We start from the raw sequence: 55,947 nt of genomic DNA, 5'->3' as shown, positions 1-55,947 counted from the left end.
GAGGATCATCGCGCCGGCGCGCCTTCGTGCCTGGCCAAGATCATCGCGCCGAAGCTGAAGGCATGGGCAAAGGCGGCGCCGTCACCGACACTGCAGCGCGAGCGCTGGCAGCGCTGCGCCATCACCTTTGGCCTCGACGATCGCCACTGGAACGAAGAGCTGGTGTTGCAGCGCTACGAGCTGCTCTACGAAGCGTCGCTGATCCCCGAAGCCGACCGCGCGCGCGATGCGACCGTAGTACCCGGCAAGCCGATGACGGCGGACCATCGCCGCATCCTCGCGACCGGGATCGCGCGGCTACGCGCCAAGATCAAATACCGTCCGGTGGTATTCGAACTGATGCCGGCCGAATTCACCCTGCTGCAACTGCAACGCAGTGTTGAGGCGCTCGCAGGCCGGCTGGTCCACAAGCAGAACTTCCGCCGGCTCATCGAGCAGCAGGAACTCGTTGAAGAGACAGGCGCAATGGCCGCCGATACCGTCGGACGGCCGGCCAAGCTGTTCCGCTTCCGCCATGCCGTATTGGCCGAACGGGCCGTCGCCGGGACCAAGCTTCCGCTGTCACGCACTTGACACGCCTTATGCTCAGGATAAGTATAAGCCATCTTATGCTCATGGAGAGTATAAATGGCTGCACCCGATACCGATCTGCTCACCCGCACCGCGCCGCTCTATGAGCGCGTCAAACGCGTCATCCCGCCGTTCGAATGGGCCACCTTCGCCGAGGACGTCGATGCGATCCTCGCGCTGAAGCGCCGCCGCAACGCGGTGGTGCTGGCGCACAACTACCAGACGCCGGAGATCTTCCACGGCGTCGCCGATATCGTCGGCGACAGCCTGTTGCTGGCGCGTGAAGCGACCAAGGTCGACGCCGACGTGATCGTGCTCGCGGGCGTGCACTTCATGGCCGAGACGGCGAAGCTGCTCAATCCGGTCAAGACCGTGCTGATCCCCGACCTGAAGGCCGGCTGCTCGCTGGCGGATTCGATCACGGCCGAGGATGTCCGGCTGATGCGCGCGCGCTATCCGGATGCGCCCGTGGTCGCCTATGTCAACACGTCGACCGCGGTGAAAGCGGAGTCCGACATCTGCTGCACATCTGGCAATGCGCTCAAGGTGGTGGAATCGCTCGACGCCGAGCGCGTCATCATGCTGCCCGATGAATATCTGGCGCAGAACATCGCCAAGCAGACCAGCAGGAAGATCATCGCCTGGAAGGGCCATTGCGAGGTGCACGAGCTGTTCACCGCCGATGACGTCCGCCAGCTGCGTGAAAATTATCCCGACGTCACGGTCCTCGCGCATCCGGAATGCCCGCCCGAGGTGGTCGCGGAAGCGGACTTTGCAGGCTCGACGGCGGCGATGCAGTCGTTCGTCGAGACCAGGCGCCCGCCGCGCGTGGTGCTGCTGACGGAATGCTCGATGAGCGACAACATCGCGGCGCGGAATCCCGACGTCGACTTCGTCCGCCCCTGCAATCTCTGCCCGCACATGAAGCGGATCACGCTGAAGAACATCCGCCACGCGCTGGAGACCAACCGGCACGAGGTCACGATCGATCCCGAGATCGCCGATCGCGCGCGCAGGAGCGTCGAAAGGATGCTGGCGGTATGAGCAGCGATATCTCCGATCTCAACGGCCGCCCGGTGATCATCGGCGGCGGCGCCGCAGGACTGATGACTGCGCTGCAACTCGCACCCGAACCGGTCGTGCTGCTGTCGAAGTCTCCGCTCGGCGCCGAAGCCTCCAGCATGTGGGCGCAGGGCGGCCTCGCCGCAGCGGTCGGCGCGGATGACAGCCCTGCGCTCCATCTCGCCGATACGCTCGCAGCCGGTGCCGGCCTCTGCGACGCGGCGGCAGCGAGCCGGATCGTTCATGCCGCGCCCGCCGCGGTGGAGCATCTCGCCGAACTCGGCGTCGCCTTCGACCGGCGCGCCGACGGCAGCTGGCGCCTCGGGCTCGAGGCTGCGCATCGCTGCAACCGCATCGTACACGCCACCGGCGACGGCACCGGTCGCGAGATCATGCGCGCGCTGATCGCAGCGGTGCGTCGGACGCCGTCGATCACGCTGCTGGAAGGCGTCGAGGCGCGCCCGCTACTGGTCGAGGACAATGCGGTCAGGGGCGTGCTCGCAGCCAGCGACCGCGGCCCGCTCACCATCACGACCAACCGCGTCGTGATTGCGACCGGTGGCATCGGCGGACTATTCGCCGACAGCACCAATCCCGGTGGATGTTTCGGCCAGGGCCTCGCGCTCGCGGCGCATGCCGGCGCAAGGCTGTCGGATATCGAATTCGTCCAGTTTCACCCGACCGCCTTCGATGGTCCGTCGCGGCCGATGCCGCTGTTGACCGAGGCGATCCGCGGCGACGGCGCTGTCCTGATCGACGAGACCGGCCGGCGCTTCATGGCCGATCAGCCCGGCGCGGAGCTTGCGCCGCGCGACATCGTCGCGCGCGCCGTGTGGCGCCATCGTGCCGCAGGGCATCGCACCTTCCTCGACGCGCGCCAGCATCCGGGCGCGGATTTCGCCGAGCGCTATCCCGTGATCAGCGCGTTCTGCAGGATGGCGGGTATCGATCCCGCCCGTGATCCGATCCCGATCCGGCCGGCGGTTCACTACCACATGGGCGGCATCGCGGTTGACGGCTTTGGCCGCAGCACGGTGCAGGGCCTGTGGGCCTGCGGCGAGGCCGCGCGCACCGGCCTGCACGGTGCCAACCGGCTCGCCAGCAACTCGCTGATGGAGGCGATCGTCTGCGCGCGCTGGGTCGCCGAGAGCATCGAAGGCGTGAGCGCAGGCCCGCGCGCGATGCTGCGCGACGACGCATTGCCACCGGCGTCCGATCCCTCCATAGTACGACCGATCCTCACCCAGGGGCTCGGCGTGCTGCGCGACCGCGACGGCATCGCACGCACGATCCGGAGCCTCTGTCCGCTGGCGTGCAGTCCCAGCGCGGCATCGGACGCAGCATTGGTCGGATTGATGATCGCGGTCGCCGCGATCAGGCGTGAGGAAAGCCGTGGCGGCCATTTCCGCACCGATTTCCCGCACACCGCGTTGTCGGCGGCGCCGTCTTCCCTCACCCGCGCCGAGGCGCTCGCCGCCGCACGCGAGATCGTTGAATCCAAGCTATCAGCCAGGAGTGCCCTGTCATGACCCTCAATCCCCTGTTGCCGCTGCTCTACGAGCCGATCGTGCAGACCGCGCTGCGCGAGGACCTCGGCCGCGCCGGCGACATCACCGCAGACGCCATCGTACCGCCCGGACAGCAGGCCCGCCTGGTGATGCGGGCACGGCAGCCCGGCGTGATCGCCGGCCTCGACGTCGCGCGGACGGCCTTCCAGACCGTGTCGCCGGCCGTCACGTTGCGTGCCGAGCAGCCCGATGGCAGCGTGGTCGAGCCAGACCAGGTCATCGCGATCATCGACGGTCCGGCCCGCGGCCTGCTCACCGCGGAACGGACTGCGCTCAATTTCCTCTGCCATCTCAGCGGCGTTGCCACCGCCACTGCCACGCTGGTCAAGGCCGTCGCCGGCACGCGCGCGCAGATCGTCTGCACCCGCAAGACCACGCCGGGACTTCGCGCGCTGGAGAAATATGCGGTGCGCGCCGGCGGCGGCGGCAATCACCGCTTCGGGCTCGACGATGCCGTGCTGATCAAGGACAACCACATCGCGCTCGCCGGCGGCATCCGCACCGCGATCGAACGCGCCAAGGCCAATGCCGGCCATCTCGTCAAGATCGAGGTCGAGGTCGACACGCTGTCGCAGCTCGAGGAGGCGCTGGCGCTCGGCGTCGATGCGGTGCTGCTCGACAACATGACGACCGAGCAGCTCGGCCAGGCGGTCGCGATGGCGCGCGGCAAGGCGATCACCGAGGCCTCCGGCCGCATCACCGCAACCACCGCCGCAGCGATTGCCGCCACTGGCGTCGATTTGATCTCGGTCGGCTGGGTGACCCACAGCTCGGCCGCGCTCGATATCGGTCTCGACTACCTGTCTTGAGCGATCAAAGAGGTTGATCAATCAACCGGGCTGGCCGACGGGAACAAGCGTCGGCTGGTCCCGTTCGGTGCGGCGCGCCGCGAAGCGCTCGACCTGCAACACCGCTAGCGTCAGCACCACGATCGCGACCGCCTGATGGGTCAGCGCCAGATCGATCGGCACCTGATGCAGCAGCGTCAGGATGCCGAGCGTCGCCTGCAGCGTGATCGCCGCCACCAGCCACCACGCGCCTGCGATCACCGTACCGCCGGCGCGCGCACGCACGGCATCGATCGCATGTGCGATCGCCAGCGCGAACAACAGATACGCAGTCATGCGATGCTCGAACTGCACCGTCAGCGTGTTGTCGAACAGATTGCGCCACCACGGCGTCTCGAACCACAACCGGTCGGCCGACGGGGTCAAACCGCCGTCGATCTCGGGCCAGGTGTTGTAGACCCGGCCCGCGCGCAGGCCCGCGACCAGCGCACCGAAATAGAGCTGCACGAAGGTCAGCACCAGCAGCACCGCGCTGGTGATCTTCAGCCTGAGCGGCGCGATCACGGACGGACGGTCGGTCAGCCGCCGCAGCGTCCAAACGATCGCCGCGAAGATCAGCAGCGCGAGCACCAGATGCGTCGCCAGCCGATACTGCGACACCTCTACACGCTCCGAGAGGCCGGAGGCCACCATCCACCAGCCGACGCCGCCCTGCAGCGCGCCAAGGCCGAAGATGATCCACAGCCGGCGGCCGAGCTCGCCACTCACCGCGCCACGCCACAGGAAATACAGGAACGGCAGCAGATAGGCGGCGCCGATCACCCGGCCGAGCAGCCGATGGCTCCACTCCCACCAGAAGATCGTCTTGAACTCGACGAGCGTCATCCCGGCGTTGAGCTCGCGATATTGCGGAATCTTCCGGTAGCCCTCGAAGGCCTGGGTCCACTGCGCCTCGGTCAGCGGCGGCAGCGCGCCGGTCACCGGCTTCCATTCGACGATCGACAGGCCGGATTCGGTGAGCCGCGTGGCGCCGCCGACCAAGACCATCAGCGCGATCAGGCCGGCGACTGCGAGCAGCCAGACCCTGACGGCGCGGAGCTGCGATGTCTTTGCGGAAATACCGGCCATTTCGCCCTGACTTGATTGGATTTTCGCGCCCCTTATAGTCCGCCGCGCCAGCGGCGCAAGCGCCGCCGAAACGCTTGGGATCACGAGTTGCACATATCCGCCATGGCCATACGCACCCGCAAATTGCTCGGAACCATCTTCCTGCTCATCCTGGTGGTGGTGTGGTCGCTGCTCGGCATGACCGTGGCCCAGACCCCGTGGCTCGCCAGTTCCGGCCTGTTGCAGGCGATCTTCTACGTCGTCGCCGGCCTCGGCTGGGTGCTGCCGGCGATGCCGATCGTGTCCTGGATGTCGCGGCCCGATCGCGCCTAAAGCATGATCCGGAAAACTGCGAAGCGGTTTTCCGAAAAGATCATGCTCAACCTAAATTCCGTTCTGATTGCGCGCGCTCCGCGTCGGTCGCACCGGCGCGAACATCACGCCCGACAGCAGCACCCGCATGACCCGCAGCGAACGCACCCGGCCGTCCCAGGCGATGCGCGGCAGCGCATGGAGATTGGTCCGGCCTTGTGCCTCGACCACACCCGAGATGGTCGACACTGCGCTGGCAAAGCCGGTCTCCTCGGCCATCACCACATCCGGACGGGCGAAGGCTTCGCGGTCGCCGAAAGGATAGGCGAAATGCCTGACCGGCCGGCGAAGCGCACTCTCGGCCACCGCCTTGCCCATCGCCATCTCGCGCTGCGCAGCGGCATCCTTCACGCTCGACAGCGCCGGATAGTTCACCGTGGCGCTGCCGAACGTCACGTTCGGATCGGCCGCGAGCTTCGCGAGATCCCCCCAGTCGAGCGAGGCGTCGCGTGACAATTGCGCCGCATCGGCCGCATAGCGCCGGCCGAGATCGTTCACCGCATAGGCCAGCTCCGACGGCGGCAGCCGGCGCAGCCACCCGGACAGGAAATCGAACAGCTCGTATTTGTCCGACAGGCTGGAGACCGCGAAGTGGCGTTCCCTGCCGTCGATGACCAGGCTGATGCGGCTCTCGCGCGCGATGATGTCCTCCAGCGCCAGCCACCACGCCACACCGACGCCGTCCGGGAACGCCGTCGGCAGATAGAGCGTGAAGGGCACGCCATGCCTGGCCAGCACCGGATAGGCATGGGTGATGATGTCCTTGCTGGCACCGTCGAAGGTCAGGCAAACAAACCGGCGGCGCTCCGGCATGGTCACCGCGCGGCGGCAGGCCTCGTCGATCCCGACGATGTCGTAGTGCCAGCGCTTCAGCGCGCGGATCGTGCGATCGAGGAATCCCGGCGTGATCTCCTGCGACCTCAGCGGCTGAAACCGTCCCCGACGCGCGGGCCGGACGCGCGCGAAACGCAGGATCGCCCCGGCGCCGCCGGCTTCGCGTTCCCGCAGCCTTAAGGCGCCGCTGAAGTAGGCGAGCTCCATCCGGGCCCGCCGCAAGATCCCGTTATCCGGCACCAAAATCTCTAACCTGTCCCGGCCGTTGCCCGGCGGTTCCCCGCCAACCGCCAAGCCCCATCGACGCATTCATATTACTCTTTGTTGACATTTCCCTGCGAAGGTCGCCCCAGCCGAGACCTGTAAATTAATACCTTAAAAAATTTGGGCTCCGAGATGATCATGGCGGCGGCAGTTGAAGGCCACACGGCGGGCACGCGGACATGGCCGAACGCAATCCGCGTTGCCGGCGTCGACATTTTTCATGACCTCACGGCCGCCGAAGCGACCTGGCGCAGTCTCGAGACGCCACAGCACAGCTACACGCCCTATCAGCGCTTCGATTTCCTTGCCAACTGGCAGCGCCAGGTCGGCGAACGCGAGGGCCTGCGACCCTTCATCGTCGTTGCCCATGACAGCGAACGTCGGCCATTGCTGCTGTTGCCGCTCGCCGTCGAGCCGCGTCTGGGCGCGACCTGCGCGAGCTTCATGGGCGGCAAGCACGCGACCTTCAACATGGCGCTGTGCGAGAAGGATTTCGCCGCCAACGCGACCGAGGCCGACATCACCGCCCTGATCGGATCGATCGCCGAACGCTCCCGCGTCGATGCCCTGGTGCTGTGCCAGCAGCCGCTACGCTGGCAGGACCAGCCCAATCCGCTGGCGTTGCTGCCGCATCAGGCTTCCGTCAACGACTGCCCGCTGCTGGTGATCGAGCCCGGCGCCGCGCCCGCAACGCTGATCAGCAACTCGTTCCGCCGCCGCCTCAAGGGCAAGGAGCGCAAGCTGCAGCCGTTGCCCGGCTACCGCTACCACGTCGCCAGCACGAGCGCTGACGTCTGCCGCCTGCTCGACTGGTTCTTCCGCGTCAAGCCGCAGCGCATGGCCGAGCAGAAGCTGCCCGATGTGTTCGCCGAACCCGGCGTCGAGCAGTTCATCCGCGCCGCCTGCCTCGCGCCGCGCGCCGACGGCAACGGCTATGCGATCGATATCCATGCGCTGGAGTGCGACGAGGAAGTGATCGCGATATTCGCCGGCGTCTCCGACGGTCATCGATTCTCGATGATGTTCAACACCTACACGATGTCGGCCAATGCCAAGTTCAGCCCCGGCCTGATCCTGATGCGCGACATCATCGATCGCCATGCCGGCCTAGGCTACCGCACCCTCGATCTCGGCATCGGCTCGGATGAGTACAAGCGGCTGTTCTGCAAGGACGACGAAGCAATCGTCGATAGCTTCATTCCGCTCAGCCTGCGCGGCAAACCGGCGGCCGGCATGCTGTCGGCGATCAGCCGCGCCAAGCGCGCGGTGAAGCACAATCCGGCGCTGTTCGAGATCGCGCAGAACCTGCGCAGCATGTTCCGCTGAGGACACCTGTGGGCGACGTCTAGGCAGACGAGACTTCCGGCGCCTGCCGTCCGCTCTCGACGCCGAGCCGCATCATCGCATCGAACACCAGCATGGCGGCCGGCGACAGCGCGCGCTTGCGCAGCTTGATCAGCCCGTAGCTCTCGAGCATCAGCTGGTCGCGGATGCGCAGCATCTTGAAGCGCTGCGGATCGAGCAGATCGAAGATCAGCATCGGGATCGGCACGATCGCATCGATTCCCGCAGCAATCCCGATCGAGGCAGAAAAGGATTCGGTGTTGATCATGCGCTGCGGCGGCGCAATTCCGCGGCTGTAGAACAGCCGCTCGAGCGCCTGGCGCATGAAGGATTCCCGCGGCTGGCAGATCCATTGTAGGTCGACGGTGTCTTCCAGACTGACGCTGTCGAGCGCCGCCAGCGGATGTTCGGCGCGCACCAGGAGCGCGGCCTGCTCGGCGCCGATCTCGTGATAGTCGAACTGCGCCGGATCGATGCCGGCGGGAATTCGCGCCACGATGAAATCGAGCTCGAGCGCCAGCAGCCGCGCCACCAGCGGCGGGCTGGTGCTGACATCGAGCGAAATGCTCACCCGGTGCAGCTTCTCGCCGAGATACTGCATGACGTCGACGACGAGGTCGATGCTGGGCTTGGCGACCGTCCCGACCGAGACGGTGCCGAGCTCGCCGGACCGATAGCCGGCGAATTCATTGGTGACGCGGTCAAGGTCGGCCAGCACGCTCCGTCCGCCCCGGATCAGGATCGAGCCGTAGGCGGTCGGCTCGACGCCGCGCGCGGTCCGCTCGAACAGCGGAACCCGCGCCACCGCCTCGATTTCGGCCAGCATCTTCGACGCCGCCGACTGGGTGATGTTGAGGCGCTCGGCGGCCAGCTGCAGCTTGCGCTCGCTGTCGAGCGCGACCAGCAGGCGCAACTGGCGCAATTTCAGATTATTGATCACGGCCCGTCACCATCCTGCCCGGCAAATGCCATCGATCCGATCGATCGGAACGAACAGAATTCCAGATTCTTGTCTTGGCATGCCTTCTACTCGCGAACCGGTGTCCAGTCGCTGGAGACACCGCGGTTCCCGCGGTTATACCGCGGTGCATCATGACAGTTTCGCCGTGGCTCCATTCCCAAATGCCATTAGTCACGCGGCCGTCAATTACACAACAATGTACGCAACAATGTACGCAGGGCTTGCAACAAAACTTGCAAGGGAGCGACGGAGCGCTGCGGGTGTACGCTGTACGGCCCGGCGAGCGCGGTGACCGTGCGCCGAATCGAAAAGCCAGAAGGGACGGGAACGATGAGCGACGATGTCGAGAAGCGCGCGGTTGGAAAGATGATGCGGCGGCTGATTCCGTTCCTCATCCTGTGCTACTTCGTGGCCTATCTCGATCGCGTCAATGTCGGCTTCGCCAAGCTGCACATGAATGCCGCGCTTGGGCTCAGCGAAGCCGCCTACGGGCTCGGCGCGGGCCTGTTCTTCGTCGGCTACTTCTTCTTCGAGGTGCCCTCCAACATCCTCCTCGAGCGGTTCGGCGCGCGGCGCTGGATCGCCCGCATCATGATCAGCTGGGGCATCGTCTCGGCGGCATTCGCGTTCATCCCGCAGATGTCGGCGGCGAGCGGCCTCCAGAGCGAATGGATTTTCTACTTCCTGCGCCTCTTGCTCGGCGCCTGCGAGGCCGGCTTCTTCCCCGGCATCATCTTCTATCTGACGCTCTGGTTCCCGACGATCTACCGCGCCCGCGTCATTAGCCTGTTCATGCTCGCGATCCCGATCTCCAGCATCATCGGGGCACCGATCTCGGGCCTGCTGCTCAATTTGTCGGGCGCCGGCCTGACGGGGTGGCAGTGGCTGTTTATCTGCGAAGCGCTGCCGTCGGTGCTGGTCGGCTTCGCGGTGCTGGCGATGCTGCCCGACTTCCCGCGCCAGGCGAGCTGGTTGCAGCCCGACGAGATCAAATGGGTGCAGACCTCGCTTGAGATCGAGCGGCAGAAGAAAGAAGCCGTCGAGCACATCTCGGTCATGCAATCGCTGACCGATTCGCGGGTGCTCGCCTGCGCGCTGGTGTATTTCTGCCTCAATGCGGCGAGCTACGGCGTCGCGTTCTTCCTGCCCACCATCATCAAGGCGTTCGGCGTCACCGACACCCAGACCGGCTTCCTCGCCGCCCTGCCCTTCGTGTTCGGCGCGGTCGGCATGGTGCTGCTCGGCCGCCATTCCGACAAGACCGGCGAGCGGCGTTATCACGTCGCCGGCGCATTGACGCTCGCTGCCGTCGGCATCGGCCTTGCCGGGCTGGTCTCCAGTCCGGTGCTGATCATCGGCCTGCTCTGCCTTGCCCAGATCGGCGTCTCCGCGGTACCGCCGATGTTCTGGCCGATGCCGGCCAGCATCCTGAACGGCGCCTCGGCCGCCGCAGGCATTGCCGCGATCAACTCGCTCGGCAACCTGTCGGGCTTCGCCGGCCCGTTCGCGATGGGCTACCTGAAGGACCTGACCGGCGGATTCACCGCGGGCCTGCTGCTGCTCGCGGTCGTCGGATTGATCGGGGCCCTGGTCACGATCCGGCTGCGGATCGATCCGGTGCTGGAGCGCGCCGCGCGCGAGCCGGCGCTGGCACACTGAAGTATCATCAGGGAAAAGCGCGAGGCGGTTTCCGCAATGTTCGTGCTTCAATGAGGACTCAACGCGCGATGACGCTTCAACTCAATCTCATCGCGCTTTGGATGCCCAGGCGGCTGCCGCTAGCGAATGGCGGGGCGCTCCCCCGGCCCTTTCGTGAGCCCCTTCTTGCTTGCCGTGATCCTTGCGACATCGCGGATGCAGGCGATGAAAATCTCCGCGGGTGGCGCCAACGTGCGCCCCTTCAGGGTGACAATCGCGGCCGACACCGCGGCCGTCCTCGGCAGCTGAACCGGAAGGATCTTCAGCCCGAGATCGCCGCCGGCAGACCGCGCGACGGAACCGGGCAGCATAGTGATGAAGCGGTCGGTCGCCGCCAGCCGGCAGCACAGATGCAGCGACAGTGTGGTGATCGGCGCACCGGGCGCCTGCACTCCGCTATCGCGGAACATGTCCGCCACCGCAGTGCCCGGAAAGGTGTCGGGCGGAGGTAGCACCCAGCGCTCCCGTGCGAGGTCAGCCAGTTGAAGTCTGGACGCGCGCGCCCATTTGCTTCTCCTTCCTCCGACAACGACGCGCGGATCGTCCAGCAAAGGCTCGACCGCCAAATCCTTTTCGTCAAACGGCGTCGGTGTCCACCCGAGCAACAGATCGATGCTGCGCTCGCGCAACTCGCGGTAACGGAGGTTGCTGAGAACGGTCTGCGCGACGTTGATGCGGATCCCCGGATGGTGCTGCGTGAACCGGTCGATCGCCACCGGAAGCAAGCCGGCCGCGATGCTTTCCGAACTGCCGATCCGCAACTCTCCGACGGTCGGGTCAGCAAGAAATGCGAGCTCCTCGAGACCCCGGGTAAGCTCGTCGAAAATCGACACCCCGCGCCTGACCAGGGCATGGCCGTAGGCTGTCAGTTCGACGCCGCTGCGGCACCGATCGAACAGCCGAACGCCAAGCCCGTGCTCCATGTCGGCGATTGCACGGGAAACCGCCGGTTGCGACATCGCAAGCTCGGCTGCGGCCTTTGCCATGCTGCCGCGCAGCGCGACGATAAGCAGGATGTGCAGATCGCGCAGCTTGAGCCGGCGTCGGGCACGCTCAATGTCCAGCATCGGCGATCCCTACCAAAACGGTTATGGACGCCTCAGACACTAGCATTGGACGTTCATCTCCGCCTCACGCATCCTTCGCGTGCGATGACGCAGATCGTCGCGCCCCGACGGCACGGCTCGATGACCTTGGAGGCAGACATGTTGACCCGTCGCGATATCATGACCGCGTCCGCCGCCTGGATCGCCCTGATCGCCACGGGCCAGACAACACGGCCGATTGCGGCGCAGCCACGCCTGAAGATCGCCCACATCCTCACCGGCTACAGTCCCGGATTGCCGGACGCAGTCGCAAGACTCGTCGCCGGACAGATGAAGGATTATGCAGACTCGATCGTGGTCGAAACCCGGCCCGGCGCCAGTGGCCGGATTGCGATCGAGGCCGTGAAGAGCGCCGAGGCCGATGGGTCGGTCATGCTGCTCGCGCCCCTCGGGTTCATCACGCTGTTTCCGCACACCTACAAGACGCTCGGATACGCCCCGCGGGACTTCACGCCGGTATCGACCGTCGGCTCGTTCGCGACTTTGCTCGCGGTGGGGCCGAAAGTGCCGAACGACGTCAGGAGCCTCGCCGACTTCGTCGCCTGGTGCCGTGCCAACCCGACGCAGGCGGCCTATGGCACGCCGGGCGTCGGCACCACGCTGCATTTCATTGGGGCGATGCTCGGCCGGACCGCCGGCTTCGACTATCTTCACGTGCCCTATCAGGGCAGAGGCGCGGTCCAGGACCTCCTGAAAGGCGAGATCGCGTCTGCGGTGATGCCGGTCGACAGCCTGCTGGGCCAGGTCCAATCCGGGCAACTGCGCGCGCTGGCAACGACCGGACCCGGCCGTCTGAAGTCGCTCCCGGACGTGCCGACGGTGGCGGAAGCCGGATACCCCGTGCTTCAGGACGTGACCTGGTTCGGCATCTTTATGCCGGCGAAGACATCGCTTGCCGTCATCGCGCAGCTCAACAGCTCGATCCAGGCGTCGCTCCGCACCGACGAGGTCAGGTCAGGCATGGCCAAACTGTCGGTCGATGTCGACGCAATCGCGATGAACGACTTTGCCCGACTGCTCGCCTCGGAATCCGATCGCTGGAAAGGGATCGTGCAGGCGACCGGATTTTCGCCCGCGGGTTGACCCTCAGGCCGCCACCACGCGCGGGCCGGCAGCAACCGTTTGCGACGGCGCGCAGGGCTTGCTCAGCATCGTGACCTCGGAGAAACCGACGGCCCTGAGCTGAGTGACCATCGAACGGCGGGCATCCTGCGCCATGGCGGCATCGGGCACGACGACGGCCTGCGCCTTCGCGGTCAGGAGTTCGGCCGGCAGGTCGACGGCTGAGCCGGCATCGAGCAGCACGTGGTCGTAGACCCTGAGCAGCGCATCGATCGCAAGCACCAGCCGCTGCGATTGCAGATGGCTGCGATCGAAGCCCGGACGCCCGGCGCTGACGATCTGCACGCGCGACTGCCGGTCCTTGGAGATGATCTGCGCGAACGTCGCCTCGCCCTGCATCAACTCGGCAAGGCCGGGCGCTGCGGGATCGACGGTGGCTGCCGCCAACACCGGCGAGGAGCCGACGAGATCGACCACCACGACCTTGGCCTGGCGCGCCATCAGACGGGCCAGCGTCAACGCGGTCGCCGTCACGCTCTCACCGGCCGCCGGACCGAGGACCGTGACCTTGTGGGCGGCGGGGCCGGCCGCGATAAGACGCTCGGCAAGTTCATCGATCTCGTCGATCGCATGGGCCGGCGCAGGCTGCGGCTCGCTGATGACGGACTCGTCGGCAACCGTCGACGCCGGCGGCACTTCAGGCTCCGGCGGTGTCCTCGGCGCAACCGCCGCCGCGCGGGCGGGCTCAGGCGACAGCGCTGGCACCGGCTCGTCTTCGGCTACGGCCTCCATGACCGGTTCGCGGCGCCGGATCACGGCAGCCGCCGGCGCGAAGGCCCGGCCGACCGCGCCGGGCGCGGTGATCCGCAGCAGCTCGCCGGTGATGATGATGCCTGATGATAGCAGCAGCGTCGCCAGGGTCGCGATCAGCACGATCGGCAGCTTCTTCGGATAGGCCGGCGTATTCGAGACCGTGGCGCGCGAGATGATGCGGCCGTCGGTCGGCGCGGCCTCGATGTTCTCGCGTGCGGTCGCCTCGCGATACTTGGCGAGATAGGCCTCCAGGAGATCGCGCTGCGCCTTGGCTTCACGCTCCAGCCCGCGCAGCTGCACGTCCTGGCTGTTGCTCGACGAGGCCTGCTTCTTCGACTGGTCGAGGCTCGCCTGCAGCGCCTGCACGCGGCCGTCGGCGACACGGGCATCGTTGTCCAGCGAGCGCGAGATCTTGCCGGCCTCCTCGCGCAATTGACGGTCGAGGTCGGCGATCTGCGCCTTCAATTCCTTGATGCGCGGATGGTTGTCCAGCAAGGTCGAGGATTGCTCGGCGAGCTGCGCGCGCAGCGTGCCGCGCTGCTCGGCGAGCCGGCGGATCAGCTCGGAATTGAGCACTTCCGAGGCCTCGATCGGCTTGCCGCCCTGAAGCATTTCGCGGATCAGCCGCGCCTTGGTCTCGGCATCCGCCTTCAGCGCACGGGCATTGTTGAGCTGCGTGTTCAATTCGCCCATCTGCTGGTTCGACAGCGGGATGTTGTTGGTGCCGACGAACAGGCTCGACTTGGAGCGGAATTCCTCGACCCGCGAATCGGCCTCCGCGACCTTGTCGCGCAGCTTATCGATCTCTCCGAGCAGCCAGGTGCTGGCCGACTTGGCCTGATCCTGCCGTGCGCCCTGCTGCAGCACGAGATAGCCATCGGCGATCGAGTTGGCGACACGCGCCGCAAGCTCGGGATCCTCCGACTGGAATTCGATCACCATGACGCGCGACTTGTCGACCGCGTAGGCCTGGAAAAGCTCGTAATAGGAATCGAGCACCCGTTCTTCCGGCGTCAGGCTGAACGGGTCACGGCCGATGCCGAACAGCGCCAGCAGCGACTTCAGCGGCGAAAAGCCGCGCAGCACCGGATCGAATTCGGGGCGCTCGGCGAGCTTGTTCTTCTTGATGATGTCGCGAGCGAGATCGCGCGACAGCAACAGCTGCACCTGGCTCGTCACCGCCTCGGCATCGAGCGAGGTGCGCTCCAGGTCGCGTTCGCCATTCGGGCGCAGGAAGGCGTTCTCGCGATTGTCGATCAGGATCCGCGCTTCCGACTTGTAGCGCGGCGTCACGACATTGACTGCGGCGAGCGACAACGCAAACACCAGCACGGTCGGAACGACGATCCAGCCGCGCTTGCGTGCCAGCGCGCGGCCAAGCACATGCAGATCGAGATCGGCTGCCTCGGCCGGACGTGCCGGCCCGTCGAGAGCAGGCTTCGGCGAAACCGGCTTCACGACAGCTTCATCGGCAACGCGCGCGGACTGCGGCACCGCCCGTTGCACGACGGCCTTTTCCTTGTCTCTACGCCAGAATCCAAACCGCATAACCAACTCCCGCGGACGCCGCGACTCCACCTCAATGGCGGCGATTACAGTCCATTAAGGTTGCCGCTGGGTTAATCGGTGCGGTTGCCGGACATCGCCACCACCACCGATCCGTCATTCTTTGTTAACCATGAGCGCCGTTAATCGGGGCCGGTATTGTCGCGGGATTCCTCACATGCGCGATCTGCGCGCCCCCCCTGTTTGTCTGATTGCTGCGCTCGCGCTGTCGGGCTGCATGGGCCGGACGTCGCCGGTCGCCGGCGACCCCGGCCTCGACCCGATGGCTTACGGCGAGCCCTCCTATGCGGCGCCGATCGCCTATGCCGAGCCCGCGCCGACGCGCGAGGCCTACAATCTTGGCCCCGGCGACAAGCTGCGCGTCGTGGTCTATGGCCAGGAAGGCCTGACCAACTCCTATGCGATCGACGCCGCGGGCGCGATCACGATGCCGCTGATCGGCTCGGTGCCGGCACGCGGCCGCACGCCGGCGGGGCTCGCCGCCGAGATCACCGCACGGCTGCGCAACGGCTTCATCCGCGAACCCTCGGTCGCGGTCGAGATCGAGTCCTACCGGCCGTTCTTCATCCTCGGCGAAGTCCAGGGCCCCGGCCAATATCCCTACGTGCCCAACATGACGGTCGAGAGCGCGGTGGCGATCGCCGGCGGATTCTCGCCGCGCGCCAGGCGCGACGAGGTCACGCTTACCCACACCGATGCATCGGGCGCGGGCCGCTTCGTTGCCCCCCTGGCCACGCCGATCGGGCCCGGCGACACCGTGTTCGTCGGCGAGCGCTGGTTCTGATCGATGGCGCAGGATCAAAACCAGCAACCGCCGCTCCGCATCCTGCATGTCGTCCGTGCCCCGGTCGGCGGCATCATTCGCCACATCCTCGATGTCGCCAACGGCCAGATCGAGCGCGGCCACCATGTCGGTATCGTCGCCGACAGCCTGACCGGCGGCGCCCGCGCCGACGGGGTGCTGGCCGACATCGCGCCGCGCCTCAAGCTCGGCGTCCACCGGGTGGCGATCCGTCGCGAGCCGCGCTTCGCCGACGTCCTGGTCTGGGCGCATATCGCCGGGCTGATCCGCAAGCTGAAACCCGACGTCGTACACGGCCATGGCGCCAAGGCCGGCGCCTATGTCCGCCTGCGGCGGCGTTCGAACAAGGTGATCCGGGTCTACACACCGCATGGCGGATCGCTGCACTACCCGCTCGACACCTGGAAGGGCCGCTTCTACAGCCAGCTCGAGCGCACGCTGATGAACAGCACCGACCTGTTCCTGTTCGAGAGCGCGTTTGCCCGCGACACCTATCAGCGCACCGTGGGCAAGCCTGCGGGCCTCGTGCGCTGCGTCTTCAACGGCGTCACCTCGGAGGAGTTCGAGCCGGTCTCGATAGCTGACGACGCCACCGATGTGGCCTATGTCGGCGAGTTCCGGCGCATCAAGGGCGCCGATCTGCTGATCGACGCGGTGGCGAAACTGCGCGCCGAGGGCACCCCGGTGACGCTGACGCTGGGCGGCGACGGCGAGGAATTCGAACGCCTCAAGGAGCAGGTCAAGCGGCTGTCGCTCGGCGAGGCCGTCCGCTTCATCGGCCACGTCAAGGCGCGCTTCGGCTTCTCCAAGGGCAGCTTGCTGGTGGTGCCCTCGCGCGGCGATTCGATGCCTTACGTGGTGATCGAGGCCGGCGCCGCCGGCGTTCCGATGATCGCCGCCAATGTCGGCGGCATCCCGGAGATCTTCGATACCCACACCGACGCTTTGTTTGCGCCGAGCAATGCCGCCGCGATGGCCGATGCCATCAAGGCCGCGCTGGACAACCCGACGGCGACCGCGGCGCGCGCGCGGCAACTGCGCGAACGGATTTCCGAACATTTCTCACAGAGCGCAATGGTCGAGGGCGTGCTGGCCGGCTACCGCGATGCATTTGCCGAACGTTAACCATTTCTTGCACACGTAACCGTTTCTTCCGATTTGTCCCCTTAAGTCACCTCCAGGGGAATTTCGCTGCTGCGCGCGGATGCCCATCTGCATGCGCAGGAATGGACGTGGACTCGTGGAACCGTTTAACGCACGCTCGATGCTGGATGCCGCTGCGTCAGCGACGGCCCAACCGCAGATCGAACGCCGCCGCCGCCTGTCGCCGGCCGCACTCGCCGTCACCAACCAGAAAGTTCGCGGCGCCTACTCGCCGATCGTGATCGCCGGCGTGGTTCGCCTCGCCGATTTCGTGCTGCTCAGCCTGGTCGGCGTCGGGCTCTATTTGGCCTATGTCAGGCCGCTCGCCGGCGGCGGCATCCATTGGGGATACATCACCGCGATCCTCGGCATGTCGGTTGCGGCGGTGATCTGCTTCCAGGCCGCCGACATCTATCAGGTGCAGATCTTCCGCGGCCAGCTCCGCCAGATGACCCGGATGATCTCGTCATGGGCATTCGTGTTCCTGCTGTTCATCGGCGTTTCCTTCCTGGTCAAGCTCGGCGGCGAGGTGTCGCGGGTCTGGCTGTCGTCGTTCTTCTGCGTCGGCCTTGCGGTGCTGATCGCCGGGCGGCTGCTGCTGCGCTCGATGGTGCGGGCCTGGGCGCATGACGGTAGACTCGACCGCCGCACCATCATCGTCGGCGCCGACCAGAACGGCGAACAACTGATCGAGGCGCTGAAGGCCGAGGACGATTCCGACATCCATGTGCTCGGCGTGTTTGACGACCGCAATGACGGCCGCGCCATGGAGACCTGTGCCGGCTCGCCGAAGCTCGGCAAGGTCGACGACATCGTCGAGTTCGCGCGCCGCACCCGGGTCGACCTCGTGCTGTTCGCGCTGCCGATCTCGGCCGAGATCCGCATCCTGGAGATGCTGAAGAAGCTCTGGGTGCTGCCGGTCGACATCCGCCTGTCGGCCCATACCAACAAGCTGCGCTTCCGGCCCCGCTCCTACTCCTATCTCGGCAAGGTGCCGACGCTGGATGTGTTCGAGGCGCCGATCACCGATTGGGATCTGGTGCTGAAATGGCTGTTCGACCGCGCGGTCGGCGGCCTCGCTTTGCTTGCCGCGCTGCCGGTGCTCGGACTGGTGGCGCTCGCGGTGAAGCTCGACAGCCCCGGCCCGGTGCTGTTCCGCCAGAAGCGCTTCGGCTTCAACAACGAGCGGATCGACGTCTACAAGTTCCGCTCGCTCTACCACCACGAGGCCGATCCCACCGCCTCCAAGGTGGTCACCAAGAACGATCCGCGCGTCACCCGCGTCGGCCGTTTCATCCGCAAGACCTCGCTCGACGAATTGCCGCAGCTGTTCAACGTTGTGCTGAAGGGCAACCTCTCGCTGGTCGGCCCGCGCCCGCACGCCGTGCAGAGCAAGCTGGAGAATCGACTGTTCGACGAGGCCGTCGACGGCTATTTCGCGCGCCACCGCGTCAAGCCAGGGATCACCGGCTGGGCCCAGATCAACGGCTGGCGCGGCGAGGTCGACACCGACGAGAAGATCCAGAAGCGCGTCGAGTATGACCTCTATTACATCGAGAACTGGTCGGTGCTGTTCGACCTCTACATTCTGCTCAAGACCCCGTTCTCGCTGCTGACCAAGAGCGAAAACGCGTACTGAGCATTGAGATCAACCGCCGTCATTGCGAGGAGCGAAGCGACGACGCAATCCATGCCGCAATTCGGGGATAGGTGGATTGCTTCGCTTCGCTCGCAATGACGGATCTAAGATTTTGTACCGCGTTGCGTGAGTATCCGATGGCCTATGCGGCAACAGCCGGGACGTCCCAATCGCTGACATCGGCGCCGTCAGGCGTGCTGGCGTTGCAGCGAGCGCTGGTGTGGCTGGCCGGCGCGTCGATCGCCATCGTGTTCATCGAGCCGAGCCCGTATGAACTGGTCACGCTGGCCGCTTGCGTGCTGTTCTTCGCCACGGGCCTGCGCATGCGGCTCGTGTTCATGCCGCTGTTGTTTTCGCTGATCGTGCTCAATGTCGGCTACAGCATCGGCGCCGTGCCGTTCCTCGACAAGCCGGAGGTGGTGAACTGGGTGCTCACCTCCTGGTACATGGCCGTCACCGTCGTCTTCTTCGCGATGGTGATGTCGGAGGACACCGAAGCGCGGCTCGACATGCTGCGCCGCGGCCTGATCGTCGGCGCGATGATCGCCTCGCTCGCCGGCATCGCCGGCTACTTCCATTTGGTGCCCGGCGGCTACGACCTGCTGACGCTGTATGATCGCGCCCGCGGCACTTTCAAGGATCCCAACGTGCTCGGCGCGTTCCTGATCCTGCCGGCGCTGTTCACGCTGCAAAGCGTGGTCTCCGACCGCTTCGGCAAGGCGTTCCGCAACGCCATCGCGTTCGGCATCATCTCGCTTGCGATCCTGCTGTCGTTCTCCCGTGCCGCCTGGGGCGGCCTCCTGATCACCGCGGCCTTCATGCTGGCGCTGATGGTGTTCACCAGCCGCTCGCAGGCGCAGCGCTCGCGCATCATCGTGATGACCTTGATCGCCGCGGTCTTGGCGGTTGCGCTGATCGCGGTGCTGCTGTCGGTCGGCTCGGTCGCCGACATGTTCAAGCAGCGCGCGAGCTTCGACCAGAGCTATGACGAAGGCCGCTTCGGACGCTTCGGACGCCACATCCTCGGCGCCCAGATGGCGCTGGAACTGCCATTCGGCATCGGACCGCTGCAATTCCACACCTACTTTCCCGAGGACACCCACAACTCCTTCCTCAACGCCTTCATGTCGGGCGGCTGGATCTCCGGCATCTGCTATCCGGCGCTGGTGTTCGTCAGCGCGATCATCGGCTTCCGCTACATCTACACGCGGGTGCCGTGGCAGCGCGACTATCTTGCGATCTTCTCGGCATTCCTCGGCATCGCCGGCGAGAGCTTCATCATCGACACCGACCATTGGCGGCATTTCTGGATGATGCTGGGCACGATGTGGGGCATGTACGCGGCGACCGAGCGCTATCGCGCCATGCCGGCCGAAATCAACGACGAGACTTCGGCGGCAGCTTGAGTTTGGCGCGCTGCTCCGGCGGCATGTCGATCAACGCCTTCAGTGCTTCGGTCGCCTGTAACACGCCCTTGTAGCCGTCATTGGCGAAGCGCAGCAGCAGGCGCAACTCGTCGTCGCTGTAGCTGCTCCAGAGCTTTTGCATGGCGTTCTGCATCGGCACGTAGAACTTGCCGATCTCCATCGCCTTGTCCTCCACCACCGAGATGAAGACCTTGCGGCGGTCGCTCTCGTCCCGCTCGCGGCGCACATAGCCCGCCTTCTCCAGACGATCGACCACGCCGGTGATGGCGCCCGTGGTCAGCCCGGTGACTTCGGCGAGCCGTCCTGCGGTGACGCGGCCCTCAAGGTACAGGATGTCCATGCACTCCATGTCGGAGTTGGAAATTCCGGCCATGTTTGCAACGGCTTGGCCATACATCACGCCCTGCGCCGAGGACCGGCGCATCGCTTCCTCGAGTTGCTGCATCAGCGCATCGCGCGACTTGGCGCTTGACAAAGGCGACCTCTTACCTCAGAAGGTAAATATCTTAGAAACTAAGATGATTAGCCACTAACCCTTCCTAGCCGACACGGATGCATGGAGCAAGACATGATGACCAGACGTCCCCGCAAGGCACTCATCATCGGCGCCGGCATCGCAGGTCCGGTGACCGCGATGTTCCTGACCCGTGCCGGCATCGAGGCCGAGCTCTACGAGGCCTGGCCATATTCGACGGGGATCGGCGGCGGGCTGCAGATCGCACCCAACGGCATGCATGTGCTGGCCGAGCTCGGGCTCGCCGACCAACTGATCCGCAACGGCTCGATCGCGGAGTCCTTCGACTTCTATTCGCAGAGCGGCAAGAAGCTCGGCTCGCTCAATCAGAACATGCAGCAACGTTTCGGCCAGCCTGCGGTGAACATGTGCCGCGCGACCCTGAACGAGACGCTGATCGACAAGGCCTGGGCCTCCAACGTCTCGGTGTTCTTCGAGAAGCGGCTGGTCAAGATCGAGGATCGCGGCGATCAACCGGTGATCGCCTATTTCAACGACGGCACCACCGCCGAGGGCGATTTCGTGATCGGCGCCGACGGCGTGCATTCGGCGGTGCGGCGGCACGTCATCCCGGATGGTCCGACGCCGTTCGACACCGGGCTGCTCGGCTTCGGCGGCTTCGTGCCGCGCAAGGTGATCGAGCATTTGCCGATCGGCCAGAAGGTCGAGACGACGTTCGGCCAAAGCGGCTTCTTCGGCTACGGGATGTGCAGTCCCGACCCGGATACGGGTGCGATGTGGTGGAGCACGCAACCGTCGCGCGGCATGACCGCGGCGGCCTACCGGCTGCAAAGCCAGGACGCGATCAAGCAGCATCTGCGCGATTTCCACGCCGGCTGGCATGCGCCGATCCCCGCGATCATCGAGGCCGCCGAGAACATCGGGGTGACCGACACGCTCGACGTCGCGACGCTGCCGACCTGGTCGCGCAAGCGGACGCTCTTGATCGGCGATGCCGCGCACGCCACCAGCCCGCATGCCGGCCAGGGCGCATCGCTCGCGCTGGAGGATGCGCTGCGGCTCGGCATGCTGATGCGCGACGGTCAGGAACTCGGCATGACCTTCCAGGCCTTCGAGCACGAGCGGCGTCCGCGCGCCGAGAAGATCGTCGCGATCGCCCCGCCGCAACGGCAACAGCAAGCGCGAGTTCAGCCCGACCGGCGCCTGGCTGCGCGATCACATCCTGAAGCTGCTGCTGCCCGTGTCGTCCAAGGGCATGGACTTCATGTACGCGTACAATCCGCGGGCGGCAGCGTAGCGTTCTGGCTGTCATGCCCCGCGAAAGCGGGGCATCCAGTATTCCAGAGACGTCCGTGCCTGAGCGGATAGGCCGCGGCGTACCGGATCGCCCGGTCGAGGCCGGGCGATGACACTGAGCAAAATTGCGAGAAACTACTTCTCGATCTCGAACGTCAGCCCGGCGTGATCGACCAGGCGCTTGATCAGTTTTCCCTGCATCGCGGCTCCCGGCGTCCAGAAACCGGGTGCGACGTCGGGCGTGTCGCGCAACAGGCAGATCGCGCATTCCGAGATCATCTTCGAGGTCGAGCCGTAGCCGGGATCGCGATCGCCCTTGACGCCGGCGCGGACCATGCGGCCGTCGGGGGCGACTGCGAGATAGAGCAGATCGTACCGGCCGTTCTCGCGCTCTTCCTTTGACGGCCCCTCGCCCGGCTTCGGCGCGCTCGGGCCGGTCTTCTCGGCGTTCAGCGCCATCACCTTCTTTGCGTTGGCCTCGCCCTTCTCGCCGGGGCCGGTCAGGACCATCTCGTCGTAGACGAAGTCCCGTCCATAGGGAAAGCCCATCAGCATGTTGGAGCGATGGACGTTGCGCGTGTTGATCAACGCCATCATGAACGGCGCGGTCCACGAGCGCAGATCCTCCTCATAGGCCGGCTTGCTGCCGCGCGGCTGCTTCGGGCCCTCGAAGCCCGGCGTCAGCGCGAACGGATTGTTGAGGATCGCAACCAGGCTGAGGTCCTTGGCGACCGCATCGAAGGTCGCCTTGGCGCTCGCCGCGGTGCCGCCAGACAGCGTGCCGCGCATGTCGCGCACCCGGCCCTTGACGCGCGGCGCCGGCGCGCCGAACACCCGCCTGGCCTCCTGCTGGACAAAGAACGCGCCGAGCTCGAACGGCACCGAGTCGAAGCCACAGGAGAACACGATGCGCGCGCCGCTGGCCTTGGCCGCGGCCTCGTATTTGTCGATCATCTGCCGCATCCAGACCGGCTCGCCGCAGAGATCGAAATAGTCGGTGCCGGTTTCCACGCAGGCCGCGATCAACTCATTGCCGTAGAGCTGATACGGACCGACCGTCGAAATGACCGACTTGGTCTGCGCCAGCATTGCCTTCAGTGACGCGGCATCGCCGGCATCGGCCGCGATCAGCGGCGTATCGGCAGGCGCGCCGATCGCATCGCGAACCGCGGCGAGCTTGTCCTTGCTGCGGCCGGCCATCGCCCATTTCAGCCTGCCATCACGATAATGCGCCGCGAGATATTCGGCGACCAGCTGGCCGGTGAATCCGGTCGCGCCATAGACGACGATATCGAGTTTCGACGAAGACATGGATCAGGCTCCCTGCGCAGCGAATTGGGCGCCCTTTTGTCATCGCGGACGTGGCGACGCAATCCGGTATTTCCTGCCGGCATCTCTTGCGGCTATTTCTTGTACGACACCCCCATGCCGGCGCGGACGTCGGCTTGGATTCCGTAGGGCGCGATCGGGTAGCGCAAGCCGTTCTTGGCGAGCTGCTTCATGCCCGCGATCGCCTTCACCAGATAGGCCGGCGGCAGCGCCATCAGCATCTCCTCGTCGGGCACGCCGCCATAGCGGCGCTCGGCGAAGCACGGCAGCGACAGGCTCGGCTCGCCGGTCTTCAGCGCCCGTCCCCATGAATCCGCGCATGCGGTCTCGCCGACCACGCCCCACTCGAACTTCTTGTAGCCGGTATATTGCAGCCCGTTGATCAGGATGATCATCTGTCCGGGCGTGGCGTAGACGAGGCAGATGTCGGGCGGATTGAGCCGGCCGCTGGTCAGCGGGCTCACCGCCATCGCCTGGTACTGGCCGTAAGGTACCACGTCGAGCGCCTCTTGGCGCTTGCGCGCGTCTTCCGCGGTGCCGTGCCAGACGCCGACATAGTTCTCGCCGGCCAGCCACTTCTCGTCCTGCGGCGCGAGGCCGATCACCGCGCGGCACTGCGCGCCGACCAGATCGTCGGCGGTGATGCCGACGGTCCAACCGAGCCGCGAGGCCATGCTGACAATCTGGTCCGTGGTGTGCACCGCCGACGGTCGGCGGATTTTTGGAATCGCCTCCATTTCTTCGACGCGCGCGAACATCTTGATGCCGATCACCGTGGTCTTCAGCCGCAGCAGGCTGTTCAGATCCGCGACGATCGCGGCGAGATCGAACTGTTCCGGCGCTGTCTGTTGCTGCATGCGTAAGCTCCCGTGATCGGCGGCTTGGCGCCGCCTGTTGCGTGGATGTTAGCCGGAATGCACGGGCGAAGCGACAAGTGCCTTGCGCTACCGCGCGGCCGGTCCCGGCAGCAGATCGTCGGTTTTGCCGGCCAGATGATAGGCCACGAGCCCGATCCACTCCCGCATGCCGAGATCGGTACGCGACAGCCCTTCGATCGCCAGTGTCGCGAAGCTCATGAGATTGCCGACCCGCCAGTCGACCGGATAGGCCTCGACATTGAATCCCGCCTTGCGGAACAGCCCGACCGAGCGCGGCATGTGGTAGGCCGACGTCACGAGCAGCCAGCGCTCGCCGGGCTTGGGATCGACCAGCGCCTTGGAGAATTCGGCATTCTCCACCGTGTTGCGCGAGCGGCGCTCGATGGTCAGTCGCGATTTGGGAATCCCGAGGCTCTCGAACATCTCGGCGGCATAGTCGGCCTCGCGCGCATCATTCGAGATCAGGTTGGCGCTGCCGCCGGTGAACACCAGCCGCGCGTTCGGATATCGTCGCGCAAGCGCCGCGGCCGCGATGACGCGATCGGCGGCGCTGCGCACCACAGGCGTGCCGTGTGCAACCGACAGGTCGGCATCGATCGAGCCGCCGAGCACGATGATGCCGTCGGGCGCGCCGCGCGAGGCGTCCCATGGCGGGAAGCGCTGCTCCAACGTCGCGATCAGCACATTGCCGAGCGGCGAGAAACCGCAGATCGCGAGCAGCAGCACCGAGGCCACCAGCAATCTGCGGCCGAGGCGCGCAAACCGCGTCAGCAACAGCACGGCGCCGATCACGCCGATGCCGATCAGGAAGTTGATCGGCAGCAGCATGATGCCGAGCGTCTTGGAGAGCGCAAAAAACAAGGGAAGCCTCTGCGAAGTTCTGCTACAGCGTCATACGCTGCCGGGAACGCAATAAAAAGAAGTCACATGACCCATCATCATCTGAAATCCAGTCCCGAAACCTGCCATTGGGGCTTCTTCGAAGCCAAGCTGAAGCCGGTCCTGACGATCGCGAGCGGCGACGAGGTCACGATCGAGACCGTCAGCGGCGGCACTGACGTGGTGCCCGACCGCAGCAAATTCCATGTCCCGCCGGAGCTCGACGAGATCCATGCCAAGAGCGAGCGGATGGTGCCCGGGCACATCCTGACCGGCCCGATCGCGGTCAGTGGCGCCGAGCCCGGCGACGTGCTCGAGGTCGATATTCTCGACGTCCAGCTGCGCCAGGACTGGGGCTACAATCTGATCAAGCCGCTGTCCGGCACCCTGCCCGACGATTTCCACGAGACCCGCATCCTCAACATCCCGCTCGATCGCGCGCGGATGGTCGGCCGCATGCCCTGGGGCCTCGAGCTGCCGCTGAAGCCGTTTTTCGGCGTGATGGGCGTCTCGCCGCCGCCGGCCTGGGGCCGCATCTCGTCGCTGATCCCGCGCGCGATGGGCGGCAATCTCGACAACAAGGAGCTCGGCGCCGGCGCCAAGCTCTATCTGCCGGTATTCGTGCCGGGCGCGCTGTTCTCCTGCGGCGACGGCCACGGCGTGCAGGGCGACGGCGAGGTCTGCGTCACCGCGATCGAGACCGCGCTCACCGGCCGCTTCCGCCTCACCCTGCGCAAGGATCTCAACCTTGCCTATCCGCGCGCCGAGACCGCGGATCATTACATGACCATGGCGATGGATCCCGACCTCGACCAATGCGTGGTGCGGGCGTTGCGCGACATGATCGTGCTGCTCGGCGAGAAGCGCAATCTATCGCGCGAGGACGCCTACACGCTGTGCAGCCTGGCCGCCGACCTGCGCGTGACGCAGACGGTCAACGGCTCCAAGGGCATTCACTGCATGATCGCCAAGTCCGTGGTCCACGGATAGCACCGTCATTCCGGAGCGATGCGCAGCATCGCATCCGGAATCTCGAGATTGGCTTGCACGCTTAACAATCTCGGGATTCCCCGGTGCGCGCTTGCGCACCTGAGGTTCTCGCTTCGCGAGCCCCGGAATGACCGAGTGATGAATAACCGCACTTGTGCTCCGCAAGCACGGCTCGATACAATCCCCATCCCAACGAACAAAAATGAACGGGGACGGATATGCTGAAGGACAGGCTTTCGCCGGCCGACGAGGCTCTGCGCGACAAGGAGATGCAGGAGACGCTCGCCGCCTGCCCGCGCATCCTCGATCTCATCGCCCGCGGCCCGCAGGGCGCCCCGGACGCAGAAGCTGCGATCTATCTGCGCTCGCCGCTCGATCCCAACCCGGTCGTGATCTCGAACGATCAATTGATGGGCTCGATCAAGGCCGCCGAAAGCTATTTCCGCGGCCAGGGCATCGGCAAGGACGATGCGGTGGCGATCCTGGTGCCGGCCTGCCCGGCAAGCATCGTTGCGATCTTCGGCGCAGCCGCCTGCGGCGTCGCCGAGCCGCTCAATCTGCTGTTCACGCGCGAAGCGATCGTCGCCCAGCTCAATGCGATCAACGCAAAACTGCTGCTGGCGCCGCCGCCGGGCATGCCGGGCGGGCTGTACGAGCGGATCGAAGGCCTCGAGCGCGAGGTGCCGTCGCTCAAGCGTGTCGTGATCGTGCCGCTCGACGGCACCATCTCGTTCGACGGCGAGATGCTGCAACCGGATCCGGCCTGGCGCGACGACTACGGCAAATCCAGAGACATGCGCGAAGCCGAGCGCGTCGCGGTGATGCTGCCGACCGGCGGCACCACGGGCCACCCCAAGGTGGCGCGGCTGACCAACCGCGCGATGGTCGCCTCCACCGTCTCGTCGCGGATGGCGCTCGATTTCCATCGCGGCGAGCGCGCGATGATCACGATGCCGCTGTTCCACGTCGGCGGCCTGTTCTGCACCTCGGCCAATTGCCTGTCCGCCGGCACGACAATGGTGATCCCCGGCCCCGCCGGCGCGCGCGATCCGGCGCTGATCCGGAACTTCTGGCAAATCATCGAGCGATATCGCATCAACATCGCCGGCAACGTGCCGACCATCCTCGGCGCGCTGGCCGACGTCCCGGTCGGGGAGAGCGATATCTCGACCCTGCGCGTCACTGCCACTGGCGCCTCGATCTGCCCGCCGGAGATCGAGCGGCGATATCTCGCGACCTGGGGCGGCGCCTGCATCCAGCAGCTTTACGGCATGACCGAGCTTGCCGGCGCCATCACCCATGACGTGCACGGCGTGAAGCCGCGCGCCGAAAGCGTCGGCACCCGCAATCCGCTGGTCGAGCTTGCGATCCTGGAAGGCAACAAGCTGCACACCGGGCCGTGGCCCTCGCCGGTCGGCGAGCTCTTGACCCGCGGCCCGCAGGTATTCGCCGGCTATGTCGACAAGAAGCAGACCGAGGAAGCGTTCCGCGACGGCTGGCTGCGCACCGGCGACATCTGCCGGATCGATGCCGACGGTTTCGTCTACATCCTGGGCCGCGCCAAGGACGTCATCATCCGCGGCGGCCACAACATCGATCCGCGCGCCATCGAGGACGCCGCGCTGGCGTTCCCCGGCGTGGCGCTGGCCGCGGCCGTGGGCCGTCCCGACACCTATGCCGGCGAGGTGCCGATGCTGTTCGTCTCGGCGCAGCCCGGCGCCCAGATCGATCCGAACGCGCTCGCGGCCTTCGTGCAGGACAACATCCTGGAGCCGCCGGCGCGGCCGCGCGTGGTGTCGGTGATTGCGGAGATGCCGGTCACACCGGTCGGCAAGATCTTCAAGCCCAAGCTGCGCGAGATCGCCGCCGGCGAGGCCGCGCGCGAGTTGCTCGCGCTGGAAGGGTTATCCGGCGAGGTCAGCGTCGACGCCATCACCGACCCGTCCCGCGGGCTGTACCTCAGTGTGAAGGCACCGCCGGACAAGGCCGACACGGCGGAGCGGCTTCTGAAGAAGTTCCCGGTCAAGGTCGAATTACGACTCTAACCAATTAATTTATCTCAACAATCGGACAAGCCAGGCACGCCGGAGTCGATCTGCGGCGCGTCTGCGCGGCTGTCTTCATTTTGCGGTTGAACGGCTTGACGGACAGCCTTATTCCTAAATAGAGTCTAAATAGATACTTTTCAGTACACGCGTTCAGAGTTAAGCGTTTCTCCATGGCTACGGAAAAGGCCGAAACCGACCGCGTCCCGGTCACGTTGGCGCTCTCGACCATCGGATACCTCGAGAAGCTGGTGAGACAGGGCACCCACGGCACGAGTGTCCCGGGCGTCGCACGGACATTGATCGAGGAAGGCATTCGGCTCGCCATCAAGGACGGGTTGCTTGCAATCCGCGATAACGGTCGCACGCCCTGAGAGCATCCCTCGCGACAAACGCGAAGCGTTTGCGCGGAGCTCAAGAACCAAGGGCGCGTGAGCCGGCGCGGCGGTTCAACACAGAACGTGGAACCGTCAGATGATTGCGATCGAACCAACCTGGACGCCGGAGCGCGTCGACCAACTCAAGATCTACTTTGAAGCCGGTCTCTCCTGCCGCGACATCGCCGTCAACATCGGCGTCAGCCGCAATGCGGTGATCGGCAAGCTGTCGCGGCTGAACCTGATGCGCACGACGCCGGACCAACGCCGCGCACGGCGCAAGAAGGCCGCCGCAACCCCCGCGCAGCGGGCGACCGCGAAGCAACGGCTGAAGTTGCTGCAGGCGTTCTACGAACCGGAGCCTTGCGACACGCCCATTGTCAGCTCCAACAATTGCTCGCTGTTCGAGCTGAGCGAGCAGCGCTGCCGCTGGCCGATCAGCTCGCCGGGCGCCGATGATTTCTGCTTCTGCGGCAACCCGCCGCTCGGCGGCATGCCCTATTGCTCGGGGCATTACCGCCTCGCCTATCAGGCAGGTTCACGGCAGCGCGCGATGCGCGGATAGCTGGTAGCAACAAGGAGCGCTGATCCCGTCATCCCCGCGCAAAGGCTTCGCCTTTGTCGCTGGAGGAGGCCGCAACGCGGCCGTCTCGAAGGATCGACGGCCGCTAGCCGGGCCGTGCATGCTTCGAGACGCGCGTTCCGCGCTCCTCCAGCGACAACGGCAAAGCCGTTGCGCGGGCATGACGTATTCTGCGTAATCAGCCGACCTTCCAGCCGGTCGCCGCGACGAGGTCCTGATAGAACTCCGGCGTGTAGGCCTGCTCCGGGGTCCTGCGCACGCGCTCATCGAGCAGATGGGCATCGTCGCCGACCAGGATGCGCCAGCGATCGGCCTTGACGCCATCGAGGATGATCCTGGCCGCGGCGGCTGCCGTGGTCGGCGCCTCGTCATGGAAGATGCGGGCCCGATCGAGCGCGAGCTGCTGAATGTCGGCATCCGACATCTTGGCGACATCGATGCCCTGCCCTTGCAGACGCTGACGGGCCTGCTTGAGCTCGTCGGGATTGAGCTGGTCGGCGCCGTTCTGCACCTTGCGCGAGTTCGATACGATCGAGGTGCCGATGTGACCGGGCATCACCACCGAGCACTTCACATGCGGCGCGTTGAGACGGAGATCGTTGATCATCGCCTCGGTGAAACCCTTCACGGCGAATTTCGCTGCGCTGTAGGCGGTGTGCGATACGCCAAGGCCGACCGAAGCCCAGAAGCCGTTGACGCTCGAGGTGTTGACGATGTGCGCCTCGTCGGCTTTCACCAGGAGCGGCAGGAAGGTACGAACGCCGAGATAGACGCCGCCCCAGCAGATGTTGAAGGTGCGTTCCCACTGCTCGCGGCTGTTGGTGAACAGGCTGCCGCCGCCGCCGATGCCGGCATTGTTGAACAGCAGATGGATCTTGTCGGTCGCCTGCTGCTCGAGCAGCTCGTCGCGGAAGCGCCTGTAGTGATCCTCGATCGAGACGTCGGCAACGTGCGTGGTGATGCGCAGGCCCTGCAGCAGCTTCTCGACCTCGCAGAGCCGCTTGGTCTCGGCCATCGCCTCGGCCGAGACATCGCACATCGCGACGTTGCAGCCTTCAGCCACGAGCTGCCGCGCCAGCTCGCGCCCCATGCCCGTGCCGCCACCGGTGATGACGGCAATCTTTCCGGCAAAATCCTTCATGTGAGATCCGTTCCCTGATTTTTCTCGCCCTGATTTTTCTTTTCGGTTGAAGCGTGGATCGCGGTGCCAACCGCGTGGCGTGAGGCAGTCTACATCGCCGAATTGTCGCGCAGCAACGCCGCCTACCCGCGCGCACCAACGCGCCGTGTGCAGGCAGCGTGCGACGTGAGGAGATCATTCCGTGCGGCGAACAATCACCGCTTCGCACTTTTCCGGATCATGCACTAATGCGAATGGCCGGAGCCGACGACGCTGTTGCCGGGAGCAGACGTGATGGCCGCATCGGTGCGGAATCCGCCACCATCGTGGGGCGGGAGCACGGAACGCGGTGGGAACAGGAAACGCCAGAGGCCGCGCCAAGAGAAGTCGATCACCACCTCATGGTGCCGCAATCCCTTGCCGCCCTTAACCAGCCCGAGATCCCGGATCAAGCAATAATGGCCGCTGCTCATGCGAGCCAGCCGGCTGTTCTTGAAGCGTCCCATGACTGACGAGAATGCACTGCGGATCGATTCCGTCAAATCTTGACGGCTTCGAATCGGAGAGGACGACGTGAGCGCGCCTGTGCGATGGCCGGGCCCTGCACTTGAATCAGAGCCTTGAATCAGAAGCCTTGAATCAAAAACCTCCGGCAGGGCATTGCCGGAGGTTTGGGAGGCTTAGCAGAGAGCTAAGAGCCATCATTCAATGTGTTGGCTGACGGCTATATAGTTTAGTAGATCAGGTAAGTAAATAAGTTTGCCGGCGAATGAATCGCATGGCTCGTCTTCGTTGTTCGCGTGGACCGAAATGACGCAGCCAGCACCTTCATCAATCTCGCTTTGACGTCCTTTATTCACGCCAAGCGGCAGCCGCTTCGCCGAACAACGCGATATTATGGCGCAAACGCCACAAGCTGGCTCATCGCCGAATACCGTCCATTTGAAAGGAACCCGTTTCCCATTTTGATTGCGGGTATATCGGCGGTCGCGGCGATATTCTTTATCATATTTGTTAGCTCACGGAATCGATAGGAGATGCCATGGTCCTACCCAAGGCGGAAGAGGAATGGGGCCAGCGAGCCAGCGCCTTCCTCAAGGCGGAAATGAAGAAAGCCGACGTGACCTGTTGGTCAAGCGGTTGAAGACGGCCTTAAGGATGAGACCGAAGCCGGGATCACGATGAAGCTCAAGCGGGGATCGTTTACGGCGATATTCTTTCTTGCCTGCGTTGCAGCGCTGGAGCTTGAGCAAGTGGTGCTGGAGGAGATTTAGCGCAGAAACCGCGAAGTTAGCTCAGTTAGCGAATTGAGCCGTTTTAAGATCGTTCCGCAATCGGAGCGAAACATATTGCTGGCGCTCGTGCTGAAGAGAGCGCAAACTTCTGCCCATCACCGGCCAGGGGTTTTCCTGTAGGCGTCGGTGGCTGAGAGACCGATAGCGCTCCCGCCTGCATGGCAAGGGAGCAACGGCAATGCCGATCACGCGGCAATTTTCAAACATCAATCTCTCGTTCGAACAGCGTCACGTTATCGAGCTTGCGTTTAATTCCACATTACGCAGGCTCAACCTGGTTGATCGCAGCGACCCACTATGCGACCTCGTGGACAAAACAATGATCAAGGTTTATGAGCGCGGCGTTACGAACGCCGTTGCCTTAGCTGAGATCACGATCCGGGAAATTGGCCAGCTACGCTAGGCCGCAGCACGCCAGCTTGTGGCGTTTGCGCCATAATACCGGAACAACGCTCGCATCTTCTTCGGCTGATACCTGCCAAGCAAAAACCCCGGCAGTTGCCTGCCGGGGTTCTGTTGGATCGTGATCAGATCAACCGGTATTACCAGTTGCGCTGAGCGCGGAAGAGCATCTGGACAGTGTCCTGATCCTTCAGCTCGTAGGTCGCAGTCGGCTTGGCGATACTAGCCGAAGAGGTGGTGACCGTGCCGGCATACTTCTGATCGAGATGGACGTAGGTCACGTCGGCCGAGAAGGTCAGGTTCTTGACCGGGGTCCAGCGGGTGATGATACCGATCTGCCCGATATTGTAGTCGGGGTTGCAGCTGGTCACGCCGGTGCCGAAGGCGGTGCGGAACGTGCCACCGACGCCGCCAACGCCGCAGATGAGCGACTTGGCCGTGTCGTTGTACATGACCGCAGCGTAAGCACCGTACAAGCTGGTGTTCCAGTAGGGATCCCAATTGTGGGTGTACGCGCCGCGGAAGCCCCAGGTCTTGATCGACTGCTGCTGACCGCCGGGGCCGAACACCGTGTCGGGTGCCGTGCCGAAGCCAACGCTCTGGTAGGCGCCCGGCAGGTTCGTGCCGCCATAGATGACGGCCGAGCTGATGCCGCCGGCCAGATCCTGGATGTTGTAACGGGTCGCACCGTCGGTGTAGACGCCCTGGATGTTGAGGGTGTCACCAGGCCCGGTCGGGATGTTCTTGATCGACAGCGCCAGTGCTCCAGCCCAGCCCCATTTGTCGTCGGGATGGCCGGTCAACTCGGTGCCGCCGTAGTAGGCAGCGTGGTTGTCATGCGCGGCGACCGACGCCTGGAAGAGACCCCAGGCCTGATCGACCTTGAGGGCGGCGACGAAGTCCGGCGTGATCGTGCCGGCGTAGTCGCTGGAGCCGTAAGCACCGCCGACGCCGAGGTTGTTCACGCCAGCCTGCATGTAGGCAACCTGGTCCTGCGCCGACAGAGCCAGCGACACGCCGTTGCCGAACTGCGCGGTGTAGGTGAACTGGTTGATGCCGTTGGTGGTGTTAATGCCACCCACGAGTGCGTCGTAGTTGTTGCCCGGATAGGCGGTCCAGGGCGCAGCGAACTGCGAGACCGACTTACCGATGGTGAAGCCGGCGAACTGGATGAAGGCGTAGTAGACGCCGACCGCACCAAGGGCGACGTTACCGGAGCTCGCGTTACCCGGAGCCGAAGACGAACCGATCGCCGAATAGACGCTCGAGCCGTTGCCTTGGCCGGCGTAGCTGTCCGAGGTCCAGGTGAACACCGCGTCGAAATAGGTGCGGACCACGCCGTACTCGGTCGCGGTGCGCGTATCGATGTTCAGGTCTTCACGCGAACGCCAGGTGTAGCCGTTGGTGAAACGGTTGTTGGCACCGCTGGCGCCGTTGGTATTCGGGCCGTAGACGCCATTGCCGTTGACAACCAAGTCAGCGCGCACAAAGCCGCCCAGCTTGATGCAGGTGTCGGTGCCGGGGATGTAGTAGAAGCCCGGACCATACAGCGAGCAAACCTTCACGTACTCGACCGCTTTGGCCTTGACGGGAAGATCGGCCGCCTGTGCCCCGCCGACCGCGACCAGCGCAGCCGTCGAGCCCAGGATAAGGCTCTTCAAATTCATATTAAACCTCCAAGTTGCTCATATGCGGAGAGTCCGAGGCCGCGAGCGCCCCGTGACCATCCCGCATTGTCCAAGACCGCTTTCCCCAAACCCCGCACCCGCAGATCGATCTGTGGTGTGCGACGGACTTGAACGATCACCGCAACGGGACGATCGAGATTCCCCTACCGCCGGGGTTCAATATGCATTGGCGCGTTCGCCAATCAAAATAGTTTATAAAGTCAGGAATACGAATGCGGCCACACTGTGTCTCGCCGGCAACGCTGGCGGTAACCTCTTTACCTACCTGAGAAAACTTGTCACACCCTGTTTCGTCGAATCTTCACGCGCCCGTTATAATTACTTTACGTTCACTTGCGTTCGTTGGCGGCTTACGAGAAAAATTCAACCGCCGAGGCGGGGAAACCAAGAAATAAATCAGCGCAAAGCTGAGTCGGCACCTTAGGGAAGAGGGAAGCTGTGTCAGTGACAAGGAAGGATACGACGCGCCAGCGCGCCATCGAGCATCTCGACCTCATCAAGCGATTCACACTCGAGATCTCATCGATCAATTCGCATCTGGAACGGGTCCGCCAGATCTGGGGCAAGGCGCTCGGGGTCAGCGGTCCGCAGTGGATGATCCTGATCGCGATCTCGGATCTCGACAAGGATGACGGCGTGCCGATCAACGTGGTGTCGAAGCTGCTGCACGTCGATCCGTCATTCGTGACCACGCAGTCCAAGCTGCTCGAGCAGAAGGAACTGCTGCGCCGCGCGCCCTCTCCGGCCGACGCGCGCGTGGTGCGGCTGTCGCTGACCGACAAGACCCGCAAGCATCTCGCCGGCCTTTCCGAGCAGCACAAGGCGTTCAAGAAAACCGTGTTCGAGGAGTTCAGCGAGGCTGAGCTCGCCGAGTTCACCGGCAAGCTCGCGATGCTCACCAACCGCCTCGAGAAGGCCTGCCTGATCGTCGCGATGGATGCCGAGACCTGAAGCAGGCCGGTATGCGCGGCCTAAACGACGCGGTGACTTATCCGTGTCCGCGCCCCGGTGAGTGGAAGGCCAGGAAGGCCAGAACGCCCAGCAGCGCAGCCCAGACCAGGAAATGTTCGGCGATCAACATCAGCCCTCCATTTGATTGATGGAAAGCAGGAACCGGGCCAAGCGAGGGCCTGGATGCCGGAACGGGCTGCACAAAGAAACGGCCGGTGAACAGAAATTGCAAACCGTGGGAAACCGCCGGTGGTCTGCGAATCGCCCGCCCAAATGCGTCGCTGATTTCTTTGGTTGGAAATGGTCGGAGCGAGAGGATTTGAACCTCCGACCCCTAGTCTCCCAGACTAGTGCGCTAACCGGGCTGCGCCACGCTCCGATGCCGTTCCCATTAGCCGCGATCCGGCGTTCGCGCAAGGCGGCGCGCCCCTTAAAGGGGGCAATCCGGGGCCCGGTTCCGAACCCGGTTTCCGTCCGGTTTCCCCTGGCTCAGCCGTCCTTCATCGCCGCGTCGATCATCTGCCGGCAGGCGACCAGTTCCTGCAGCACGCGCTCGAGCCGCTCCCGATCAACCGGGGGAACGGAAGGACGCACAGGCGGCGCCGCAGCGGACGCCTTCCCGGGCTGCGCAGCCGCCTTGCCCGGCTGGGCGTGCGCCTTGTAGGTCGAGAGGATCGGATCCTCGTCGGGATCGACGAATCGGTAGTCGATGCCCTGCTCGTCGCCGTCGGCCTCTTCGCCGTCGAAATCCAGGCCGTCATTGCCGTCGTGCTCGTCCCGCTCGGCCATGCTGTTGCCGACAGCCTCTTCGACCGCGCCGAACGAGACGGCCGCGGTCTGGTCGGCGATGCCCTGCACCGACTTGACGCCGTGCTCTTTCAGGATCCGCTGCACGCCGCGGATGGTGTAGCCCTCGCCATAGAGCAGCCGGCGGATGCCCTTGAGCAGGTCGACGTCGTCGGGGCGATAATAGCGGCGCCCGCCGCTGCGCTTCATCGGCTTGATCTGCGCGAAGCGCGTTTCCCAGAACCGCAGCACATGCTGGGGGATATCGAGCTCATCAGCGACCTCGCTGATGGTACGGAACGCATCCGGCGCCTTGTCCAAATGCCCGCTCCTCTGGCTTCAATGCCCAGCGCCTGTTCCGTTCCGGTCGAATCGGAACCGGCCCTGGATGCTAGTTTTGGCGCGTCTTCTTCACGCGAACCGGGTATCCAACTTCGCTTGAAAACGCTCTACAGCATGATCCGGAAAAGTGCGAAGCGGCTTTCCGGAAAGACCATGCTCAAACAACAAGCTAAAGCGCGACCGCGCTTTAGTCGGCCTTGCCGGCGCCGCCATTGGTGACGGCATGGCCATTGATCCGCTGCTTCAGGATCGCCGACGGCTTGAACACCATCACGCGCCGCGGCGAGATCGGCACCTCGGTGCCGGTCTTCGGATTGCGGCCGATACGCTGGCCCTTCTTGCGCACCATGAAGGAGCCGAACGAGGACAGCTTCACCGTCTCGCCCTTTTCCAGGCAATCGGTGATCTCCTTCAGCACCAACTCGACAAACGCCGACGATTCCGTGCGCGACAGACCCACTTTTTGGTAGACCGCCTCACACAAATCGACGCGCGTAACTGTTTTTCCGGTTCCGGTGGTCATCGCCTGCCCCGCACTCTCGGCGAACAATTTCTTGACTGAAATTAAAAGCTTAGCGCGCAATGGTCAACAGCGACCAGCATTCGGGCGCAGGAAAGATGCCGGCAACTTGTCGGTACTCTTTAGCGATGCGCTACCAGCGCACGAGCGCCGAGCCCCAGGTGAAGCCACCGCCCATCGCCTCGAACAGCACCAGATCGCCCTTCTTGACGCGCCCGTCCTTCACCGCGACCGACAGCGCCAGCGGGATCGAGGCCGCCGAGGTGTTGCCGTGCTTGTCGACCGTCAAGACTACTTTCTGCGGCGCAATATGCAGCTTGTGCGCCGAAGCGTCGATGATTCGCTTGTTGGCCTGGTGCGGAATGAACCAGTCGATGTCATCGGCGCTGAGCCCGGTGGCGTTGAACGCGTCGACGATCACGTCGGTGATCATGCCGACGGCGTGCTTGAATACCTCGCGGCCTTCCATCCGGAGGTATCCGACCGTCCTGGTCGAGCCGGGACCGCCGTCGACGAACAGCTTCGATTTGTGGCGCCCGTCGGAGCGCAGATGCGTCGTCAGCACGCCGGGATCGCTGATGGTGCCGGAATGCTGCTGCGCCTCCAGCACGACCGCGCCGGCGCCGTCGCCGAAAAGCACGCAGGTGCCGCGGTCGTTCCAGTCGAGGATGCGCGAGAAGGTCTCGGCACCGATCACCAGCGCCCGCTTGTGGGTGCCGGCGCGCAGGAAGTTGTCCGCGGTGGTCAGCGCAAAGACGAAGCCGGAGCACACCGCCTGCAGGTCGAAGGCGACGCCATGATTGATGCCGAGCCCGTGCTGGACCGCGACCGCGGTCGCCGGAAACGTGTTGTCGGGCGTCGAGGTCGCCAGCACGATCAGGTCGATCGACTGCGCGTCGATCCTGGCGTCCGCCAGCGCGGCGCGTGCCGCGTTGATGGCGAGATGCGAGGTGAATTCGTCATCGGCGGCGATATGGCGCTCGCTGATACCGGTGCGCTGCACGATCCAGTCATCCGACGTGTCGATCCGGCTGGCCAGTTCGGCATTGGTCAAAACCCGCTCCGGCAGATATGAGCCGCAGCCGAGCACTACCGAACGTATCGCAGTCACGAGACAGCCTCCTGCGCGGTCTGCGCCTGCACCAGCGCATTGCCGTCGCGATTTAACATCTGATTGATCTTGGTGAGGAGATCGAAGTGGGCCATCTCATAGCCAACATCGACCGCATAGGCAAAGCCTTCCGCGTTGGCGCCGCCATGGCTCTTGACCACCACGCCCTTCAGCCCGAGCAGCAGGCCGCCATTCGACTTGTTGGGATCGAGCTTGTCGCGCAGCTTCTGGAACGCGCCGCGGGCAAGCAGGTAACCGATCCGCGCCAGCCAGCTCGACGACATCGCCTCGCGCAGCAGCGTGAACATCTGGCGCGCGGTTCCCTCGGCGGCCTTGAGCGCGATATTGCCGCTGAAACCCTCCGATACGATGACGTCGGCCAGCCCCTTGCCGATCGCGTCGCCCTCGACGAAGCCGATATAGTTGAATTGGGTCGAGTTCATCGCGCGCAGCAGTTCGGCCGCCTCGCGGATTTCGCCGTGCCCCTTCATCTCCTCGGACCCGATATTGAGCAGGCCGACACTCGGCCGGTCGAGGTTGAACAGCACGCTCGCCATCGCGCTGCCCATCACCGCCAGCGTCGCCAGATGACGGGCGTCGCCACCGATCGTGGCACCGAGATCGAGCACAACTGAGTCGCCTCGCAGCGTTGGCCACGCGGCAGCCAGCGCCGGCCGGTCGACGCCCGGCAGCGTCCGCAGATTGAGGCTCCCCATCGCCATCAGCGCGCCGCTGTTGCCGGCGGAGACCGCGACGTCGGCCTCGCCATGCTTCACGGCGTCGATCGCAAGCCACATCGACGAGGCACGGCGGGTCCGCCGCAGCGCCTGGCTCGGCTTCTCGTCATTCTTCACCGCGACGTCGGTATGGATCACCTTTGATACCGCCTTCAGCGCCGGATGCTTGGCGAGCTCCGGCTCGATCTGGGCCCGGTCCCCGACCAGCAGGAATTCGCTGCCGGGATGACGGCTCAACGAAATCGCGGCGCCGGGAATGACGACGGATGCGCCGACATCGCCCCCCATGGCGTCAAGCGCGATACGAACCTTTTGAGGCATGTACGTCCCGGAAGCCTGCTCTCCCACAGCCCTTCAGACGAAGACCGCGAGCTTGAAGTCACCGCCGTCAACGGCGCGCGGCCAAGCACCAATACGCTTCCCGGCCGGGCCGCGACAATAGCGTGTCCACGGTCCGGCACAACCTCTTGACCGCTAGGGATGGAGTTGCCGAACCGTCACGCAACGCCACCCAACAATACCAGAAATACGTTTTACTTCAAAATATTATGACACTTATTTGAAGTGACGCCGGACACCGCTCGTGCCATCGCGTAGGCAAGCCATCCCCTCAAATGTTGGCGCCGGCCGCCCTCGCCTTCGCTCAACCGCCGCCTTTGGGCTTCTTGCCGTCAGGCTTGCCCTTCAGCGCCTTCAGCGCCGCGAAGGGATGATTTTCCGGATCAGGCGCTTCAACGTCCTGTTCAAACACCGCATCCACCTTGCGCGGATAGGGGTCGATGCCGAGAAACAGCGCATCGGTGGCGAGCCGGCCGATGTCGATGAAGCCGCCCGTGATCGGCTCCGGCGGATCCGGCGTTTCCTCGTCGCTGTCCTCGGCCTCGTCGACCAGATCGGCCATTTGCGGGATCTGCTCGGGCGGCGCGAACACCACATCGATCGGCTCAATGATCTCGTTCTCCATCGGATCGAGCGTCACCACGCAGGTCTGCCCGATCCGGGCCTGGACCCGGCCGGTGACGTGGTAGCTGCCGTCGCGCTTCGGCTGCAAATCGAATTCCGCATGCGCGGAAATGACGTCGCGCAACTCCGCGACCTCGGCCATCGCCTTGCGCGCGGCCGCGTCGGCCGTGATCTCGCGATGCAGGCCGGTCTCGGGGATCTGCGCGACGTTGACGAGCACACGCCAAGGGTCGTGGTTATCGCGGCCGCGCCGCGCATCGGGCCGCCCTGTTGTCCCACCGCTCATGCCGCAGTCCCCGCAGCCTGTGGCGCCGGAAAGCGCCACGCGCCCCTGGTCAGCGCCGCGAGGTCGGCGCGCGCCAATTCCGCCATCGCCTGCCGGGCATAGGCGGCGAGTTCGCGGGCCTTGTCGAGGCCCTCGCCATTGAGGATGTTCTTGCAGAACGACGCGGCCAAGGCCTCGTCGCCGTCGGCCGCCGCCAGATCATAGGCCGCGGTACGGCCGTAGAAGGCCTCGCCGAACGCCTGCATGCGCTTGGGCACCGTGAGGTCGCCGACGCCCATTTCCCGGAGGTTGTCGTCCATGTCGATGCAGAAATGATCGAACAGGGCCTGCGACAATTCCATGCCGCCGTCTGCCGATCTGAGTCGCCGCAGCACCAGCCACAGATGCATCAGAAGCAGGTCAAAACGCCCATTAACCGTGTCGGGAACGCCCAAGTCACGGTAAAATAACGGTTCTCGCGCCTGCGTCACGATCATGCCATAGATGGTCTCAATGGTGCTGCGCGCGGGCACCCGGGGTTTTCTCAAGTGATTGAACGGCCAAAGCATGACGGGTTCCGGCTGCCGGTCCCCAAGGGGACGCCTATTGAGGGGCGCCCGTTGGAGCCCGGCGTTATTGCAATCCATTGAGCTGCCCGGTACGTCAATGCCCCGGCCGATGCAAGAGGACGGATCAGATCCGCCGATGAACCACACCTTTCCCAGACAGTCTCGCGTGGCTTCCACGCGCGGGTTCCTTTCGCGCTTCCGCGCCATCGCGGTGGTTGGCCTGGTCTGCTCCGCCGCGCTTGGCGGCTGCACCGGCGAGCAATTCCAGAAGGGCTATATCCTGCCCGACGGCGCGCTCGAGCAGATCCCGATCGGCGCCAGCCAGGATCAGGTGCTGATCGTGCTCGGCACGCCCTCGACGGTCGCAACGCTGGACGGCGAGGTGTTCTATTACATCTCGCAGCGGACCTCGCGCCCGGTCGCCTTCATGAATCAGCGAGTGGTCGACCAGCGCGTCATCGCGGTCTATTTCGACAAGAACCGCCAGGTGCGCCGGCTCGCCAATTACGGCTTGAAGGACGGCAAGATCTTCGACTTCGTCAGCCGCACCACGCCGACGTCGGGCCAGGAAATGTCCTACCTGACGCCACTCTTCAAGCTGCTGAGCTTCAACTAGCGCGCGTAAGCATCCCGCTTACGCGAAAGAAACTGCGCCAAGTTGTCGCGCTTGCCCGACAGGCAAGCGGTCCCCTAGGCTTGCTCACAAACAAGAAGCCTGAATAGGGGGTAAGCGCGTGAGAGCCAAGAGATTTTCCCGTCGCACGGTATTGTCGGGCGCGTCCGTGCTGGCGGCCGCGTCGATCCTGCCGCGCGCCAGTCTCGGCGCCGGCGACTGGCGACCGAGCGAGACGGTTCGCATCATCGTGCCGGCCGCGGCCGGCGGCTCGACCGACGTGATGGGGCGTTTGCTGGCGGCGCATTTGCAGCCGCTCTGGGGCCAGTCGGTGGTGGTGGAGAATCGCTCCGGCGCTGGCGGCACCATCGGCACAGCCGAGGTCGCGCGCAGCAAGGGCGACGGCCACACCATCCTGATCGGCAATCCCGGTCCCAACGCGATCGCCTACAGCATCTTCCGCAACCTGACCTACAAGGCCGACCAGTTGCAGGCGGTCTCCAACATGATCCGGATCCCGAACATCGTCTCGGCGCATCCGTCGACCGGCATCAAGTCGATCCCAGAACTGATCGCCTATCTGAAGAAGAACCCCGACAAGCTGACCTACGGCTCGTCCGGCACCGGGCAGAGCCCTCACCTCACCGGCGCCTGGTTCCTGCAGCTGACCGGGCTGAAGATGACGCATGTGCCGTTCCGCGGTGCCGGCCCGGCATTGCAGGCGGCGCTTGCCGGCGATATCCAGATCCTGTTCGACAATCTCTATCCGTCGCTGCCGCAGGTGCAGGACGGCAAGCTCAACGGGCTCTGCGTGACTACGCCCGAGCGCAGCGAGTCCGCGCCCAATCTGCCGACCATGCGCGAAGCCGCGCCGGAACTGGCCAAGTTCGACGTCGCGTCCTGGTTCGGCGTGTTCCTGCCGAAGACCGCGCCCACGCCCGTGCTCGACGAGCTGAACCGCCAGATCAAGGCGATGCTCGAGCGCGACGACATCAGGAAGAACATCGCGGGCATGGGCGCGCGCGCCGACTACGGCACGCCGCAGCAATTCTCCGATTTCGTCGATGCCGAGACCAAGAAGTTCGCCGCCATCATCGAGAAGGAAGGGCTCCAGATGGAGGTCAAGTGATGACGTAGCCGTCATTCCGGGGCGGTCCGCAGGACCGAACCCGGAATCTCGAGATTCCGGGTTCGCCTCTTCGAGGCGCCCCGGAATGACGGTCGTGATTAGATCTGTCCGGTGGATTACGTTTCGCCAATCCACCCTACGGTCCCGATGCTACGAAGACTTGTTGATCTTCTTGACCTTGGCGTCGGTCGCTTCGATCGACATCGCCAATTCCATGATCGCCTGCGACAGCAGCTCGATGGCCTCCTTCTGATCCTGCGACTTGGCGGCGCGCAGCGCAAAGTTCCGTGCGGATGAGAGCGACATCGATTGATCTCCGTGGTGTTGGTGTCTGGTTCTTGCGCTGTAGGGCGGATTAGCCGACTACGTCCGCCGTAGCTCAACGAGCGAAGGTAGAAGGCGTAATCCGCCGCCTGCGGTCAGACCTATGGTGGATTGCGCTTCGCTAATCCACCCTTCGAATCCTCAAACAAAAACCCCGCGGCTCGCACCGCGGGGTTTTGCACTTGTTAGTTTCGTGCCGCTCAATGCGCCAGGATCGCCAACAGCAGCAGCGCCACGATGTTGGTGATCTTGATCATCGGGTTCACCGCGGGACCCGCCGTGTCCTTGTAGGGATCGCCGACGGTATCGCCGGTCACCGCGGACTTGTGGGCATCACTGCCCTTGCCGCCGTAGTGGCCGTCCTCGATGTACTTCTTGGCATTGTCCCAGGCGCCGCCGCCCGAGGTCATCGAGATCGCGACGAACAGGCCGGTGACGATGACGCCGAGCAGCATGGCGCCGACCGCGGAGAACGCCGCCGACTTGCCGTCCGCACCGCCGCCCGCGATGACGTAGATCAGGAAGTAGACCACGATCGGCGACAGCACCGGCAGCAGCGAGGGGATGATCATCTCCTTGATCGCCGCCCGGGTCAAAAGGTCGACCGCCTTGCCGTAGTCCGGCTTGTCGGTGCCCTGCATGATGCCGGGCTTCTCCCGGAACTGACGCCGCACCTCCTCGACGATCGCGCCGGCGGCGCGGCCGACGGCGGTCATGCCCATCGCACCGAACAGATACGGCAGCAGGCCGCCGAACAGCAGGCCCACCACGACGTAGGGGTTGTTCAGGGAGAAGTCGGGATTGACGCCCTTGAAGTAGGCATGGGCGTTGGAGTCGCTGATGAAGAATTTGAGGTCCTGGTTATAGGCCGCAAACAGCACCAGCGCACCGAGACCGGCGGAGCCGATGGCGTAGCCCTTGGTCACCGCCTTGGTGGTGTTGCCGACCGCGTCGAGCGCGTCGGTCGATTTGCGCACTTCCTTGGGCAGCCCTGCCATCTCGGCGATGCCGCCGGCATTGTCGGTGACCGGGCCGAAGGCGTCGAGGGCGACGATCATGCCGGCCAGCGCCAGCATGGTGGCGGTCGCGATCGCGATGCCGAACAGGCCGGCCAAGCTGTAGGTGACGAGGATGCCGGCGATGATGACGATCGCGGGCAGCGCGGTCGCTTCCATCGAGACCGCGAGGCCCTGGATCACGTTCGTGCCGTGACCGGTGACCGAAGCGGAGGCGATCGACTTCACCGGGCGGTAGTCGGTGCCGGTGTAGTATTCGGTGATCCAGATGATCAGGCCGGTGACGACGAGACCGACCACGCCGCACCAGAACAGCGCCATGCCGGTGTAGTCGACCCCGTCGAGCTTGCCGAAGCCGATCAGCCAGTTGATGACGGCGGCAACGCCGATCAGCGACAGGATGCCGGTGGCAATCAGCCCCTTGTACAGCGCGCCCATGATCGACTGGCTGGCACCGAGCTTGACGAAGAAGGTGCCGATGATCGAGGTGATGATGCAGATGCCGCCGATCGCGAGCGGCAGCGTCATCATGTTCACGAGGATCGAGGTCTTGGCGAAGAAGATCGCCGCGAGCACCATGGTGGCGACCGCGGTCACCGCATAGGTCTCGAACAGGTCCGCCGCCATGCCAGCGCAGTCGCCGACATTGTCGCCCACGTTGTCGGCGATGGTCGCCGGGTTGCGCGGATCGTCCTCGGGGATGCCGGCCTCGACCTTGCCGACGAGGTCGCCGCCGACGTCCGCTCCCTTGGTGAAGATGCCGCCGCCGAGCCGGGCGAAGATCGAGATCAGCGAGGCGCCGAAGCCGAGCGCGACCATGGCGTCGACCACGGTGCGGCTACCGGCTTCCAGCCCAAGGAACTTGACCAGGATCATGAAGTAGATGGTGACGCCGAGCAGCGCGAGACCGGCCACCAGCAGGCCGGTGATCGCGCCCGCCTTGAAGGCGAGCTCGAGGCCGCCGGCGAGCGAGGTGGTCGCCGCCTGCGCGGTGCGGACATTGGCGCGCACCGAGACGTTCATGCCGATGAAGCCGGCCGCGCCCGACAGGATCGCGCCGATCGCAAATCCGAGGGCCACCAGTAGGCCGAGGAAGTAGGCCAGCAGCACGAAGATCACGATACCGACCATGCCGATCGTCGTGTATTGCCGCCGCAGATAGGCTTGTGCACCCTCGCGCACCGCGCCCGCGATTTCCTGCATGCGGGGACTGCCCGCATCCGCGTTCAGGACCGACTGGGTCGCCCAGATCGCGTAGACGATGGAAAGCGCCCCGCAGAGCACTATCAACCACAAAGCTGTCATTGAATGTTGCCTCAGATCCTTGATGTAACCCCCGCGCCTCCTTGTGCCGCCAGGGAGCGGCAGGCGCTTATTTTGCGAGGACAACCCTCCCCAAAAACGGATTGCCTCAAATCGGGCGCGACCTTGCCAAAATCGCTACCGCTGTGCAACGCCACCTGTGGCCGAAAACGCCGATATCGGCAGCAATTTGGAAGGAAAATCGGCGCCATCCGGCGCGAGGATTCTAGAAATGGCTGTAGGACAGCCGCGTCAGCGCCAGTTCCCTGCCCTGTCCATCGAGGAAGCTTGGCGGCGACGAACCGGCAATGAAACCACCGATCGCCGTCACCGCAACCTTGGCTTGCCGCGCCTCCCGCAGGAAGGCGTCCACATGATCGCCCGGGATCGCGCACAGAATCTCGTAGTCGTCACCGCCGGCGACCAGGGTCTCGATCCCGATCGCCTTGCGTGCGATCAGCGCCGCGGCCGCTGACGACAACGGGATGCTCGGGACGTTGATCACAGCCGTCACACCGCTGGCGGCGCAAAGCTTGGCCAGATCGCCGGCGAGGCCGTCGGACACGTCCATCGCCGCGCTGGCGTGGCCACGGACGGCGTTGGCGAGGAGGTTGCGCGGCTGCGGAACACGGTAGCGGGCGACCAGAAAATCCCGGCCCGCGGCCTCGTGCGCCAGCGCCGCCGCGACCGGTCCGTTCCGGAGCACATCGAGACCGAGTGCGGCATCGCCGATCGAGCCAGTGACGAACACGCGGTCGCCCGCCTGCGCGCCCGCGCGATGCACCATCTTGCCCTGCGGCAGCCGGCCGAACGCCGTGATCGAGATCATCAGCGGCCCCGGCGTCGAGACGGTATCGCCGCCGAGCAGCGGACAGCCAAAATCGGCAGCATCCTCGCCGAGCGCCCGGGCGAACGGCGTCAGCCAGGCTTCGTCGACCTTGCGCACGGCCAATGTCAGCACGAACCCCGCCGGGGTCGCCCCCTTGGCCGCGATGTCGGAGAGGTTCACCCGCAGCGCCTTGCGCGCCAGCGTATCGGGCGGATCATCAGGGAGGAAATGCACGCCTTCGACGATGGCGTCGGTGGTGACCACGATGTCCTCACCGGCGGCCCGCAGCGCGGCGGCGTCATCGTCGAGACCGAACGCGCCGGGATCGGTCGCCAGCGGCTTGAAATAGCGTGCGATGAGGGAGTCTTCGCCGGAGGGGCCGTCGTGACGCTCTGCCATGTCGCGCGCCTTCCCCTCAGCTGTCATCGCCCGGCTTGACCGGGCGATCCAGTACGCCGCGGCAGCTGTTGTTGCCAATGACCGCCGCGGCGTACTGGATCACCCGCCTGCGCGGGTGATGACGGCGGAATACGTGGTTCAGCTCCGCACAAACTCGTCGCCGCGGAACTGGCGCGCGATCTGGTCGAGCACGGCGTTGACCATGCCGGTCTCGTCCTTCTCGACAAAGGCATGCGCGACGTCGACATATTCGGACACCACCACGCGGCCGGGCACGTCCTTGCGATGCTCGAGCTCGTAGGACCCGGCCCGCAGCACCGCGCGCAGGATCGCATCGATCCGCTTCAGCGGCCAGCCCTTCGACAGCGCCTCGTCGATCAGGGGATCGAGCTTGGCCTGGTCGCGCACCACGCCGGAGACCACGTCGCGGAAGAACGCCGCTTCCGCCGGCAGATATGTCTCGCCCTCGACCTCGTTGCCGAGCCAGTGGCTCTCGAACTCGGCGAAGATGTCGTTGATCCCGGCGCCGCCAATATCCATCTGGTAGAGCGCCTGCACAGCGGCGAGCCGGGCCGCGCCGCGCCGGTTGGCTTTGCGGTCGGGGGCTTTGCCGGGCTTCTTGCTGTCAGCCATGATCAGGCCTTTGCCAGGCGGCGTTTGATCCGCAGCATCGCGATCGCCGCGCGCGCGGCATCGCCACCCTTGTTCAGTTCGCTGGCCCGCGCCCGCGCCCAGGCCTGCGCCTCGGTGTTGACAGTGAGGATTCCGTTGCCGAGCGGGAATTTCCGGCTCACGGCCAGATCCATCAGGCCGCGCGAGGATTCCTGCGAGACGATCTCGAAATGGATGGTGTCGCCGCGCACCACGCAGCCCAGCGCGATCGCCGCGTCATAGGGCTTGCCGTTCGCCGCGGCGGCATCGATCGCGATCGCGATCGCAGCCGGAATCTCCAGCGCACCCGGCACGGTGATGACGTCGTGGCTGGCGCCGGCCGCCTTCAGCTCGGCCAGCGCGCCTTCCAGCAGCGCATCCTGGATGTCGTCATAAAACCGGGCCTCGACGATCAGCACGCGCGCGCCTGATATGTCGGTCTGGTCCTTCAGGGGTGCGCGCCGCGCGTCAGCCATTGCGTATCCATTTCATTTTTCATTTTGTTGACATGCACCGATAACCTTGCATGTCAACGTTTCGCGAGTTTTTAGTCGCCCCAACGCCTGAAGCCAAGCAGGAATGCTTCAAACACGGTCGTTCCGGGATGGTCCGCAGGACCAGACCCGGAACCTCGAGATTCCGGGTTCGATGCTACGCATCGCCCCAGAATGACGTCTGCGTGACGGCTACGCGGTCATTTCATCTCCGACAGCCTTGCCGCGTAGCGGGCCATCAGGTCGACCTCGATATTGACCTCGCTGCCGGCCTTCCAGCCGCTCAGGGTCGTGACGGACAGCGTGTGCGGGATGATCAGCACCGAAAAGGTGACGTCCTCGACCGTATTCACGGTCAGCGAGACACCATCCAACGTGACCGAGCCCTTGGCCGCGATGAAACGCGCCAGCTCGCGGGTGGTTCTCAGCTCAAAGCGCGCCATGTCGGGCAGATCGTCGCGCTTGACGATGGTGGCGATGCCATCGGCGTGGCCGGCCACGATGTGACCGCCGAGCTCATCACCGATCTTGAGCGCGCGCTCGAGGTTGAGCCGGCCGCCCTGCACCCAGTGCTTGGCGGTGGTCATGCCGAGCGTCTCGGCCGCGGCATCGACGTCGAACCAGGTCTTGCCGTCGGCTGTGCCGGAGGCGACCACCGTGAGGCAGACGCCGTTGCAGGCAATCGAGGCGCCGTCGGCGATCGTGGTCTGGTCGTAGTCGCAGGCGATCCGCAACCGGTGCAGTTGCCCCTGTGCGACCGGCTTCAGGCTGACGATCTCGCCGATATCGGTGACAATTCCGGTAAACATTACGCACGCTCGTAGATATTGAGACTGTCTTTGCCGAGGGCTTCGCTAGCACGAAGGATGAAGGCGGGCGACTGCGCGATTGCGTCGAGCGGCATTGCGTCCAGCGCGGGAACGCCATCGGCACCGATCGCATCGGGCCCGCGCAGCAGCCAGATTTCATCGACCAGGCCGGCCGCCACGAAAGAATTTGCCACGCGCGCGCCGCCCTCGACCAAAAGCCGCGTGATCCCCTTCTCCGCCAGCGCATGCAAGACGGCCGGCAGGTCGAGCCCGGCCGCGCCGGTGGCCACGCGGATCACCTCTGCGCCGGCGGCGCCGAGCTTCATTGCGGCGGGCGCCTCCGCCATGTCAGACGTCGCTACCCAGAGCGGCGTCTCGCGCGCGGAATGCACCAGGCGGCTGTCGCCGGAGATCCGCAGCGCGCGATCGAGCACGATCCGCACCGGCGAGCGCGCCGCCATGCCGGGGAGCCGGCAGGTCAGCAGCGGATCGTCAGCCTTCACCGTACCGATGCCGACCAGGATCGCATCGCTCCGCGCGCGCAGCAGATGCACGCGGGTCCGCGCCGCCTCGCCCGTGATCGCGACCGGTCGGTGACCGCTGGCCGCGATCTTGTCGTCGGCGGACACCGCGAGCTTGAGGATCACATGCGGGCGCTTCTCCGTGATCCGGCGGAAATGTCCGGCATGGTCATGCGCGGCTTCCGCCCGGCACAGCCCGACATCAACGCTGATACCGGCGGCACGCAGTTTGGCGTGCCCCTTGCCGCCGACCTCCGGATTGGGATCCTCGATCGCCGAGACCACGCGGGCAAGCCCGGCCGCGACCACGGCATCCGCACAGGGCGGCGACCGGCCGAAATGCGAGCAGGGTTCGAGCGTGACGTAGAGCGTGGCGCCGCGCGCCGCCTCGCCTGCCCGCCGCAGCGCCTCGACCTCGGCATGCGGGCGGCCGCCCGGTTGGGTCCAACCACGACCGACGATCACGCCATCCTTGACGATCACGGCGCCGACCGCCGGATTGGGCCAGGTGCGCCCGAGCCCGCGGCGGCCGAGCGCGAGCGCAAGCTGCATGAAGCGCAGGTCGGCGGCTTTGGCTGCTTCCCTGGCCTCTTTGGCTTTCTGCGCGAACTGGTCTTCGAGAATGCGAAAGATCATTTTCGCAACGTTGCGAGCCGCGGATCCTCTTCGCCGGTCAGCTCGTCGAGCACGGCTTCAAAGTCCTTGGCTTCGCGGAAATTGCGATAGACCGAGGCGAAGCGCACATAGGCGACGTCGTCGAGCTGGCGCAAATGCTCCATCACGATCTCGCCGATCGCCTCCGAGGAGACCTCCGCCTCGCCGCCGCTTTCGAGCTCGCGCACGATGGTCGAGACCATCTTCTCGACCCGCTCCGACTCCACCGGGCGCTTGCGCAGCGAGATCTGCAGCGAGCGCACCAGCTTGTCGCGGTCGAACGGCACGCGGCGGCCGTTGCGCTTTATCACGGTCAGCTCGCGCAGCTGCACCCGCTCGAAGGTCGTGAAGCGGAAGTTGCAGGCCATGCAGACGCGGCGCCTGCGGATCACCGCGGAGTCCTCGGTCGGACGCGAGTCCTTGACCTGCGTATCGAGAGAATTGCAGCTCGGACAACGCATCCGACGGGACCTCTAGCTTGTTTGCGCGTGAGCTCTTCGGAAAACCGGTGCCACTTTTCCGGATCACGCGGCTCTTACTGATAGATCGGGAAGCGATCGGTCAGCGCCTTGACGCGCTCCTTGATCGCGGCCTCGACCAGGGGTGCCTTGCCGTCCGGCGACTGCGCCAGCGCGTTCAGCACCTCCGCGATCATGCCACCGACCTGCTTGAACTCGGCGACTCCGAAGCCGCGCGTGGTCGCGGCCGGCGTGCCGAGGCGCAGGCCCGAGGTCACGAACGGCTTCTCGGGATCGAACGGAATGCCGTTCTTGTTGCAGGTGATGCCGGCACGCACCAGCGCCTTCTCGGAGACGTTGCCCTTCAGGCCCTTCGGCCGGAGGTCGACCAGCATCAGATGGTTGTCGGTGCCGCCGGACACGATGTCGAGGCCGTGGCCGCGCAGCGTCTCGGCCAGCGCCTTGGCGTTCTCGACCACGTTCCTGGCGTAGACCTTGAAGTCCGGCCGCAGCGCCTCGGCGAACGCGACCGCCTTGGCCGCGATGACGTGCATCAGCGGACCACCCTGCAGGCCGGGGAAGATCGCCGAGTTCAGCTTCTTGGCCAGCGTCTCGTCATTGGTGAGGATCAGGCCGCCGCGCGGACCGCGCAGCGACTTGTGCGTCGTTGTGGTGGTGACGTGGGCATGCGGCACCGGCGAGGCATGCACGCCGCCCGCGACCAGCCCTGCGAAATGCGCCATGTCGACCAAGAGATACGCGCCGACCGAGTCAGCGATCTCGCGGAAGCGCTTGAAGTCCCAGGCGCGCGAATAGGCCGAGCCGCCGGCGATGATCAGCTTCGGCTTGGCGATCTCGGCCTGCTTCTGCACCTCGTCCATGTCGATGATCTGGTCCTCGCGACGCACGGTGTAGTGCGCGGCCTTGAACCACTTGCCGGACATGTTGACCGGCGAGCCGTGGGTGAGATGGCCGCCGGCGGCGAGGTCGAGGCCCATGAAGGTGTCGCCGGGTTGCAGCAGCGCCAGAAACACCGCCTGGTTCATCTGGCTGCCGGAATTCGGCTGGACGTTGGCAAAGCCCGCGCCGAACAGCTTCTTGGCGCGCTCGATCGCCAGGTTCTCGGCGACGTCGACCCATTCGCAACCGCCGTAATAGCGCGCGCCCGGATAACCCTCCGCGTATTTGTTGGTCATCACCGAGCCCTGCGCCTCCAGCACGGCGCGGCTGACGATGTTCTCGGAGGCGATCAGCTCGATCTCATGGCGCTGCCGGCCGAGCTCGCCCTTGATCGCGGCGGCGATCTCGGGATCGGCCTCGGCGAGACCAGCCGTGAAGAAGGAATCGGGCGCGGAAGCAGTTTTGGGGGATGAGGTCATCGGCGAAATATCTCCACCGCCGCAAGCCTTTAGGCAGGATGCGGACGGTCACGAGTGGCGGTCGAAGCTGGTTTCAGAGCGTTATCACATCGCCCCAAAATGGCCAAGCAATTGCGGTCCCCCGCGGTCAATTATGCCAGATATGGTGGGGATGGCGGGGATTGCCAGCGGGCTGGGTCGGCAGCCCCGCCCCCCGATTCGGGCTGGCCGTTGGCCCCGGTTCCAGGCCGGCCGGGCCAGTATGTGAATGGAACGTGATGGAGCCCTCCCCGATCGCGCATGTGCCGGACTGGCGATAGAGGCGGTCATCCCCTTGCACTTCGCGAGAACAGAACCCAGCAGCTTGCGTCGCTTACAATCATCACGCGTTTGATCACGAGCGTGGCGTCAACGAGACCATGACTCGCGCATCGATTTTGAATCGTTCAATTCTTGAATCGTTCAACACTGGATCGATTCAAAGCTCTCACGTGATGCGTGCAATTGCGCACCGCACGTCGTTGTCTCTCGGTCACACACCCAAGCTTTGCGCACAGCTTCGACAGCTTCTAACCGCGCGCGGGCTGTCAACGAACATCAGCGTGATAACGACGCCGAAGAAAATTCTCTTCGGGGGCGTTGAATGTCGGACGGATGGATTCGGCCGCAGCGGTTGGCTGCTTCGGCCTTGGTGGTGTTCTCGGTTGCGAGTGCGGACGATGTGTCCGCGCAGACGCAATTGCCGTCGGTGACGGTCGATGCGCCGCAGCCGCGGCAAGCGGCGCGATCGCAGCAGCCTTCGCAACGGACCACGCGCGCACGCAGCGCCGCACGGCGCGCGACAACCGCGCCGGTCGCCGCGCAGCCACAGGCCGCGCAGCAGGCCGCAAGCGGAGGCGCCGGGCACGAGCGCGCCAACGGTCCGGTCACCGGCTATCTGGCGCGGCTGAGCTCGAGCGGCACCAAGACCAGCACGCCGATCATCCAGACGCCGCAATCGGTGAGCGTGATCAGCGCCGAGCAGATCCGCGACCAGAAGATCGTCAGCAAGTTCGACGAGGTGCTGCGCTACACGCCGGGCGTGATCGGCGGCACCTACGGCGCCGATTTCCGCAACGACTGGTTCATGATCCGCGGCTTCCCCGCGCAGAACGAGTCGCTGTTCCTCGACGGCCTGCAGCTGTTCTACACCTCCTATGCGAGCTGGAAGCTGCAGCCCTTCAATCTCGAGCGCGTCGAGGTGCTGCGCGGTCCGTCCGGCATCCTGTATGGCGGCTCGGCGCCCGGCGGCCTCGTCAATGCCGTGAGCAAGCTGCCGTCCGCCGAGCCCATTCGCTACATCGAGACCGGCATCAATAATTTCGGCAACGCCTACACCCAGTTCGACATCGGCGGCGCGATGGCGCAGCCCGCCGGCGGCCAGGTGCAGTATCGCCTAGTCGGCCAGGCCCAGGGCGGCGGCACCCAGACCGACTATGTCTACGACAACAACTTCTTCTTCGCCCCGTCGGTGACCTGGCGGCCGGATGCCGACACCAGCCTCACCGTGTTCGGCATGGCTTCGCACGCCAACACCCGCGCGCTGAACTTCCTGCCCTATGAGGGCACCGTCACCAACGCGCCGTTCGGCAAGATTCCGACCAGCCTGTTCGCCGGCGATCCCAATGTCGACCAGTTCCGCCGCGATCAGGAGATGGTCGGCTACCAATTCCAGAAGAGCATCACCGACAGCGTCGACTTCCGGCAGAATGCGCGCATGGCGCATGTCGACGTCTACTATGCCGGCCTCTACGGGCTCGGCTACGCGACGACGCCGGCGGCCGCCGACATCAGCCGCGGCAATTTTTACGCCCGCGGCATCGCCACCCAGCTCAATCTCGACAATCAGGTCGAATATCGCTTCTCGACCGGCGCGCTGCAGCACACCGCGCTGGTCGGCGTCGACCTGAAATATTACGGGATCGACGACCGCCAGGGCTTTGGCATGGGCACCAACCTCAACGTGCTCAATCCGGTCTACGGCAATAACCAGCCGTTCAGCGGCGCGCTGTATCAGAACGCCTATCTCACCCAGGGCATGGCCGGGCTGTATCTGCAGGATCAGGTCAAGCTCGATCGCCTGACAGTCGTGCTGTCCGGACGCCAGGACTGGGTCGATCTCACCAACAACAACCGGATCGGCGCCGATCAGAGCCGCCAGGACAGCCAGTTCTCCGGCCGCATCGGCGCGATCTACAATTTCGACGTTGGCGTTGCGCCCTACGTGTCCTACATGACCGGCTACAATCCGGTTGTTGGCACCAATGCTGCCGGCCAATTGCTGCTGCCGGAGACCTCCGAGCAGACCGAGATCGGCGTCAAGTACGAGCCGGTCGGGCTCAACGCGCGGTTCGGCGTCGCGCTGTTCGACCTGAAGCGCAAGAACGCACTGACGACAGACCCGAACAATCCCCTGTTCCAGACCCAGAACGGCGAGGTCACCTCACGCGGCGTCGAGCTCGAGGCGGTCGCCAACATCACGCGGGATTTCAAGCTGGTGGCGAGCTACACCAATTACGAACTGTTCGTCAGCAAGGACCTCAATCCCGCGCTGATCGGCACGGTGCCGACCAACACGCCGCGCGAGCTCGCCTCGGTCTGGACCGACTACACCTTCCGCGATGGTCCGCTCGCAGGCTTCGGCCTCGGCGGCGGCGTGCGCTATGTCGGCGCGTCCTTTGCCGACACCGCGAACACCGCGCGCGTACCGGGCGTCGTGCTCGGCGACCTCGCCTTGCACTATGAGTGGGACAACCATTGGCGCGCGGCGCTCAATGTCGTGAACATCACGGACAAGATCTACGTCGCGAGCTGCGCGACCATCAGTTCCTGCTACTACGGCGATCGCCGCCGCATCACGGCAAGCCTCGGCTACAAATGGTGAGCATGCCGCGAGGCATTCTGTTCACGATCATTGCGACAGCGAGAGGCGGTGTTCGGCCGCCGCTCTTTTTTTGACCGTCGTCAGGATGGTGTCAGCATGGCGCGCTAGGTTTCGCGCCGCGGTGATATTTGCCGCGCCCAGACTGGCCCGCTCCGAAATGCGAGCCCCGGAGCGGGCCTTTTACATCGCCAAGGGGTTTCCCGAGGCGGCCGGGACGATTCGTCGTCACTGCGCCGGCCGCCGAAGCCGTTCGTAATGGCCGTCGGGCCTTTTGCACCACATCGAGACCGCAATCCCGCATCAACAGTCCCTGCCCGTTCCCGGCGCGGCCGCGATGGACATCGAACGATGATTGCCCGACATTGCCGCGTCGAGGGCAAGCGATGATGTTCTGGATTGCAGGTCTGGTTGGATTGACGGCCGCATATCTGCTCGGTTCGATTCCCGTGGGCTATCTGGCCGGGAAATTGCTGCGGGGCATCGACATCAGGGAGCACGGTTCCAGATCCACGGGGGCAACGAACGTGCTGCGGACCCTGGGCAGGTGGCCTGCGCTGGTCGTCCTCCTGCTCGATGTGCTGAAAGGCGCGGCCGCGATCGAATTTGCCCGCTGGTTCTATCCCTGGCTCTCCACATGGCCATCGGTCACGCCACCGGCAGCGTTTGATCCACAACGCTTGGTGCCCTGGGCAGTTTGCCTCGCCGGCCTTGCCGTGTTGCTGGGGCACGGCCGTTCGATCTGGTTGAATTTCACCGGCGGCAAATCCGCCGCAACCGGGCTCGGCGTGCTGCTGGCGATGTCCTGGCCTGTGGGTTTGGGGGCCGCGATCGCCTTTGGCATCGTGGTCGCGCTGTTCCGGATTGTCTCGCTCGGTTCGATGCTGGCGGCGCTCACCGCGATCGCGCTGGTCTGCGGCCTGGAGCAACCATTGCCCTACCGGCTACTCGTCATTGTGGGCAGCCTGTACATCATCATGCGCCATCGCGCCAACGTTCAACGGCTGCTGGCCCGGACAGAGCCACGCCTGGGACAGCGATCGAATGCGACATCGCGCAGCTAGCGCTGAGTCCGCGAACTAATCCTCGTTGGCCAAAACGGGCCGAGCAGAGGCCGCAGATGCTAGGAACCTTTGCCAATTTTTCCCGTTCCACCTCCGCCGATTGTACGGCTATTGGAGGAGACAAACATGAGCGTTAGAGCAATTGTCGCGGCATCCCTGCTTGCCGCCTTCGTCACGCCGGCTTTTGCCGCGGACGAATACTACGTCGTGCAGGACGTCAAGACGAAGAAATGCACGATCGTCGACCAGAAGCCGGTCGACACGACGACCACCGTCGTCAGCCCATCAGGCACCGTCTACAAGACCCGCTCCGAGGCCGAGGCCGGCATGAAGACCGTCAAGGTCTGCAGCTCCGACTAACCGGCGTTCAGCCAAGGAGTTCTCTGATGAAGAAATTTGCCATCGGCTGCATCGTGGCTGCAGCGCTCGCGACCGCCGCGCATGCGGCAACCACCATGTCCTCCGCCCCGACGGAGAGCTGGACCATCACCAACTATTACAAGCAGAACGTCTACGACCCGAAGGAATCCAAGATCGGGACGATCGACGACGTGCTTGTCGACAAGTCGGGCAAGGTGACCGGCCTCGTCGTTGGCGTCGGCGGCTTTCTCGGCGCCGGCGAGAAGGACGTGATCGTGCCATACACGGCGGTCAAAACTCAGAAGAAAGACGACAAGTGGTGGCTCACCCTCGACGAAACCAAGGACAGCCTGAAGGCTGCGCCGGGCTTCAAGTACGATCGGGCCAGCACGACCTGGAAGCCGGAGAGCAAGTAGGCGCTGAAGTCCCGTCTGCTCGCTGATGCGCAGACGGGACGCAATGGCGATTTCATTTGATCGACGGTCGCCGGCGGCTGCGCTGAAGGCAGACCGCGCGCACCACAACGAAAACAAACCCCACCATCCCGAGGCCGTTCGTTGATCCGCTTGACCAGGTCAGGGAGGCGGCGATCCGTGCCTGGCTGGCGATATCGGAAAGCGGCGCGCGGGGAATTGGGATGCCGCACAACACAACGCCGCCCGCTTGAAACACGTGCGGACGGCGCTGGTTCTAGCCCCAGGAGGGATATGCAAAATCCTGATGAGTATAGGTCGCGCGAGAAGTGCCGCGGTCTCATACCCCAGAAGAGGTAGCTCAAGGCGGCCGGGCTTCCCACGATCGCCCCAACCGACGCCCGGCACGGAGGTTCACAGCACCGGCGTTCGCTACTCCCAGGCCTGGCCCGACTGGACGATCCAGTACGCCGCGGCCTCTCGGCTCAAGCACTGCTGCCTCTGGAATACTGGATCACCCGCTTTCGCGGGTGATGACAGCGAGCAAGCTGTTTGACAGGTGAACCAGCAACAGGGAACGAGAGCGCCTACAACCCCGTATACCCGGCCTTCACATGATCGGTGCTGCCGTCGAGCTGGCGCAGATAGGTCAGCCCGCACACGGTCAGCCGATGCGTGTCGCGCTCGCCGGCGTCGAACAGCGTCTGCACGTACTCCGTCACCTTCGCCCGCGCCTCGTCGCTGGCTGCGGACGTGCGATTGAGCAGCAGATCGTACGTCTGCATGATCCGATCGATAGCGGCTTGCATTGAAGTCTCCGGGTTAACGCTCAGGCGACCACCAGCGTCTCTTCCTCGAACTTCGCGATCGCCTTGTTGGCGAGGCGGAGCCGGTTCAGCTCACCGC

54 protein-coding genes, 1 tRNA gene and 1 pseudogene (2 of these 56 cut by a window edge) are annotated in these 55,947 nt (G+C 64.9%); 26 read left to right on the top strand and 30 right to left on the bottom strand.

Translation table 11 applies throughout. The features are described 5' to 3' along the window. The 4 genes in view from ACVIW0_RS17435 to nadC are tightly spaced (at most 54 nt apart) and all read left to right on the top strand, a layout consistent with a single transcriptional unit that may run on beyond the window. A protein-coding gene (locus ACVIW0_RS17435) for an NUDIX hydrolase (protein WP_461353424.1) crosses the window boundary here: on the top strand, positions 1 to 573 show its 3' portion. 381 nt of this gene lie to the left of the window's left edge; the window shows 573 of its 954 coding nt (coding positions 382-954); its start codon lies beyond the left edge, outside the window; the stop codon is at positions 571 to 573. Positions 574 to 627: 54 nt separating this feature from the next. Beyond that, positions 628 to 1,614, top strand: a complete 987-nt coding sequence (nadA, locus tag ACVIW0_RS17430) for a quinolinate synthase NadA (RefSeq protein ID WP_461353423.1) — start codon at positions 628 to 630, stop codon at positions 1,612 to 1,614. Next, on the top strand, positions 1,611 to 3,161 hold the full coding sequence (locus ACVIW0_RS17425) for an L-aspartate oxidase (protein WP_461353422.1): 1,551 nt from the start codon (positions 1,611 to 1,613) through the stop codon (positions 3,159 to 3,161). Before nadA ends, ACVIW0_RS17425 begins: the two co-directional genes overlap by 4 nt. Next, positions 3,158 to 4,009: a carboxylating nicotinate-nucleotide diphosphorylase gene (nadC, locus tag ACVIW0_RS17420; RefSeq protein ID WP_461353421.1), complete on the top strand. Its 852-nt coding sequence runs from the start codon at positions 3,158 to 3,160 to the stop codon at positions 4,007 to 4,009. The genes ACVIW0_RS17425 and nadC overlap by 4 nt, the downstream gene beginning before the upstream one ends. A gap of 21 nt (positions 4,010 to 4,030) precedes the next feature. Here the strand turns inward: nadC and ACVIW0_RS17415 are convergent, their stop codons facing one another. Next, positions 4,031 to 5,116 carry a COX15/CtaA family protein gene (locus ACVIW0_RS17415; RefSeq protein WP_461353420.1) on the bottom strand — a complete coding sequence of 362 codons (1,086 nt, stop codon included), beginning with the start codon at positions 5,114 to 5,116 and terminating at the stop codon, positions 4,031 to 4,033. Between the two features lie 102 nt (positions 5,117 to 5,218). Here ACVIW0_RS17415 and ACVIW0_RS17410 point away from each other — a divergent pair, with 102 nt between their 5' ends. Beyond that, positions 5,219 to 5,428 carry a DUF2842 domain-containing protein gene (locus tag ACVIW0_RS17410; protein WP_229183239.1) on the top strand — a complete coding sequence of 70 codons (210 nt, stop codon included), beginning with the start codon at positions 5,219 to 5,221 and terminating at the stop codon, positions 5,426 to 5,428. Between the two features lie 51 nt (positions 5,429 to 5,479). On the opposite strand, the gene ACVIW0_RS17405 is transcribed toward ACVIW0_RS17410, so the two are convergent. Next, positions 5,480 to 6,508 carry a polysaccharide deacetylase family protein gene (locus ACVIW0_RS17405; protein WP_461353419.1) on the bottom strand — a complete coding sequence of 343 codons (1,029 nt, stop codon included), beginning with the start codon at positions 6,506 to 6,508 and terminating at the stop codon, positions 5,480 to 5,482. Positions 6,509 to 6,697: 189 nt separating this feature from the next. Between ACVIW0_RS17405 and ACVIW0_RS17400 the strand changes: the two genes are divergently transcribed. Further along, entirely contained in the window at positions 6,698 to 7,891 is a 1,194-nt protein-coding gene (locus tag ACVIW0_RS17400; protein WP_461353418.1) for a GNAT family N-acetyltransferase, read from the top strand. A 19-nt stretch (positions 7,892 to 7,910) separates the two neighbouring features. Here the strand turns inward: ACVIW0_RS17400 and ACVIW0_RS17395 are convergent, their stop codons facing one another. Further along, positions 7,911 to 8,849, bottom strand: a complete 939-nt coding sequence (locus ACVIW0_RS17395) for a LysR family transcriptional regulator (RefSeq protein WP_461353417.1) — start codon at positions 8,847 to 8,849, stop codon at positions 7,911 to 7,913. A 351-nt stretch (positions 8,850 to 9,200) separates the two neighbouring features. Between ACVIW0_RS17395 and ACVIW0_RS17390 the strand changes: the two genes are divergently transcribed. Beyond that, positions 9,201 to 10,529 carry an MFS transporter gene (locus ACVIW0_RS17390; protein WP_461353416.1) on the top strand — a complete coding sequence of 443 codons (1,329 nt, stop codon included), beginning with the start codon at positions 9,201 to 9,203 and terminating at the stop codon, positions 10,527 to 10,529. A gap of 119 nt (positions 10,530 to 10,648) precedes the next feature. Here ACVIW0_RS17390 and ACVIW0_RS17385 read toward each other — a convergent pair whose 3' ends face one another. After that, positions 10,649 to 11,635: a LysR family transcriptional regulator gene (locus tag ACVIW0_RS17385; RefSeq protein WP_461353415.1), complete on the bottom strand. Its 987-nt coding sequence runs from the start codon at positions 11,633 to 11,635 to the stop codon at positions 10,649 to 10,651. Positions 11,636 to 11,773: 138 nt separating this feature from the next. Here ACVIW0_RS17385 and ACVIW0_RS17380 point away from each other — a divergent pair, with 138 nt between their 5' ends. Continuing rightward, positions 11,774 to 12,757 (top strand): tripartite tricarboxylate transporter substrate-binding protein, encoded by a 984-nt coding sequence (locus tag ACVIW0_RS17380; RefSeq protein ID WP_461353414.1) that lies wholly within the window; start codon positions 11,774 to 11,776, stop codon positions 12,755 to 12,757. Between the two features lie 3 nt (positions 12,758 to 12,760). Here the strand turns inward: ACVIW0_RS17380 and ACVIW0_RS17375 are convergent, their stop codons facing one another. Beyond that, entirely contained in the window at positions 12,761 to 15,097 is a 2,337-nt protein-coding gene (locus ACVIW0_RS17375; RefSeq protein ID WP_461353413.1) for a GumC family protein, read from the bottom strand. A gap of 175 nt (positions 15,098 to 15,272) precedes the next feature. Here ACVIW0_RS17375 and ACVIW0_RS17370 point away from each other — a divergent pair, with 175 nt between their 5' ends. From ACVIW0_RS17370 to ACVIW0_RS17355, 4 genes are all read left to right on the top strand, one after another. Next, positions 15,273 to 15,899 (top strand): polysaccharide biosynthesis/export family protein, encoded by a 627-nt coding sequence (locus ACVIW0_RS17370; protein WP_461353412.1) that lies wholly within the window; start codon positions 15,273 to 15,275, stop codon positions 15,897 to 15,899. 3 nt (positions 15,900 to 15,902) lie between these two features. Then, the gene (locus ACVIW0_RS17365; RefSeq protein ID WP_461353411.1) at positions 15,903 to 17,042 is read left to right on the top strand and encodes a glycosyltransferase family 4 protein; all 1,140 of its coding nucleotides are present in this window, start codon (positions 15,903 to 15,905) and stop codon (positions 17,040 to 17,042) included. A gap of 115 nt (positions 17,043 to 17,157) precedes the next feature. After that, entirely contained in the window at positions 17,158 to 18,699 is a 1,542-nt protein-coding gene (locus tag ACVIW0_RS17360; protein WP_461353410.1) for an undecaprenyl-phosphate glucose phosphotransferase, read from the top strand. A 137-nt stretch (positions 18,700 to 18,836) separates the two neighbouring features. Beyond that, complete coding sequence (locus ACVIW0_RS17355; protein WP_461353409.1) at positions 18,837 to 20,105, top strand: O-antigen ligase family protein; 1,269 nt, start codon at positions 18,837 to 18,839, stop codon at positions 20,103 to 20,105. Here ACVIW0_RS17355 and ACVIW0_RS17350 read toward each other — a convergent pair. After that, a complete protein-coding gene (locus ACVIW0_RS17350; RefSeq protein WP_461357356.1) occupies positions 20,077 to 20,550 on the bottom strand; it encodes a MarR family transcriptional regulator in 474 nt (157 codons plus the stop codon). The genes ACVIW0_RS17355 and ACVIW0_RS17350 overlap by 29 nt on opposite strands. A gap of 147 nt (positions 20,551 to 20,697) precedes the next feature. Between ACVIW0_RS17350 and ACVIW0_RS17345 the strand changes: the two are divergent. Then, positions 20,698 to 21,898 (top strand): annotated as a pseudogene (locus ACVIW0_RS17345) (FAD-dependent oxidoreductase). Positions 21,899 to 22,032: 134 nt separating this feature from the next. Here the strand turns inward: ACVIW0_RS17345 and ACVIW0_RS17340 are convergent. The 3 genes from ACVIW0_RS17340 to ACVIW0_RS17330 form a co-directional block, all read right to left on the bottom strand. Continuing rightward, on the bottom strand, positions 22,033 to 23,208 hold the full coding sequence (locus ACVIW0_RS17340) for a saccharopine dehydrogenase family protein (protein ID WP_461353408.1): 1,176 nt from the start codon (positions 23,206 to 23,208) through the stop codon (positions 22,033 to 22,035). A 92-nt stretch (positions 23,209 to 23,300) separates the two neighbouring features. Beyond that, positions 23,301 to 24,083 (bottom strand): DUF169 domain-containing protein, encoded by a 783-nt coding sequence (locus ACVIW0_RS17335; protein WP_461353407.1) that lies wholly within the window; start codon positions 24,081 to 24,083, stop codon positions 23,301 to 23,303. An 87-nt stretch (positions 24,084 to 24,170) separates the two neighbouring features. After that, the gene (locus ACVIW0_RS17330) at positions 24,171 to 24,965 is read right to left on the bottom strand and encodes a YdcF family protein (protein ID WP_461353406.1); all 795 of its coding nucleotides are present in this window, start codon (positions 24,963 to 24,965) and stop codon (positions 24,171 to 24,173) included. 66 nt (positions 24,966 to 25,031) lie between these two features. Between ACVIW0_RS17330 and ACVIW0_RS17325 the strand changes: the two genes are divergently transcribed. From ACVIW0_RS17325 to ACVIW0_RS17310, 4 genes are all read left to right on the top strand, one after another. Then, positions 25,032 to 25,973, top strand: coding sequence for an acetamidase/formamidase family protein (locus tag ACVIW0_RS17325; RefSeq protein WP_461353405.1), 942 nt, complete (start codon positions 25,032 to 25,034; stop codon positions 25,971 to 25,973). A gap of 218 nt (positions 25,974 to 26,191) precedes the next feature. Continuing rightward, a complete protein-coding gene (locus ACVIW0_RS17320; protein ID WP_461353404.1) occupies positions 26,192 to 28,018 on the top strand; it encodes an AMP-binding protein in 1,827 nt (608 codons plus the stop codon). A gap of 173 nt (positions 28,019 to 28,191) precedes the next feature. Then, positions 28,192 to 28,392 (top strand): hypothetical protein, encoded by a 201-nt coding sequence (locus ACVIW0_RS17315; RefSeq protein ID WP_016844973.1) that lies wholly within the window; start codon positions 28,192 to 28,194, stop codon positions 28,390 to 28,392. A 100-nt stretch (positions 28,393 to 28,492) separates the two neighbouring features. Next, positions 28,493 to 28,960 (top strand): GcrA family cell cycle regulator, encoded by a 468-nt coding sequence (locus tag ACVIW0_RS17310; protein ID WP_461353403.1) that lies wholly within the window; start codon positions 28,493 to 28,495, stop codon positions 28,958 to 28,960. A gap of 196 nt (positions 28,961 to 29,156) precedes the next feature. On the opposite strand, the gene ACVIW0_RS17305 is transcribed toward ACVIW0_RS17310, so the two are convergent. Continuing rightward, entirely contained in the window at positions 29,157 to 30,119 is a 963-nt protein-coding gene (locus ACVIW0_RS17305; protein ID WP_461353402.1) for an SDR family oxidoreductase, read from the bottom strand. A gap of 224 nt (positions 30,120 to 30,343) precedes the next feature. After that, entirely contained in the window at positions 30,344 to 30,571 is a 228-nt protein-coding gene (locus tag ACVIW0_RS17300; protein ID WP_461357355.1) for a hypothetical protein, read from the bottom strand. Between the two features lie 708 nt (positions 30,572 to 31,279). Between ACVIW0_RS17300 and ACVIW0_RS17295 the strand changes: the two genes are divergently transcribed. Together ACVIW0_RS17295 and ACVIW0_RS17290 are read left to right on the top strand one after the other, a co-directional pair. Continuing rightward, positions 31,280 to 31,372, top strand: a complete 93-nt coding sequence (locus ACVIW0_RS17295; protein WP_229159983.1) for a DUF6471 domain-containing protein — start codon at positions 31,280 to 31,282, stop codon at positions 31,370 to 31,372. A gap of 199 nt (positions 31,373 to 31,571) precedes the next feature. Beyond that, on the top strand, positions 31,572 to 31,796 hold the full coding sequence (locus ACVIW0_RS17290) for a hypothetical protein (protein WP_461353401.1): 225 nt from the start codon (positions 31,572 to 31,574) through the stop codon (positions 31,794 to 31,796). A gap of 139 nt (positions 31,797 to 31,935) precedes the next feature. Here ACVIW0_RS17290 and ACVIW0_RS17285 read toward each other — a convergent pair whose 3' ends face one another. Beyond that, entirely contained in the window at positions 31,936 to 33,462 is a 1,527-nt protein-coding gene (locus ACVIW0_RS17285; RefSeq protein ID WP_461353400.1) for a porin, read from the bottom strand. Positions 33,463 to 33,921: 459 nt separating this feature from the next. On the opposite strand from ACVIW0_RS17285, the gene ACVIW0_RS17280 reads away from it, so the two are divergent. After that, positions 33,922 to 34,434 carry a MarR family winged helix-turn-helix transcriptional regulator gene (locus ACVIW0_RS17280; RefSeq protein WP_461348370.1) on the top strand — a complete coding sequence of 171 codons (513 nt, stop codon included), beginning with the start codon at positions 33,922 to 33,924 and terminating at the stop codon, positions 34,432 to 34,434. Between the two features lie 301 nt (positions 34,435 to 34,735). Here ACVIW0_RS17280 and ACVIW0_RS17275 read toward each other — a convergent pair. The 7 genes from ACVIW0_RS17275 to ACVIW0_RS17245 form a co-directional block, all read right to left on the bottom strand. Continuing rightward, positions 34,736 to 34,813 (bottom strand) — tRNA-Pro (locus ACVIW0_RS17275). 110 nt (positions 34,814 to 34,923) lie between these two features. After that, the gene (locus ACVIW0_RS17270) at positions 34,924 to 35,541 is read right to left on the bottom strand and encodes a MerR family transcriptional regulator (protein ID WP_461353399.1); all 618 of its coding nucleotides are present in this window, start codon (positions 35,539 to 35,541) and stop codon (positions 34,924 to 34,926) included. Between the two features lie 208 nt (positions 35,542 to 35,749). After that, positions 35,750 to 36,085, bottom strand: a complete 336-nt coding sequence (locus ACVIW0_RS17265) for an integration host factor subunit alpha (protein WP_461353398.1) — start codon at positions 36,083 to 36,085, stop codon at positions 35,750 to 35,752. A 130-nt stretch (positions 36,086 to 36,215) separates the two neighbouring features. After that, positions 36,216 to 37,193 carry a beta-ketoacyl-ACP synthase III gene (locus tag ACVIW0_RS17260; protein WP_461353397.1) on the bottom strand — a complete coding sequence of 326 codons (978 nt, stop codon included), beginning with the start codon at positions 37,191 to 37,193 and terminating at the stop codon, positions 36,216 to 36,218. Next, on the bottom strand, positions 37,190 to 38,251 hold the full coding sequence (gene plsX / locus ACVIW0_RS17255) for a phosphate acyltransferase PlsX (RefSeq protein WP_461353396.1): 1,062 nt from the start codon (positions 38,249 to 38,251) through the stop codon (positions 37,190 to 37,192). Before plsX ends, ACVIW0_RS17260 begins: the two co-directional genes overlap by 4 nt. Before the next feature lie 322 nt (positions 38,252 to 38,573). Further along, positions 38,574 to 39,179: a YceD family protein gene (locus tag ACVIW0_RS17250; RefSeq protein WP_461353395.1), complete on the bottom strand. Its 606-nt coding sequence runs from the start codon at positions 39,177 to 39,179 to the stop codon at positions 38,574 to 38,576. Then, on the bottom strand, positions 39,176 to 39,727 hold the full coding sequence (locus ACVIW0_RS17245; RefSeq protein ID WP_461353394.1) for a ubiquinol-cytochrome C chaperone family protein: 552 nt from the start codon (positions 39,725 to 39,727) through the stop codon (positions 39,176 to 39,178). The genes ACVIW0_RS17250 and ACVIW0_RS17245 overlap by 4 nt, the downstream gene beginning before the upstream one ends. A 136-nt stretch (positions 39,728 to 39,863) precedes the next feature. Here ACVIW0_RS17245 and ACVIW0_RS17240 point away from each other — a divergent pair, with 136 nt between their 5' ends. Together ACVIW0_RS17240 and ACVIW0_RS17235 are read left to right on the top strand one after the other, a co-directional pair. Beyond that, on the top strand, positions 39,864 to 40,343 hold the full coding sequence (locus ACVIW0_RS17240; protein WP_461353393.1) for an outer membrane protein assembly factor BamE: 480 nt from the start codon (positions 39,864 to 39,866) through the stop codon (positions 40,341 to 40,343). Between the two features lie 118 nt (positions 40,344 to 40,461). After that, positions 40,462 to 41,469 (top strand): Bug family tripartite tricarboxylate transporter substrate binding protein, encoded by a 1,008-nt coding sequence (locus ACVIW0_RS17235; RefSeq protein WP_461353392.1) that lies wholly within the window; start codon positions 40,462 to 40,464, stop codon positions 41,467 to 41,469. A gap of 150 nt (positions 41,470 to 41,619) precedes the next feature. Here the strand turns inward: ACVIW0_RS17235 and ACVIW0_RS17230 are convergent, their stop codons facing one another. From ACVIW0_RS17230 to glyA, 9 genes are all read right to left on the bottom strand, one after another. After that, on the bottom strand, positions 41,620 to 41,775 hold the full coding sequence (locus ACVIW0_RS17230) for a hypothetical protein (RefSeq protein WP_168200203.1): 156 nt from the start codon (positions 41,773 to 41,775) through the stop codon (positions 41,620 to 41,622). 218 nt (positions 41,776 to 41,993) lie between these two features. Continuing rightward, entirely contained in the window at positions 41,994 to 44,114 is a 2,121-nt protein-coding gene (locus tag ACVIW0_RS17225) for a sodium-translocating pyrophosphatase (RefSeq protein ID WP_461353391.1), read from the bottom strand. A 223-nt stretch (positions 44,115 to 44,337) separates the two neighbouring features. Then, entirely contained in the window at positions 44,338 to 45,339 is a 1,002-nt protein-coding gene (gene thiL, locus ACVIW0_RS17220) for a thiamine-phosphate kinase (protein WP_461353390.1), read from the bottom strand. Between the two features lie 138 nt (positions 45,340 to 45,477). Continuing rightward, entirely contained in the window at positions 45,478 to 45,972 is a 495-nt protein-coding gene (gene nusB, locus ACVIW0_RS17215; protein WP_461353389.1) for a transcription antitermination factor NusB, read from the bottom strand. 2 nt (positions 45,973 to 45,974) lie between these two features. Then, positions 45,975 to 46,466: a 6,7-dimethyl-8-ribityllumazine synthase gene (gene ribH, locus ACVIW0_RS17210; protein ID WP_456754438.1), complete on the bottom strand. Its 492-nt coding sequence runs from the start codon at positions 46,464 to 46,466 to the stop codon at positions 45,975 to 45,977. Between the two features lie 218 nt (positions 46,467 to 46,684). Continuing rightward, positions 46,685 to 47,293: a riboflavin synthase gene (locus tag ACVIW0_RS17205; RefSeq protein ID WP_461353388.1), complete on the bottom strand. Its 609-nt coding sequence runs from the start codon at positions 47,291 to 47,293 to the stop codon at positions 46,685 to 46,687. Beyond that, entirely contained in the window at positions 47,293 to 48,450 is a 1,158-nt protein-coding gene (gene ribD, locus ACVIW0_RS17200; protein ID WP_461353387.1) for a bifunctional diaminohydroxyphosphoribosylaminopyrimidine deaminase/5-amino-6-(5-phosphoribosylamino)uracil reductase RibD, read from the bottom strand. Before ribD ends, ACVIW0_RS17205 begins: the two co-directional genes overlap by 1 nt. After that, positions 48,447 to 48,929 (bottom strand): transcriptional regulator NrdR, encoded by a 483-nt coding sequence (nrdR, locus tag ACVIW0_RS17195; RefSeq protein WP_016844999.1) that lies wholly within the window; start codon positions 48,927 to 48,929, stop codon positions 48,447 to 48,449. The genes ribD and nrdR overlap by 4 nt, the downstream gene beginning before the upstream one ends. Before the next feature lie 74 nt (positions 48,930 to 49,003). After that, the gene (gene glyA, locus ACVIW0_RS17190) at positions 49,004 to 50,305 is read right to left on the bottom strand and encodes a serine hydroxymethyltransferase (RefSeq protein ID WP_461353386.1); all 1,302 of its coding nucleotides are present in this window, start codon (positions 50,303 to 50,305) and stop codon (positions 49,004 to 49,006) included. A gap of 622 nt (positions 50,306 to 50,927) precedes the next feature. On the opposite strand from glyA, the gene ACVIW0_RS17185 reads away from it, so the two are divergent. The 4 genes from ACVIW0_RS17185 (at position 50,928) to ACVIW0_RS17170 (ending at position 55,044) form a co-directional block, all read left to right on the top strand. Then, entirely contained in the window at positions 50,928 to 53,207 is a 2,280-nt protein-coding gene (locus ACVIW0_RS17185) for a TonB-dependent siderophore receptor (protein WP_461353385.1), read from the top strand. A 383-nt stretch (positions 53,208 to 53,590) separates the two neighbouring features. After that, a complete protein-coding gene (gene plsY, locus ACVIW0_RS17180) occupies positions 53,591 to 54,268 on the top strand; it encodes a glycerol-3-phosphate 1-O-acyltransferase PlsY (protein ID WP_461353384.1) in 678 nt (225 codons plus the stop codon). Positions 54,269 to 54,394: 126 nt separating this feature from the next. Beyond that, complete coding sequence (locus tag ACVIW0_RS17175) at positions 54,395 to 54,628, top strand: hypothetical protein (RefSeq protein WP_461353383.1); 234 nt, start codon at positions 54,395 to 54,397, stop codon at positions 54,626 to 54,628. A gap of 26 nt (positions 54,629 to 54,654) precedes the next feature. After that, a complete protein-coding gene (locus ACVIW0_RS17170) occupies positions 54,655 to 55,044 on the top strand; it encodes a PRC-barrel domain-containing protein (RefSeq protein ID WP_461353382.1) in 390 nt (129 codons plus the stop codon). 584 nt (positions 55,045 to 55,628) lie between these two features. On the opposite strand, the gene ACVIW0_RS17165 is transcribed toward ACVIW0_RS17170, so the two are convergent. Together ACVIW0_RS17165 and ACVIW0_RS17160 are read right to left on the bottom strand one after the other, a co-directional pair. Beyond that, on the bottom strand, positions 55,629 to 55,850 hold the full coding sequence (locus ACVIW0_RS17165; protein WP_146985603.1) for a hypothetical protein: 222 nt from the start codon (positions 55,848 to 55,850) through the stop codon (positions 55,629 to 55,631). Positions 55,851 to 55,870: 20 nt separating this feature from the next. Further along, on the bottom strand, positions 55,871 to 55,947 hold the final stretch of the coding sequence (locus tag ACVIW0_RS17160) for a hypothetical protein (protein ID WP_461353381.1). 154 nt of this gene lie beyond the right edge of the window; the window shows 77 of its 231 coding nt (coding positions 155-231); its start codon lies beyond the right edge, outside the window; the stop codon is at positions 55,871 to 55,873.

This window comes from Bradyrhizobium sp. USDA 4454 (assembly GCF_054822705.1).
Note: the sequence above shows the minus strand (reverse complement) of the source record. Positions and strands in the feature narration are given on the sequence as shown.

Coding starts and splice junctions, on each gene's coding strand:
- ACVIW0_RS17230 (WP_168200203.1), bottom strand. CDS start 41,775: ATGTCGCTCTCATCCGCACGGAACTTTGCGCTGCGCGCCGCCAAGTCG.
- ACVIW0_RS17205 (WP_461353388.1), bottom strand. CDS start 47,293: ATGTTTACCGGAATTGTCACCGATATCGGCGAGATCGTCAGCCTGAAG.
- ACVIW0_RS17175 (WP_461353383.1), top strand. CDS start 54,395: ATGAGCGTTAGAGCAATTGTCGCGGCATCCCTGCTTGCCGCCTTCGTC.
- plsY (WP_461353384.1), top strand. CDS start 53,591: ATGATGTTCTGGATTGCAGGTCTGGTTGGATTGACGGCCGCATATCTG.
- thiL (WP_461353390.1), bottom strand. CDS start 45,339: ATGGCAGAGCGTCACGACGGCCCCTCCGGCGAAGACTCCCTCATCGCA.
- ACVIW0_RS17185 (WP_461353385.1), top strand. CDS start 50,928: ATGTCGGACGGATGGATTCGGCCGCAGCGGTTGGCTGCTTCGGCCTTG.
- ACVIW0_RS17240 (WP_461353393.1), top strand. CDS start 39,864: ATGAACCACACCTTTCCCAGACAGTCTCGCGTGGCTTCCACGCGCGGG.
- ACVIW0_RS17305 (WP_461353402.1), bottom strand. CDS start 30,119: ATGAAGGATTTTGCCGGAAAGATTGCCGTCATCACCGGTGGCGGCACG.
- ACVIW0_RS17225 (WP_461353391.1), bottom strand. CDS start 44,114: ATGACAGCTTTGTGGTTGATAGTGCTCTGCGGGGCGCTTTCCATCGTC.
- ribH (WP_456754438.1), bottom strand. CDS start 46,466: ATGGCTGACGCGCGGCGCGCACCCCTGAAGGACCAGACCGACATATCA.
- glyA (WP_461353386.1), bottom strand. CDS start 50,305: ATGACCTCATCCCCCAAAACTGCTTCCGCGCCCGATTCCTTCTTCACG.
- ACVIW0_RS17410 (WP_229183239.1), top strand. CDS start 5,219: ATGGCCATACGCACCCGCAAATTGCTCGGAACCATCTTCCTGCTCATC.
- ACVIW0_RS17290 (WP_461353401.1), top strand. CDS start 31,572: ATGCCGATCACGCGGCAATTTTCAAACATCAATCTCTCGTTCGAACAG.
- ACVIW0_RS17415 (WP_461353420.1), bottom strand. CDS start 5,116: ATGGCCGGTATTTCCGCAAAGACATCGCAGCTCCGCGCCGTCAGGGTC.
- ACVIW0_RS17170 (WP_461353382.1), top strand. CDS start 54,655: ATGAAGAAATTTGCCATCGGCTGCATCGTGGCTGCAGCGCTCGCGACC.
- nadC (WP_461353421.1), top strand. CDS start 3,158: ATGACCCTCAATCCCCTGTTGCCGCTGCTCTACGAGCCGATCGTGCAG.
- ACVIW0_RS17285 (WP_461353400.1), bottom strand. CDS start 33,462: ATGAATTTGAAGAGCCTTATCCTGGGCTCGACGGCTGCGCTGGTCGCG.
- ACVIW0_RS17300 (WP_461357355.1), bottom strand. CDS start 30,571: ATGAGCAGCGGCCATTATTGCTTGATCCGGGATCTCGGGCTGGTTAAG.
- nusB (WP_461353389.1), bottom strand. CDS start 45,972: ATGGCTGACAGCAAGAAGCCCGGCAAAGCCCCCGACCGCAAAGCCAAC.
- ACVIW0_RS17355 (WP_461353409.1), top strand. CDS start 18,837: ATGGCCTATGCGGCAACAGCCGGGACGTCCCAATCGCTGACATCGGCG.
- ACVIW0_RS17365 (WP_461353411.1), top strand. CDS start 15,903: ATGGCGCAGGATCAAAACCAGCAACCGCCGCTCCGCATCCTGCATGTC.
- ribD (WP_461353387.1), bottom strand. CDS start 48,450: ATGATCTTTCGCATTCTCGAAGACCAGTTCGCGCAGAAAGCCAAAGAG.
- ACVIW0_RS17385 (WP_461353415.1), bottom strand. CDS start 11,635: ATGCTGGACATTGAGCGTGCCCGACGCCGGCTCAAGCTGCGCGATCTG.
- plsX (WP_461353396.1), bottom strand. CDS start 38,251: ATGCCTCAAAAGGTTCGTATCGCGCTTGACGCCATGGGGGGCGATGTC.
- nrdR (WP_016844999.1), bottom strand. CDS start 48,929: ATGCGTTGTCCGAGCTGCAATTCTCTCGATACGCAGGTCAAGGACTCG.
- nadA (WP_461353423.1), top strand. CDS start 628: ATGGCTGCACCCGATACCGATCTGCTCACCCGCACCGCGCCGCTCTAT.
- ACVIW0_RS17425 (WP_461353422.1), top strand. CDS start 1,611: ATGAGCAGCGATATCTCCGATCTCAACGGCCGCCCGGTGATCATCGGC.
- ACVIW0_RS17295 (WP_229159983.1), top strand. CDS start 31,280: ATGAAGCTCAAGCGGGGATCGTTTACGGCGATATTCTTTCTTGCCTGC.
- ACVIW0_RS17325 (WP_461353405.1), top strand. CDS start 25,032: ATGACCCATCATCATCTGAAATCCAGTCCCGAAACCTGCCATTGGGGC.
- ACVIW0_RS17390 (WP_461353416.1), top strand. CDS start 9,201: ATGAGCGACGATGTCGAGAAGCGCGCGGTTGGAAAGATGATGCGGCGG.
- ACVIW0_RS17320 (WP_461353404.1), top strand. CDS start 26,192: ATGCTGAAGGACAGGCTTTCGCCGGCCGACGAGGCTCTGCGCGACAAG.
- ACVIW0_RS17350 (WP_461357356.1), bottom strand. CDS start 20,550: ATGCGCCGGTCCTCGGCGCAGGGCGTGATGTATGGCCAAGCCGTTGCA.
- ACVIW0_RS17340 (WP_461353408.1), bottom strand. CDS start 23,208: ATGTCTTCGTCGAAACTCGATATCGTCGTCTATGGCGCGACCGGATTC.
- ACVIW0_RS17405 (WP_461353419.1), bottom strand. CDS start 6,508: ATGGAGCTCGCCTACTTCAGCGGCGCCTTAAGGCTGCGGGAACGCGAA.
- ACVIW0_RS17245 (WP_461353394.1), bottom strand. CDS start 39,727: ATGCTTTGGCCGTTCAATCACTTGAGAAAACCCCGGGTGCCCGCGCGC.
- ACVIW0_RS17310 (WP_461353403.1), top strand. CDS start 28,493: ATGATTGCGATCGAACCAACCTGGACGCCGGAGCGCGTCGACCAACTC.
- ACVIW0_RS17250 (WP_461353395.1), bottom strand. CDS start 39,179: ATGAGCGGTGGGACAACAGGGCGGCCCGATGCGCGGCGCGGCCGCGAT.
- ACVIW0_RS17265 (WP_461353398.1), bottom strand. CDS start 36,085: ATGACCACCGGAACCGGAAAAACAGTTACGCGCGTCGATTTGTGTGAG.
- ACVIW0_RS17375 (WP_461353413.1), bottom strand. CDS start 15,097: ATGCGGTTTGGATTCTGGCGTAGAGACAAGGAAAAGGCCGTCGTGCAA.
- ACVIW0_RS17165 (WP_146985603.1), bottom strand. CDS start 55,850: ATGCAAGCCGCTATCGATCGGATCATGCAGACGTACGATCTGCTGCTC.
- ACVIW0_RS17400 (WP_461353418.1), top strand. CDS start 6,698: ATGATCATGGCGGCGGCAGTTGAAGGCCACACGGCGGGCACGCGGACA.
- ACVIW0_RS17370 (WP_461353412.1), top strand. CDS start 15,273: ATGCGCGATCTGCGCGCCCCCCCTGTTTGTCTGATTGCTGCGCTCGCG.
- ACVIW0_RS17380 (WP_461353414.1), top strand. CDS start 11,774: ATGTTGACCCGTCGCGATATCATGACCGCGTCCGCCGCCTGGATCGCC.
- ACVIW0_RS17335 (WP_461353407.1), bottom strand. CDS start 24,083: ATGCAGCAACAGACAGCGCCGGAACAGTTCGATCTCGCCGCGATCGTC.
- ACVIW0_RS17315 (WP_016844973.1), top strand. CDS start 28,192: ATGGCTACGGAAAAGGCCGAAACCGACCGCGTCCCGGTCACGTTGGCG.